This is a genomic window from Pseudomonas sp. Marseille-Q5117 (assembly GCF_946901175.1).
In the GTDB taxonomy this organism is placed as follows: domain Bacteria; phylum Pseudomonadota; class Gammaproteobacteria; order Pseudomonadales; family Pseudomonadaceae; genus Aquipseudomonas; species Aquipseudomonas iranensis.
The window spans coordinates 229,740-285,830 of sequence record NZ_CAMPPP010000002.1 but is presented as its reverse complement, the minus strand read 5'-3'; the positions used below and the strand labels follow the sequence as shown (position 1 = coordinate 285,830).

Below are 56,091 nucleotides of genomic sequence, written 5' to 3'. Positions count from 1 at the left end.
ACAGCCTTTAGGGCAGTGGGGAGAATGGCGTGCGCCCGTCGGCGTTCTGCAGTTCCATCAGGTACTTGCGGAAAATCTGCCCGAGCACCTGAGTGGCGGTTTCGAGATCTTCGCGGGACATTTTTTCCGAGACTTCGTCAGCCGTGTCCAATGCCTCTTCAGCACCGTTGACCGCTGCCATCTTCAGCACGATGTAGGCCTGGATATTGTTGGCCTGCACGCCTTCACCGTGGAAGAACATGCTGCCGAGCTTGAATTGCGCCTGGGCGTGGCCTTGCAGCGAGGCCTTTTCGAAATAGCTCAGGGCTTGATTGAGGTCGCGCGGCGCGTTCTTGCCGTCGTAGTAGAACTCACCCAACTCGTATTGCGCTTGCGCGTCCCCTTCGTCCGCCGCTTTCTGGCAGGCGGCCAATGCCTGCGTGACGTCTTGCGGCTGAGTATTGAGGGTGCAACGACCCATCGCCGGGATCAACAACGAGTTGCCGCCTGCTTGTGCATGCGCGAGCAGGGGCTGAAGGAGCAACAGGCAGCCCAATGCAAGGGTGCGGCCGGTGCGGTTCATGGGAATCGACTTACCTCTGAAGGGCACGCGGACCCGTCGAGGGATCCAATAAGCGCGCATTATGAAATAAGCAGGGCCAACCTTACAAAGTCTTTACTCGTTTTTCTGCTGCGTGGGGAATATATCGCCCGATTCAGGCAGGATTTTCGCAGACGCGTCGGAAAAACCGAGCGGATGTAGGCGAAAGCTGACGCTGGCCATAGCCAACGTCAGCGGTACGGCGATTATTTCAATGCGGCGAAGGCACGCTCGGCGGCGTCCAGCGTCAGTTGCAACTCGGCTTCGCCATGGGCGATCGAGGTGAAACCGGCTTCGAAAGCGCTCGGCGCCAGGTACACGCCACCTTCCAGCATCAGGTGGAAGAAGCGACCGAACATTGCTGCGTCGCTGGCCATCACGTCGTCGAAGGTGACGATGTCGTCGGCGCCGCTGAAGTACAGACCGAACATGCCGCCGGCCTGAGTGGTCACGAACGGGATGCCCGCAGCATCGGCACGCTGTTGCAGACCGTCGAGCATGCGCGCGGTGTAGTCGGTCAGTTCGGCGTGGAAGCCCGGGCGGCTGATCAGGCGCAAGGTCGTCAGGCCGGCAGCCATCGCCAGTGGATTACCCGACAACGTACCGGCCTGATACACCGGGCCCAGCGGGGCGATGCGCTGCATGATCTCGCGTTTGCCGCCGAAGCAGCCCACCGGCATGCCGCCGCCGATGATCTTGCCGAACGTGGTCAGGTCCGGCGTCACACCGTAGTGCGCCTGGGCACCGCCGAGGGCGACGCGGAAACCGGTCATCACTTCGTCGAAAATCAACACCACGCCGTGCTTGTCGCACAGCGAACGCAGGCCTTCGAGGAAGCCCGGCGCTGGCGGCACGCAGTTCATGTTGCCGGCGACCGGTTCGACGATGATGCACGCCACGTCCTCGCCCACTTCGGCGAGCATCGCTTCAACCGCGTCGATGTCGTTGAACGGCAGGGTCAGGGTGTGTTTGGCGAACGCTGCCGGCACGCCGGCCGAGCTCGGTACGCCCTGGGTCAGAGCGCCGGAACCGGCCTTGACCAGCAGACTGTCGGAGTGGCCGTGGTAGCAGCCTTCGAATTTGATGATGCTGTCGCGACCGGTGAAACCGCGGGCCAGACGAATCGCGCTCATGGTTGCTTCCGTGCCGGAGCTGACCATGCGCACCATGTCCATCGACGGCACGAGCGAGCAGACCAGATCGGCCATCTCGGTCTCCATCGACGTCGGCGCGCCGTAGGACAGGCCGTGTTGCAGCTGATTGCGCACCGCGTCGAGCACGTCCGGATGGCTGTGGCCGAGGATCATCGGACCCCACGAGCCAACGTAATCAACGTAACGCTTGTCGTCTTCGTCGGTGACGTAAGCGCCCTCGGCGTGTTTGAAGAACAGCGGTGTGCCGCCGACGCTCTTGAACGCGCGCACCGGCGAGTTGACGCCGCCGGGGATGTGTTTCTGAGCGTTGGCAAACAGGGTTTCGGAACGAGACATGATCGGGCTCTCAAATCAGATTTTCAGAAGTTCGTTGAAGGCGCGGGCGCGGCGGGTCACTTCGGCGCTGCTCTCGGCGCCGAACAAACCGTGGATCACGGCGAGCAGATCGACACCGTGCTCGACCAGTGGCGCGGCGTTATCGAGGGTGATGCCGCCAATCGCGCAGACCGGCAAGTGCAGCGTGCGTTTGGCTTCGTCGAGCAAGTCGAGGCTGCAACTCGGCGCACCGGGTTTGGTGGTGGAATTGAAGAAGCGGCCGAAGGCGACATAACTCGCACCTTCTTTGGCAGCCTGTTCGGCCAGAGCGATTTGCCCGTGGCAGGTCGAACCGATGATCGCTTTCGAACCGAGCAGGGCGCGGGTCGGCGACAGCGGGCCGTCCGTCTGGCCGAGGTGCACGCCGACGTTGAGGCGTGCGGCCAGCTCGGCGTCATCGTTGATGATCAGCTGCGTCTTGTAGCGCTCGCACAGGTTGCGCAACGCCTCGGCCTCGCGCAGACGGCGGGCCTCGTCGCTGCTCTTGTCGCGGTATTGCAGCAGGGTGACGCCGCCGTCGAGCGCCGCCTCCACGTAAGACAGAAACTTGCCGGCGAGCAACTGGCTGTCGGTAATGGCATACAGGCCACGGAGTTTCATCGGGCAGACCTCACGACGTTACGAGCAGAAATCCAGCGGCAGGCGACGCGGCACGAACTGGCCTTTGCCCAGTTGTTCGGCATCGCGCAAAGTGCGCCAGGTGTAATCCAGCGCACTGCGCACGGCACTGGCCAGGTGTTCGCCCTGAGCGAGTCGCCCGGCCAAAGCGCTGGCCAGCGTGCAACCGGAGCCGTGATAGCTGCCCGGCAGGCGTTGGCAGATAAAGGTTTCGCGCAGGCCGTCGCGGCTGTACACGCGGTTGTGGATTTCAGTTTCGTCGCCATGGCCGCCGGTAATCAGCAGGTTTTTGACGAATGGCAGGAGTTTTTCCGCGCACTCGTCGGCCGTGCCTTCGGGCAGTTCGGCGAGGATGCGCGCTTCAGGAAGATTGGGCGTGGCAATGATCGACAGCGGCAGCAGACGTTCGCGCATCGCGTAGCCGACCTCGTCCTTGCCCAGGCGTCCGCCGCCGCCGGCACGCAGCACCGGGTCGCAGACCACTGGCAGGTGCGGGTGCGCCGAGAGCAGTTCGACCACGGTGTCGACCATCTCCAGCGAACCGAGCATGCCCAGTTTCACTGCGGCGACTTCGGAGTCGTTGAGCACGGCGGCGGCCTGGGCCAGTACCCACTCACGGTCGAGGACGCGGAAGTCAGTGACGTTGACGGTGTCTTGCACGGTCAGGGCGGTGACGGCCGGAGCCGCATGGCAACCCTGCGCGAGCAGGGCTTCGATATCTGCCTGCAAGCCGGCGCCACCACTGGGGTCGTGGCCGGAGAGACAGAGGACAACGGGGCGGGAGCTGTAGATATTCATGGTGCGCGAGCTTACCACCAAAGCTGATTTTGGGGTGTGGGTGGCAGAGCAAGATAAATGCAGGAGCTGCCGGAGGCTGCGATCTTTGACGTTCCTGACCATTCCAACAGCTCTATCTCGGTGCTTTGCCCTGGAACGCCCGTTCTAGAGCCGTTGTAGGAAAAATTTCCATGGTGCTCAATGGCCATCAACGGCTATGCTAGGCTGGATCCAAACAATCACAGGTAATACCGGTTTTACGTCTACTCAAAGGGAATGGGGGGCTTCCTGACACAACCGGACGAGCCACGCTGGGGCTTCAATGCGCTATTTGCTGATGTTGCTGTTCTGCTTGCCCCTTATGGCGAGCGCCGTCGAATTCGACGAATTCACCCAGAGCCTGCCACTGGGCCGATCGCTGCAAGTGTTCGAAGACCCGAGCGGTCAGGCGACGATTGCCGACGTCCGTGCGCAAGACGCCGCCGGCCAGTTCAAAGCTCACGACAAAGCCACGCTCAACGCCGGTTACTCGCGTTCGGCGTTCTGGCTGAAGATCGACCTGCATTACCGCCCGAGCACCCCGGCCGCCCAGCGCACCTGGCTACTGGAACTGGCGTATCCGCCACTCGATCACCTCGATCTTTACTTGCCTGATGCCACCGGTGCATACCGACTGGTGCGCCAGACCGGCGATGCCTTGCCCTTCGCCAGTCGCGAGATCCGCCAGAACAATTACCTGTTCGACTTGCCGTTCAAACCGCATCAACAGCAGACGCTGTACCTGCGATTGGCCAGCGAAGGCTCGATCCAGGCGCCGGTGACGTTGTGGTCGAGCACCGCGTACCTCGAAGACCAACCGGTGCGCCTGTATGTGCTCGGCATCATTTATGGCGTGCTGCTGGGGATGCTGGTCTACAACCTGTTCATCTACCTGAGCGTGCGCGATACCAGCTACCTCTATTACATCTTCTATATCGGCTCGTTCGGCCTCTATCAATTGTCGGTGAACGGCGCGGCAGTTGAGTATTTCTGGCCGGACAACCCATGGTGGGCCAACGCCGCGACGCCATTCTTCATCGGTTGCGCCGGGCTGTTCGGCAGCCAGTTCGCCCGCAGTTTCCTGCAGACCAAGACCCACAGCCCCTGGCTGGATCGCTTGCTGATCGGCCTGATTGCCTTCAGTGCGCTGGTGATCGGCCTGTCGCTGATGACCAGTTACGCCCTGGCCCTGCGCCTGGCGACCACACTGGCGCTGACCTTCACCGTGGTGATCTTCGCCGCCGGGATTCTTGCCTGGTGGCGCGGCTTGCGCGTGGCGCGTTACTTCATCATCGCCTGGTCGGCGTTCCTGCTCGGCGGCATCGTCAATACGCTGATGGTGCTGGGCCTGCTGCCCAACGTGTTCCTGACCATGTACGCCAGCCAGATCGGCTCGGCGATCGAGGTGGCGCTGCTGTCGCTGGCGCTGGCCGATCGCATCAACGCCATGCGCGAACAACAGGCGCAGACCTTGTTCGACGCCGGGCAGAAACTCGAAGTGCTCAACCAGCAACTGGCCCACAGCAACAAGCTCAAGGATGAATTCCTCGCGACGCTGACCCACGAACTGCGCACGCCGATGAACGGCGTGATCGGTTCGCTGGAGCTGATGCAGACCGTCGACCTCGATCCCGAGCTTGAGCAATATCAACAGACCGCCGCCGGTTCCGCCCGCGACATGATGCGCATGGTCAATGGCATCCTCACGCTCACTGAATTGCAGGCCGGCAAGCTCAAGGCGACGCCGGGCAGTTTCAGCCTGCGCGCAGTGGTCGAGGCGTTGCGCGTGCAGTTCGAAGGCAATGCAGCGAGCAAGTCGCTGGACTTCAAAGTCGAGGTGCTGCCGACCCTGCCGGATCGCTTGCTCGGGGACAGCGCGAAACTGGCGCAGTGCCTGGAATGCCTGCTGGACAATGCGATCAAGTTCACCCGCGTCGGCGGGTTGGCGCTGCGCGTCACCGGGCGGCCGTCGGCGGATGAGCGCATGGCGCTGTCGTTTGCGGTGATCGACACCGGTATCGGTTTCACTGACCTGGGTGAGGCGACCCTGTATCAGCGTTTCTTCCAGCTCGACGGTTCGATGACTCGCGAATACGGCGGCCTGGGGGTGGGTCTGGCGATCTGCCGGCAACTGGTCGAGTTGCTCGGCGGCAAACTCACCCATCGCTCCGAGCCCGGACGCGGCAGCCGCTTCCAGCTCGATGTCGAATTCGAACTGCCGGTGGTCGAAGCGCCTGCGGATCAGCCGCCCCGCGATTGCATTCGTGCGCCGCAGGACTGCACGGTGCTGCTGGTGGATGACAACAGCGTCAACCAACTGGTGATGCGTGGCATGTTGCTCAAGCTCGGTTTCCGCGTGCGCAGCGCTGATAACGGCGCCGCGGCGCTGGACTGCCTGCAACGGGAAAGCTTCGATGCGGTGCTGATCGATTGCCAGTTGCCCAGCCACGAAGGCGCATCGCTGTGCTGCCAGATCCATGCATTGCCAGGCTGCGCGCATTTGCCAGTGTTCATGCTGGCGCTGGGTGCGGATCGCGAACAATGCGCCCCGGGCGCGGCTATCGACTATCTGCACAAACCGGTGAAATTCGAGGATCTGCAGGCTGCATTGCAGCGTCGCGTGCTCAGTTGCTGATGGGGTAAAAGCGCCGCAAAAACGGCGCCTATGACACTTTGTTCAAAAAAGCACCAGTGCTTAACTGGTGCCATTGCTGAACACGGAGCGCCGTCATGAACCTGCATCAGTTCGCCGAAACCCACGAAGTCACCAATCAGCCGCCGTCGCTGGACGGCGCCAACCTGTACCGCATCGACCTGCCGCTGCAGGAGTGGTCGCGGCGTTTTGGCGCCGGTTGGGCCGAGTCGCGCATCGATGCCTATGGCGCACTGGCGGGTGGGCCGCTGATGGAGGCGGGGTTTCTCGCCAACCAGAACAAACCGCTATTTGCCAGCCATGATCGCTACGGCCATCGCATCGATCTGGTCGAGTTTCACCCGGCTTACCATGAGCTCATGCGCACGGCGATCGAACATGGCCTGACCTCGCTGCCTTGGGCACACCCTCAGGACGGCGCGCATGTCGCCCGCGCTTCGATGACCTATCTGCACAGCCAGGCCGAGGCCGGCAGTGGTTGCCCGCTGACCATGACTTTCGCCAGCGTGCCGGCCCTGCGCTTACAGCCGGAGCTGGCTGAGCAGTGGCTGCCGAAAGTCCTCGCCACCGAATACGATCCACGCAACGTCGGCATGGCGCACAAGGCCGGCGTGACCATCGGCATGGCGATGACCGAGAAGCAGGGCGGCACCGACGTTCGCGCCAACACCACCAAAGCCTATCCGGTCGGCGCCAGCGGCCCGGGTCAGGCCTATGAACTGGTCGGGCACAAGTGGTTTTGTTCGGCGCCGATGTGCGACGCCTTCCTGACATTGGCGCAAACCGAAAAGGGCTTGAGTTGCTTCCTGCTGCCGCGCCATCGCCCGGACGACACGCGCAATCAGTTCTACATCCAGCGTCTGAAAAACAAACTCGGCAACCAGTCCAACGCCTCCAGCGAAGTGGAGTTTCGTGGGGCGCTGGCGTGGATGATCGGCGAAGAAGGGCGCGGCGTGCCGACCATTATCGAGATGGTAGCGATGACCCGTTTCGATTGCATGGTCGGCTCCAGCTCGCTGATGCGCCAGGCGCTGACCCAGGCCAGCCATCACTGCGCGCACCGCAAGGTCGGCGGCAAATTGCTCAGCGAGCAGCCGCTGATGCAAAACGTGCTGGCCGATCTGGCGCTGGAGAGCGAAGCGGCGTTGGCGCTGAGTCTGCGCATGGGCAAGGCGCTCGATCATCTGGATGATCGCCACGAAGCGCAGTTCGCGCGGCTGGTGACGGCAGTGGGCAAATACTGGATCTGCAAGCGCGCGCCAGGAATGATCAACGAAGCCGCCGAATGCATGGGCGGTGCTGGATACGTCGAGGACAGCATCCTGCCGCGCCTGTACCGCGAAGCGCCGGTGAACTCGACGTGGGAAGGCTCGGGGAATGTGCAATGTCTGGATGTGCTGCGCGCGTTGTCGAAGGAGCCGGGTGTGCTGGATGTGCTGTTCAGCGAATTGGGCGATGGCCATGGCGACAAGCGTCTGGCCGCGCACATTCAGCAGTTGCAGGCGCAGTTCAAGGACACCAGTGACATTCAGTATCGGGCGCGGCAGTTGACCGAAGACATCGCCCTTGGATTGCAGGCCAAGCTTCTGTTGGAGGCGGGGAATTCAGCCGTAAGCGATGCTTTCATTGCCAGCCGTCTGAGCGGTGGCGGTCGCGTCTACGGCGCGTTACCGCGTGGGCTGGACGTCGAAGCGATCGTCGCCCGCTCGACTCCACAGGTTTTCTGACCCACCTCAAATCTCCCCCTGTGGGAGCGAGCCTGCTCGCGAAAGCGGTGTGTCAGTCGACATCTTTATTGGATGATCCACCGCATTCGCGAGCAGGCTCGCTCCCACAGGGGACATCATTGGTCTGCAGATTTAAGTGTCGCCACAACGCCACTGTTCCCGTGCGTCCACGATGCAGGCAAGATGAAGCTCTGCAAGTCAGAACACAGGAAGCTGATCGTGACCGAAGCGTTTATTGTCGTTCAAACCGCCGAACAAGCCGTGGATCGTCTGGCCGAGCTGCATGAGCGGGCCACCACTGCGCTGAATTCTGCCCTCAAGCGTTACCTCAAGGACCGCGTCGAGCCCGACGCCGAACAACGTGCCCTGTTTCGTTATCCCGAACTGCGTCTGACCTACCACTGCCAGGGCGAAGTGCCGCAGACCACCCGCGCTTACGCCAAGGTGCAGTTGCCGGGCACTTACAGCGTCACCGTCACCCACCCGGCGGCGTTTCGCAAATACCTACTCGAACAACTGACGCCGTTGATGCACGACTTCACCGTGACCGTCGAAGTCGGCGTCAGTCAGCAGAACATTCCGTATCCGTATGTGGTCGAGCAGGGCGATGAACTGGCCGGTTCCGGCGTCACTGCGGCGGTGCTGGCGCGGGGGGTCCCGAGTACCGACCTGTCCGCCGCCACCGATGGCATTGCCGACGGCCTCTACGACTGGGAAAACACCGATCCGCTGCCACTGGCGCTGTTCGACGCCGCGCGCGTGGATTTCTCGCTGCGCCGTCTGGTGCATTACACCGGCAGTGACTGGCGCCATGTGCAGCCGTGGATTCTGCTGACCAACTATCACCGCTACGTCGATCAGTTCATCGTTCATGGTCTGGAGCAGTTGCGCCGCGACCCGCGTTTCGTGCGCATGGTCCTGCCGGGCAACGTGATCATCGAGAAGAGCATGGACCACGGCGAAGCCTCGGCGATTGCCGCCGGTGTGGTCTGGCACCGTTACCAGATGCCGGCCTATCACCTGATCGCCAGCGATGGCCACGGCGTGACGCTGGTCAACATCGGTGTCGGCCCGTCCAACGCCAAGAACATCACCGATCACCTGGCCGTGCTGCGCCCGCATTGCTGGCTGATGATCGGCCACTGCGGCGGCCTGCGTCAGTCGCAGACCATCGGCGATTACGTGCTGGCCCACGCCTACATGCGCCGCGACGGCATTCTTGATCGTGTGGTGCCGCCGAATATTCCCATCCCGGCACTGGCCGAAGTGCAACTGGCGCTGCAACAGGCAGCGGCGAATGTCACCGGCGAGAAGGGCGACGACCTGAAGAAACGCCTGCGCACCGGCACGGTTCTGACCTATGACGACCGTAACTGGGAACTGCGTTGGGCTCAGGAACGGCCACTCATCAACTTGTCCCGCGCGGTGGCGGTGGACATGGAAAGCGGCACGATTGCAGCGCAAGGTTATCGCCTGCGTGTGCCTTACGGCACGTTGCTCTGCGTTTCGGACAAGCCGCTGCACAGCGAAATCAAACTGCCGGGCTCGGCCAACGCCTTCTATGAGCGCGCGGTCAGCCAGCATTTGAAAATCGGCATCGAAGCGGTGGATCTGCTGCGCACCGAACTCAACTCGCTGCACTCGCGCAAACTGCGCAGCTTTGACGAGCCGCCGTTCCGTTAACGGTTAGTCGTGGTCATTTGGCGGTCGGGGCACTAGCATTGTCTGCCCTGATCGCTAAATGTTCTGTCTCTTATGTCCCGTCCCCCGCGTCCACCTTCCCGCCGTCCCGGCATGAAGCCTCAGTCTTCTGCCCCGCGCCGTGTTGCCAAGGCACCACCGGCCGAGCCGAAACTGATCCTGTTCAACAAACCCTTCGATGTGCTGACGCAATTCAGCGACGGTGAAGGGCGGGCGACACTCAAGGATTACATCGATGTGCCGGGGATTTACCCGGCCGGACGTCTGGATCGCGACAGCGAAGGTTTGTTGCTGCTGACCAACGACGGCCAGTTGCAGGCGCGCATCGCCGATCCGAAACACAAACTGGCGAAGACTTATTGGGTGCAGGTGGAGGGCGAGCCGACGGCCGAGCAGTTGCAGCGCCTGCGCGATGGCGTCGAGCTGAATGACGGCATGACTCTGCCCGCCGAAGCGCGGCAACTGGCTGAGCCGCAATTGTGGCCGCGCAATCCGCCGGTACGCTTTCGCGCGACCATACCGACTTCGTGGCTGGAACTGGTGATTCGCGAAGGGCGCAACCGTCAGGTGCGGCGCATGACGGCAGCGGTCGGATTGCCGACTTTGCGGCTGGTGCGGGTCAGGATTGGCGACTGGACGATTGAAGGGCTGGATCAGGGCCAGTGGCGGGAAGTGCCGGCGCGCTTATAAGGCGCCGGATTCGATCAGGCCGATCACCACACTCTTGATGATGAACGCGGCCACGCCCAGGCCCAGCACGAAAAACAGAATGAACGAGCCGAACCGCCCGGCCTTGGACTTCTTCGCCAGATCCCAGACGATGAAACCCATGAAAATGATCAGGATGCTGACCAGACCGGTCATCATCCACTCTTCGAACAGTGCTGGATCCATTGGCGATCTCCGGCGCGGACAGGGCTGAAAGGGCGGCGGCGAGTATACGCCAAGGGCGGATGGCGGGGCATTGATCTGCGTCGCCTGTGCCGGCCTCTTCGCGAGCAGGCTCGCTCCCACAGATTGAAATGCATTCCCCTGTGGGAGCGAGCCTGCTCGCGAAAGCGATATCAGCTGCGCAAATGAGTCAGCGGCAGTTCGGTGCTGTTGAGCACCTGATTCAGCACAAAACTCGACCGCACGCTGGTGACCCCCTCGATCCGGGTCAGGTGTCCCAGCAGTAATTTCTGGTAGTGATCCATATCCGGCACCACCACTTTCAACTGGTAGTCGGCATCCACTCCGGTCACCAGACTGCACTCCAGCACTTGCGGCAATGTGCGGATTGCCGCTTCGAAATTCTCGAAGCGTTCCGGCGTGTGCCGGTCCATGCCGATCAGCACGTACGCGGTCAGGCTCAAGCCGAGCATCTTGCGATCGAGCAGCGCCACCTGGCGCGAGATATAGCCATCGTCTTCCAGTTGCTTGACCCGGCGCGAGCAAGGCGAGGGCGACAGACCGATGCGTTCGGCCAGTTCCTGGTTGGAGATACGGGCGTCGCGCTGCAATTCCGCCAAAATACTCAGGTCGTACCGGTCGAGTTTGCTCATCAATCTGTCCTTGGTCGTAACTATTGCGGCGGATTATCTATCCAGGGTTAAAAATTGCGCAAGCAGTGTTTAATTGAGCAATTTTCGCAATCCTCTGTCGCGGCTTCAGGCCTATTCTTATCACCAGAATCACTGCTCGGTAACACAGCCCACGCGGCCCGCCCAATCAGGCCCGCCGCGGCCGCCACCCCCACCGGGGATGTGCCGGCCCCCGAGCTGCACACTGTCCAGAAGACGGCGTGAGGTGAGCCGACGTCAAAAGCGTCGAGCCAGGACGAAGTTCTCAGAAGGGAGGCCGACGGGTCTCCCTTTTTTCTTGCCTGCGATTTCATCTTGGCGCCTCAATAAATAAGTCGCGCGACTGATAACCTGTTGCAGAACCCGGTGGGGCTGTTTCGAGTCTCAGCAACAAGCCCTGCCAACGACAGGCTCCCGCAGTGAGGAAAAGCATGAATTCGCGCATCTGGCGTCTGGCCGGTGTTGGTTTGCTGTGTGTGGGTGTCAGTGCGCAAGCGCTGGCCGATGAGCCGCAGAATCGTGGGCCGGGCAACGGGCCGCAGAACGACGGGATCATCCGTGGCGACAACAGCCGTCAGTTCGAGCACAACGGCCAGCCGCATAACAATGACGGTCAATGGCAGAACCGCAACCGTGTCGATGATCGTCCAGAACCGCCTCGCCAGCCGGGCAACAACCTGCCGATCCAGCCGCGACCCGACGCCGTGCGCCAGACCCAGGAACCGCGTCAGGGTTACTACCGCGACGAGCGCCCGCAGAACGGTTACCACAATCAGCAATGGCAGACGCAGCCGCGTCCCGATGACAACCGCTGGCCGGGACGGCCGAACGGTCATGGCAATGGCTGGGGTCCTGGCCCGCAGTATCGTCCGGGCCATGTGATCGACCGTTTCCCGGATCGTGATTACCGCGTGCCGTATCGCGGTCAGGATTACTTCTATTCCGGCGGCTACTGGTATCGCCCGCAAGGCTCGCGCTACATCGTCGTGCAACCACCGCGCGGGATCCGCATTCAGTATTTGCCGGATTACGCCCGTGAAGTGTGGATCGGCGGCTCGCTGTTGTTCCTCGCTGCCGGCTCGTATTACGCCTATCAAGAGGCGACGCAGGATTACGTGGTGGTCGAGCCGCCGCTGCAGCAACCGCCGCAACCGCAAGCTCCGGGCTATGACGTCGAAGCCTATCCGGCCAACGGCCAGTCACCGCAGCAGGTGCAGCAGGACGGTTACCAGTGCTCGCAGTACGCGGTGCAGCAAAGCGGTTTCGACCCGCGCGCCGCGACCTATCAACCGGCACCCGAAGTGGTTCAGGCCTATCGCCAGGCGCAGGGCAACTGCCTGAGCAGTCGCGGTTATCAGGTCAATTACTGAGTGCGGGCGGCGAGCACTACTTCCTGTGGGTCAGCGTGCACCAGCACTTCGGCCTTCGGATAGGCCTTGTGAATCGCCGCCGCCGCTTGGTCGCTGATGCCATGGGCGACTGACAGGGTCAGTTCGCCCGGCAATTCCAGGTGCAATTGCACGAACCAGTGGTTGCCGGAAATCCTCGTGCGCAGGTCATGTGCACCGAGCACCCCCGGCACGCTGCACGCCAGTTCGAGCATGTGCTGGCTGACATCGGTCGGCAGTTCCTCGTCCATCAGCACCGAAAAACTTTCCCGGGCGATCTGGATCGCACTCCAGAAAATGTACACGGCGATTCCCAGCCCGAACCACGCGTCCAGTTGCGCAAAACCCATCGCGGCCAACACCAGCGCGATCAGGATGCTGCCGTTGAGCAGCAGGTCCGAACGGTAATGCAGCGAGTCGGCACGTACGGCGTTGGAGCCGGTCTGCTTGATCACCCGGTGTTGCAGCATCAGCAGCGCGGCAGTCAGCAGCAGGGAAAACACGATCACACCGATGCTCAGCCACGGTGCGCCAAGCGGTTCCGGCGTCTGCAAGCGTTGGTAGGCCTGAAACGCGATCAGCACCGCGCTGCCACCGATGAACAACGCCTGGGCCATGCCCGCCAGCGATTCGGCTTTGCCGTGGCCATAACGGTGATCATCATCCGCCGGGCGCAAGGCGTAATGCACTGCCAGCAGATTGAGCATCGAGGTGACGCCATCCAGCGCCGAGTCGGTGAGGCCGGCGAGCATGCTCACCGATCCGCTGAGCCACCACGCAATCGCCTTGGCGACGATCAGCGTGCAGGCGACCGCCACCGAGGCGCGGGTCGCCAGCCGCAGCAGGCGGGCGTGTTCGGGGCTGGAGGTCATTGAACGTCCTTATTCAAACAGCGGGTTGCAGGCCGAACATCGCCAGTTGCTGAGTGCTGCCCTTGTGCTGGATCAGGCGCGGATCATCCAACGCCTTATTTATTTCAACGGCAGCTCGGCCCAGCTCGCTCTCGAGAATTGCCTGCAACTTGTGATTGTCGACCTGCCCGTCAGGGCCGATGGCTTGCTTGAGCTTGGCCGGATCGATCTGCGCGGTGTGGCCCGGTTCGAAATAGATCGCCCCGGTGGCGAAGTCGACGGCAAACGCGATCAGCCCGGGAATGATGTAGAACAGCAGGCCGACGGCATCGAGCACGGCAATCGCCGGGTCGATCTTGCCGTCGATCTGGCCACGGCGGTCCGGGTAGAAAATCGAACCGCATGCGGTGAGCTGCGTGAGCAAGGTAGCGACCAGAACACCGCCGATCAGGCGAAAAGGTAAGCGCATGGAAATGTCTCCTGAGTCATCAAATAACGAAGCTTCGTCTTGTGAAGTTAAGACCCTGACGAACGCCCGGCAGTTCGCCGTTATACTCGGCCCTCTGTTTGGGAGCCAGCATGATTTCTTTGCCGATCGACGATGTTTTACCCGCCCTGCGTGAAGCCCTCGCGTCACGCCACGAAGCCGTGCTCGAAGCACCGCCCGGCGCCGGTAAAACCACCCGCGTGCCTTTGGCCTTGCTCAACGAAGCCTGGCTGGCCGGGCAGGCCATCGTCATGCTCGAACCACGGCGCTTGGCTGCGCGCGCAGCGGCGGAACGTTTGGCCAGCGAACTCGGCGAGCAGGTCGGTGAAACTGTCGGCTATCGCATCCGCCTCGACAGCAAAGTCGGCCCGAAAACCCGTATCGAAGTGGTCACCGAAGGCATCCTCACCCGGCGCTTGCAGGACGACCCGGCGCTGGAGGGTGTGGGCTTACTGATCTTCGACGAATTTCATGAACGCAGTCTCGACGCCGATCTGGCGCTTGCGCTCAGTCTGAACGGTCGCGAGCTGTTTCGCGCTGAACAGCCGCTGAAGATTCTGCTGATGTCGGCGACCCTCGAAGGCGAGCGCCTGGCCGGCTTGCTCGATGACGCGCCGATCCTGCGCAGTGAAGGGCGCATGTACCCGGTGACGATGCGCTGGGGCCGGCCGTTCCAACCGGGTGAATACATCGACCAGCGCGTTACCCAGACCGTGCTCGAAGCGCTGCACGACGAGACCGGCAGCCTGTTGGTGTTCCTGCCGGGACAGGCGGAGATCCGTCGCGTACATCAGCAACTGGTCGACGCAATCGGCGAGCGCAAAGACGTTCTGCTGTGCCCGTTGCACGGCGAACTCGACCTCAATGCGCAACGCGCGGCAATCGACCCGGCGCCGCCCGGTCAGCGCAAAGTAGTGCTGGCAACCAACATTGCCGAGACCAGCCTGACCATCAACGGCGTGCGCGTGGTCATCGATGCCGGGCTGGCGCGGGTGCCGCGTTTCGATCCGGGCAGCGGCATGACCCGCCTCGACACCCAACGGATCTCCAAGGCCAGCGCCACCCAGCGTGCCGGCCGCGCCGGGCGACTGGAGCCGGGCGTGTGTTATCGCCTGTGGTCGCAGGATCAGCACGAACAGCTGGCGGCTTATGGCAGCGCGGAAATTCTCTCGGCGGATCTGGCCAGCCTCGCTTTGCAACTCGGGCGCTGGGGCGTGACTCCGGGCGAACTGGTCTGGCTCGACATACCGCCCGCCGCCGCGTATGCCCAGGCGCAGGATTTACTGCAACGGCTCGGCGCCTTGCACGGCGACACGCTGACGGCCCACGGCCAGGCCATGGCCGAACTGCCGGCGCATCCGCGCATCGCGCATTTGCTGTTGCGCGGTCAGGCATTGGGGCTGGCGGCGATGGCCTGCGATGTGGCGGCGCTGCTCGGCGAGCGCGATATCCTGCGCGGCGCTGGCGCGGATCTGCACAGCCGGTTGGTCCTGCTTTCCGGCGAAGAACGTGCCGGTCGTGGCGCGCAGGGCGGGGTGCAACGTGCCCGGCAATTGGCCCGGCAGTATCGCGGTTACCTGCGTGGCAAGCCGAGCGAACCGGTAAACGATCCCGAGCATCCGCGCTGGCTCGGCGCGTTGCTGGCGCTGGCCTACCCGGATCGCGTCGCCCAGCAACGGCGTGCCGGTGGCGCCGAATACCGTTTGGCCAACGGGCGCGCGGCACTGTTTGCTGAGGCCGATAGCCTGATGAAACACGAGTGGATCGTCATCGCCGACCTTGGCAGCCGCCAGGGCCAGCGCGAAGAACGCATCTATCTGGCGGCGGATTTCGATCCGGCGCTGTTCGATTCGGTGCTCGCCGAACAAGTGCGCAGCGTCGATCAACTCGATTGGGATGAACGCGAAGGCGTGCTGCGTGCCGAGCGCCAGCGTAAGGTCGGCGAGCTGATTCTCAGCCGCGAACCGTTGACCGGTCTGGATGAAAACGCGCGCAGTCAGGCCCTGGTCAATCTGGTGCGGCGCAAGGGGCTGGAGTTGTTGCCGTGGACGCCGGAACTGCGCCAGTGGCAGGCGCGGGTGGCGCTGTTGCGCCAGCTCGATCTGAACACTCAGGACGACAGCCAATGGCCGGATGTCAGCGATGCGGCATTGTTGAATACCCTGGAAGACTGGTTGATGCCGTATCTGGGCAAGGTCTCGCGGCTGAGCCATTTCGCCAACCTCGATCTGTCGAGCATCGTGCGTAATCTGCTGCCGTGGCCGCTGCCGCAGAAACTCGACGAACTGGCGCCGCATCATTTGAGCGTGCCGTCGGGTTCATCGATTCGCCTGGATTACAGCGAACATCCACCGATTCTCGCGGTGCGCTTGCAGGAGCTGTTTGGTCTGGCCGATACGCCACGGATCGCCGGAGGCCGGCAAGTGGTCAAGCTGCATCTGCTGTCGCCAGCGCGGCGGCCGGTGCAGGTCACGCAGGACCTGGCCAACTTCTGGCGCAGCACCTATGCCGAGGTGAAGAAGGATCTCAAGGGGCGTTATCCCAAGCATTATTGGCCTGACGATCCCTTGGTCGCCGAAGCTACGGCGCGGGCTAAACCACGCGGCACCTGACCCGCAATGGCTGCGCGCCATTAGCCCATCCGTGCTAATTGCCCTTGGTTGTTCCGGCTCGCAAAATCGCCGCCTGAACAATAACCAGCCTTGTTGCCTGGCAACTTGCGCCCAAGGAACGGAACTGCCCATGACCTCTTTCTTCAAGCTCAAGAAGCTGATCTTCTTGTCGGCTGCGCTATTGGCCGCCTCCAGTTCGGCCCTGGCCGAAGAGCCCAATCCGATTGGCGACTGGTGGATTATCTACGGCAACGGCGTGCCCCAGAAAAACATCATGTACGTCGCCGATGCGACGTCGGTGGTGCCTTCGCAGAAAACCAAAGGCGCAACCATGGTCGCGGTGACGCTGGTGTATGAAGAACCCGGCAAACCGATGATCGACGTCTACAACCTCGAAGCCCAATGCTCTACGGGCAAGGTGCGTTTTATCAATGGCCAGTCCATCGAGCGTCTCGCCTACACCATGCGTCATCTGAAAGTTGCCAACCAATGGCAGACCCCGAAAGAGTTCTGGGTCCAGCAAGCGCTGAAGTTTGCCTGTACGCCGGGCAGTCGCGCGAAAAACGACATGGCCGCCGTGGGCAAGATGGAATACCTGCAGATGATCGAGATGCTGCAGCAGATGTTTTTCAAGCTCGCGCCGATCCAGCAAAAGAGCCAGATGATGGACAACATCGACAGCCTGCTCGAACTGAAGAAATAAGCCGGAGCATCCAATGACTACCACACGTTTATGGCTGGCAACCCTGCTGGCAGGATGGCTGTTGAGCGGCTGCTCGACCATTGCGCAGAGCCGCTGGGAAGGCCGCGATATGCAGGAAGCACTGGACCTGTTCGGCACCCCCGATTCGATGAAAAAAGAAATCGGCCCAAACGGCGAACCCTTGGCCGTGCTGACTTGGTACAAGTCCTCGAGCTGGACCACCACCGAAGCGGCTGGCACTTCGATGAACCATACCGGCAATGGCATGGTGTACACCGAGCATTACCAGCAGGTCGGGCACAGCTCAAACTGCAAGTTGCAGGCGAAGGTCAATCAGCAGAAGAAAATCGCCCAGTTTCTGATCGAAGACGGGCGAATCCTGCATGGCAAATGCACCAACGTTCGCTATGTTCCCGGCTACGTTCCGCCCGGCCTGTGAGGGCTACAGCGATTACGGCGCAGCGGGCAACAGGAACCGCGCAATCACCGGCAAGTGATCGGAGATGCGCAAGGTATCGTCCTGCCGCACCTGCGCTTGCAGGCGTTTGAGCTTCGGGCTGTAGAACAGATAATCCACTGTGCGATCCGGGCCGTTGAGGCCAGGGTCGTTGGGGTAATGGGTCAGCCATTTGGCTCGATCAATACCGCCGGCCTCGTTGTTGGTCGGGATCATCGGGTACTTGTCCCACAGCAGATGCAGCTCGCTGTCGGCAGAGTAGGGCGTGCGCCGCTCGACCGGCAGGCGTCGATACTGGCCCAGCGGCAGCAGATTGAAATCGCCACCGATCAGCCACGGCAGGCCTTGGCTTTCATACTTGTCGAGGACTTTGGCCACGGCAGCCACTTGCGCCTGCACGTTGCCGTCCGCCTGGCTGGCGCGCTGCAAGTGGGTGTTGAACACGGTCAGTTGTCCGCCATCGCTGAGCGGCAGTTTGACTGCGAGCAAAGCGTCTTTGGGCTGGAACTGGCGGCTGATGAAGTTGCTCGGGGCGACGGGCAGTTGCAGGCGTTCGGCGTGTTCGATGCGATAGCGGCTCAGCGTGGCCAACTGGCGGCCGACGCTGCCGTAGAGGTGGGGCTCGGGGACAAAATCGGCTTTCCAGTCGAACGCGCTGGTGCTGCATGGATACAGATCGGCAACGCGTTCCTGCAACAGTTTGAGCTGGTTCTGGTAATCGCTGGCCTTGGCGCCGTCGTCGAGCTCCTGCAACAGCACCACATCCGGTTGTTCGTCACGGATCACCCGCGCTACTTCGTCGAGGCTGAATGCCATGTCTTCGGCGGTCGGCGCTTCATCGTCGCCCTCGGCCAGATCATTCCAGAACACGTAGCGCTTGCCGGCGAGGAACTGCACGTTCCAGGTCATGACTTTCAGTGCTTGCCCGGGCACCAGCGTCGGCGCGGTAGTGCCGCAACTGACCGGCAGGGTTTCGCGGGCATCGGGGCGCCAGGTCAGGCTGAACAGCAGCACGCCGAACAGGACGACGGCGAGGGTGACGAGGAGCAGGGTGTAGCGCAGCAGACGGGTCATGGCTCGGCTTATAGCGTTACAGAAAATGGCCCCGAGCATACCTGACGGCAGCGGCGAAGCCCAAGCGCGGCGCGGTCAGACCGCTCCGTTACGTTTGTCAGGCAATTCGCTGATCAGCATGAACAGGCGGAACAGCACCACGCTGGTGAACAGTTGCAGGAAGCTGTGGGCGCTGTCGATCAGCCCGGCAATCAGCGGATTCTGCGGCTCGGGGTACACCGCCAGCGTCGCGCCCTTGAGCAGCCACAACGGTGTCATCACGCAGAGAATGCACAGCAGGATGCGCCAGAAGTGCCCACGGGTCAGGCGCAGACTTTCCTTCATCGCCTGCAACGGTCCGAGGCCGCGCAGCACCAGCAGGTATTCGGCGAAGGCGAGCATGACCATCAGCATCAGGCCCGGCAGGAAGTACAACGACAGACCAAGCAGAATCAGCAAGGTATTGAGCGCGGTCAGCACCGCGAAGCGCGGCCACAGGGTGGCGGCCATCGCCAGCAGGTCGCGGTTGCGCGGCGACTCGCCACGGCTGCGTGCATCGAGAAACAGGATCAGCGCGGCGGTGTACAGCGGATACACCAGCAGGCCGACGATGATGCTGACGCCGGCGAAGGTGTCCGGCCCGGTGGCGTGATCGACCGCCTGCTGCAAGAAAGCTTCGACAATCACCAGTGGCAGGCACAACTGCACGATGCTGCCCAGATGGCGTTTGAAAAAATACAAAGAGTCGCGCAGTACTTCGAGGGCATTCATCAGTCGGTATCGCAGGTCGAAAACAGTGGCTCACTTTAACCGATGCAACGCGGGCCGACACAAACGTAAACATTCGGTAAAGGCCATTGAAACGTTTTGTCACTGTCTCCATTACAGGAGAGCACCGCGCCCAGAGTGGGCGCGGGCACGTTATTACCGGCAATCTACGAGGTCGCCATGAACAGCGAAGAGCAAACCCTGATCGATGGACTGTTTTCCCGGCTGCAACAGGCCGAAACGGAGGCAGCTCCGCGCGACGCCCAGGCCGAGGCGCGGATCAAGGAACACCTGACGCGCCAGCCGGCGGCAGGCTATTTCATGACCCAGGCGATTCTGGTGCAAGAGGCCGCGCTGAAAAGCCTCGATGAGCAGAACAAGCAGCTGACCCAGCAAGTCCAGCGTCTGCAGGCCGAACTGCAATCGGCCAAGGCCCAGAGCGGCGCACCGGCATCCAGCGGTGGCGGTGGCTTCCTGTCGAGTATCTTTGGCGGCGGCAATTCGCGTCCGGCGCCGAGCCAGAGCGCAGCGCCGTCGTACACGGGCGGCTGGCGTGAACCGGCGCCGCAGCAGAGCTATCAGACTCCGGCACCGCAACAGAACTTCGGCGCCGCGCCGCCCAACTATGCGCAGCAGGCAGCCCCGGCGGCCGGCAACAGCTTCCTCGGCGGCGCGCTGAAAACCGCTGCGGGCGTGGCCGGTGGTGTGATGTTGGCGCAGGGCATCAGCAGCCTGTTCCACCACAATCAGCAACCGGAAGAAATCGTCGAGGTCATCAAGGAAGAACCGGCGCAGGTCGCCGACCAGAGCAACAACGGCTGGGGCGATGATCAGCGCGTGGCGGACAACGGCTTCTCGGGCAATGACCAGAGCGGTTTCAGCGACGCCGATTACAGCAGCGAGAATTCGTCGTTTTTTGATGACGACGACTCCTTTGTCTGACATCGCCTTTGAAGACTGACATCGCCTCTGAAGGCCTACATAGACACTGTGGCGAGGGGATTTAGCGAAACGTCGCACCGCCCCGTTGGGCTGCGCAGCAGTCCTCGCTTTAATCAGGAAAAGCGGGGCTGCTGCGCAGCCCAGCGGGGATAAATCCCCTCGCCACAACACCGTTTGTCAGGGACACCTCGGCGCCAGCCGGCGATTATTCGCTGAATCTTTCTCTTGGCTGGCATACTGAGCGCCTTTTTCGGGCCTGATCGCCTGACCCCGCTTCGTGCGCTTGCACGCTCACAGGAACTCCGGTGAAAAAAATCGCAGTGTTCGCCGATGTGCAGAACCTCTACTACACCGTGCGTCAGGCCTATGGTTGCCACTTCAACTACGCCGCATTGTGGGCCGACATCAGCAAGAACGGGCAGATCGTCGAGGCTTACGCCTACGCGATCGACCGTGGCGACAGCAAGCAGCAGCAGTTTCAGCAGATCCTGCGCAACCTCGGTTTTACCGTGAAGCTCAAGCCCTACATCCAGCGCAGCGACGGCTCGGCCAAGGGCGACTGGGACGTGGGCATTACCCTGGACATCATGGACGCCGCCGACCATGTCGACGAAGTGGTGCTGGCCTCCGGTGACGGCGATTTCGACATGCTGCTCGAACGCATCATCAACAAGCACGGCGTGCAAGCGGTGGCCTACGGCGTCCCCGGCCTGACCGCCAACTCGCTGATCCGCGCCGCCAGCCGCTACGTGCCGATTGAAGGCGCGCTGCTGCTCAAGAGCTGAGCTGAACAACAGATTTGAACGGAGTACACCCCGGTTTGGAACGCATTGCAGTCATCGACTTTGAAACCACCGGCCTGTCGCCGAACAGCAGCTGCCGCGCCACGGAAATCGCCGTGGTCATGCTGGAAAACGGCCGCATTGTCGAGCGTTACCAGAGCCTGATGAACGCCGGCGTGCGCGTCCCCGCGTTCATCGAGCAACTGACCGGCATCAGCAACGCCATGCTGCGCACCGCGCCGCCGGCTGAGCGGGTGATGGAAGAGGTCAACGAATTCGTCGGCTGCACGCCATTGCTCGCACACAACGCCTCGTTCGACCAGAAATTCTGGGATTTCGAACTGGGGCGGATCAAACGCACACGCCTGCAGAATTTTGCCTGTTCACTGCTGCTGGCGCGCCGCCTGATGCCGGCGGCGCCGAATCACAAGCTCGGTACGCTCACCACGTTCGCGCAGTTGCCGCATACCGGCCAGGCTCACCGGGCCATGGCCGATGCCGAGATGGCGGCCAATCTGATGGCGCATCTGGCGGAAGAGTTGCGGCGCAAGCACGGCGTGCGGGAGCTATCGCACGACTTGCTGTGCAAATTGCAGAAAGTGCCGGCCGCTAAAGTCGGCGAGCACCTTCAGCGCTATCGCTGACCCGATGAGCGCTGGAGCAAGCCTGCTCCCACAAAGCGAAGGCATTGTCGTCTCCGTGGATTTTCAGGTTTGTTTAATTGCGTTTTTAGATTGGCGAAGACTCCTACCAAAAGTTAAGGATTGTCTGTCTTGAGCCCCCCGACCGCCCTCGCTAACCTTGGTCGGTCGCTGAAAACTCAGCGACCGGGACTGCAAGCCCGCCGATAGTTTGTTAGGCACTGACCGGTGCACCTATAATCGCGTCGCTCTTTTGGCGACCAACGATTTTATGGTGGCTGTGTGCGGGAGACCCTCGGGTCTGCCGAGGTTGCCTAACGACTCGGTCTTGCAGACCCGCGCACAGCTGCCACCCATCATCTGCAAGTGATGCTGGCGGCTCCAACTTTCGTTAGGTGATTTGCCATGATCAAAGTAATTCCCAACGCTCCAAAAAACGCCGGCTCGTCATTCAGCCGTGAGTCACTCGTAAAACCCCAAACCTTCATTCGCCATCACATCCAGCTGCAAGCCGCTCTGGTACATGGCGAAGCCTGGTTCTGTGCTCGAGGCATTGGTCGTCTCATGGGGTTGGAAATCAATGACCGGCAGGTGCTCAAGCTTGATTCGGATCAGCGACGTACGATTTGCCTCTCGGGACCTGATGACACTCAGGAAACCCTGATGCTCAGCGAGTCAGGTGTCTATGCAATGCTGGTTTATCACTACTCTCCGGAAAACCGCCATCTACGCCGTTGGCTGACTCATGAGGTAGTGCCATTACTGCACGAGGATGTGTTGTCTTCTTTCAGTCCGCGCCCACATCTCCAGTTGATGCTATGTGCGGGGCAGACCTTGAAGCTGTTGCATTGGCGCAATGAGCCGTGGATTCGCTTGCGGGACATGCCAAGCTTCTTGAGCCAAGAGGGCTAAAGCTACGGCTGATGGGCTGTAGCTGCGCCAGTGAAACGAGGTTGCAGACTATAGACGCCGGTAGTCAAAAACTAAGTCAAAGGCCGCACTCTCGTTTCACAAATGGAACGCTATTATTTGAATGGTCTGACCATGTCAATGTTTTAATTTAGGCTGTGCGTGTTCTCGCTCTCTCGAAGTTGCCTCGCACCTCAGTCTTGTAGGTAAGGTGCGGTAGGCGTCCATTGATGATGCCTGCTTCATTGCGAGTCGTTGATACGCTCTACTATTTCGGTCACGGTGCTATGGATTATGTTGTAACGAGCCTTGAAGAATTCTCGTTTTTGATTGATACGATAAGTATCTAACTTTTCGTGAATAAGGGTTTCGGCAAGTTTGCAATCAGCGACGTCCCAATCTTCAACTACTAAAAACTGATCAGGGGATGACGTTTCGCCGGTAAGTTCTTGAGCTCTGATGTTCGTTGTGCGAGTAGTTAGTCCTATTTTGAAAATGTCCTTTCCATGCGCGGCGCATCTCATGACATATATGTAGCCAGGGTTTTTGCCTGTTTTGATTTTTGAGGCTGTGCGAGTGTGCAATGGTGCTGCGGATGCTTCTACCCATGATAAGGTTTTTTCAACCCATGTTCTCCCATGGATGGGTTGACCAACTTTATCTTGACCTAGTGACCCAATAGGTAAAGTTTTCCAGTAGCCGCTTGTTTCTATTTTTATCTCATGGTTGAAAAAAGTCTTGTTTGAATTTGTGCGATAAACTTCGCTGGGGAGGAATAAGACGTTTCTGAAATAGTAGTGTTCGCTTTTCTCTACTAGTTTGATTGTTTTTTTATTTTTTATGGAGGATTGAAGTTCTTTTAGTCTGGTGGGGTGTCGTTCTGCAATGAGTTCATCCTCTTTGTGCTGTAGAAAAGCTGGAAGGTCGATGCATACCTTTATAAACTCAAAAAGAGATTGAAATTCTTTTATTTTTGTCGGCATTGACTTTGCCATTTCCTCATACTGCGCTGAGAAAAAATTACCTCGGTCATCCATAAACGTACTCACGTCGTCTGTTAGGCCGATAAATGAGTCTCCACAGTCTTGAGCGATATACCGTACATCCATGCTTTTTGTTTTCAAATCTATACGGCTGTGGACTATGGTTTTCCATAGATTGCTCCCGTCGATAAGAGGTACTGCTTCTCTTGTGAGACTCTCGTCGGGAGTCATCCCAGCTTTATGGGGAGGTGAATTTTCAGTTTTTTTCGTTTGAAGCTCTTCACTTTCTTTATCAAGGTCACAGATCATTCCAGCGAGCATCATTACGTTTAGCTCGCTTTCATGTCTAATCATTGATATTCCAGATACACAGAACTCTTTGTCGCCGCTGCATTTGAACGAAAGCTCAAGAGGATCATGGGAGCCGTTGTAGGAGTAAATTACACCTGGGACTAGAAGGTCTTCAGGTTGGGAGTTTGGGTCCGCATCCCTTGAAGTTATGTAATCTAAATAGTCAACAAAGGAGATGAGGTAGTTTTTTTCTTTTCTAATTTTGAATGTTGCTGAAGGTGGCAGGAATTCGTTAAATGCTTCCATCGTGTTGAATGAGGTCGGCATGTGCCTCAATGAGTGTTGGAATACACGGTTGTTATATTCGTTGTTGTACTCTCTAAGCATTTTGTCTAAAGGCAGGTCAGCACCGTTTAACGACTGGACTGCGAGCAGAGCTTTCGCATTTTCAATTGTTGCTTTTATTTTTTTGTTTATTTCAGGGTTGCTAGATCTGTCTTTTAGCGCGGCCTCAAGCTGTTCTCTTTCCGGCGTGCCTTTTAGTGGTATCGCCCAGAAGTTGATTTCGCCCATTCTGTTTTTAAATGCCATGAGTTCCCCATCTAGCCCATTCTAAAAAGTTAGCCCTTGTCTTCTATGCTAGCCACGTTAGTCAAATGTGGCTTTACAATAGCTCAGCTGCGGTTGGTCGGCAGCCTTGCTTTGTATAAATTTGGTGGTTGGCGACATTACAACTCCGTGCTCTGTTTCTGCTTTTTTCATAGCAATTAGCCTGTAGCTTTCCCTTCGATGTGCCCCAACGGCACCCGCTTCTCTATCGCACTCGACAACACGATCGACGTCTTGCTGAACCCGAATTTCGCCACCCGGTTGATCAAATCCTCCAGCTCCGGCATCGAACCCACCGCGGCCTTCATGATCACGCACGGATCGCCCGTCACTCGAAAGCACTCGGTCAGTTGCGGAATTTTCACCAGTTCGTCGTAGACCTTTTGACTGCCGTTCTGGTGGAGGCGCAATTCGATCACACACTGGATCGGCAAGCCGATTTTCGACAGGTCGATGTTCGCCTGATACCCGGTGATTACTCCGGCCGCCTCGAGTTTGGCCACGCGCTCGGCGACGGCGGGGGCGGAGAGGTTCACTTTGCGGGCGAGGTCGGCGTAGGACGCGCGACCGTTTTCGAGCAGGGCGCTGAGCAGCATGCGGTCGTATTTGTCCAAGGCTGGACTCCTGAAAATGCCAGACTTTCGAAATCGTGGTTTATTCCAGCGATCTCCGTGATTTCCAAAGTGTACCGGCGCTATAAACAGGTTTTGTAACTTATTTTTGCTCGTCAGCCTTTCTAGAATAATCCATCCCCTGAGCCTGACTTTCGAGCTGCCCATGCCTGCCTTGCGCCGTTTTTCCCTGCCGTTGATCGCTGCGTTTTTTGCGTTGTACGTGATCTGGGGGTCGACCTATCTGGTGATTCGCATCGGTGTCGAATACTGGCCGCCGCTGTTGCTGGCCGGGGTGCGCTTTGTCATTGCCGGCAGCTTGATGTACGCCTGGCTGCGTTGGCGCGGGGCGCCGGCGCCGAGCTGGGCGCAGTGGAAAGCGGCGGGGCTGGTCGGCATTCTGCTGCTCAGTTTTGGTAACGGCGCGGTCAGCGTCGCCGAGCACACAGGCGTGGCTTCAGGTGTTGCCGCGCTGGCGGTGGCGACGGTGCCACTGTTCACCTTGTTGTTCGGCTATTTCTGGGGTGCGCGCAATACCCGTCTCGAATGGGCCGGGGTCGCGCTGGGGATTATCGGTATTGCCATGCTCAATATGGGTTCCAACCTGCAATCGAGTCCGCTCGGCGCGGTGTTGCTGATCTTCGCGGCAGCGAGCTGGGCGTTCGGTTCGGTGTGGAGCAAGCATCTGCCGCTGCCAGCAGGGGCGATGGCCAGTGCGGTGGAAATGCTGGTTGGCGGCGTGGTTTTGTTGATCGGCAGTGCGCTGAGTGGCGAGCACCTGCAAGCCATGCCGCCGCTCGAAGGCTGGCTGGCGCTGGCCTATCTGATTTTCTTCGGCTCGATCATCGCCTTCAATTCCTACATGTATCTGCTCAAACACGTGCGCCCAGCGGCAGCGACCAGTTATGCCTACGTCAACCCGGCAGTGGCGGTGTTGCTCGGCGTGGTGTTTGTCGGCGAGACCATCGGCATCGAAGAAGCGCTGGCGATGCTGGTGATCATCAGCGCCGTGCTGCTGATCAGCCTGCCGCAGTGGCGTCGGCCGGCGCAGCCACCCGTGGAAGAGGCGAAAGCCGTTCCGACGGAAGCGCGTACGAATTAGGGTAAACTGCGCGGCATTGCATCCCCGCGTCATTTTTTCCTACGGTACTCCCATGACTTTCGCCTCCCTTGGCCTGATCGAACCCTTGCTGCGCTCCCTCGAGACGCTCGGCTACCAGACCCCGACGCCGGTGCAGGCGCAAGCCATTCCGGCGGTGCTGGCCGGTCGCGACCTGATGGCAGCGGCCCAGACCGGCACCGGTAAAACTGCCGGTTTCGCCTTGCCGCTGTTGCAGTTGCTGGCCATGGAAGGGCCGAAAGTCACCGCCAACTCGGCGCGTGCGCTGATTCTGGTGCCGACCCGCGAGCTGGCCGAGCAGGTCCACGAAGCCGTGCGCCAGTACGCGGAAAATCTGCCGCTGCGTACTTACGCGGTGTATGGCGGTGTCAGCATCAACTCGCAGATGATGAAGCTGCGCGGCGGCGTCGATGTGCTGGTCGCCACACCCGGTCGCTTGATCGACCTGTTCCGCCAGAACGCGCTGAAACTCAATCAGCTGCAAACGCTGGTGCTGGATGAAGCCGATCGTATGCTCGACCTGGGCTTCTCGGAAGAACTGGCGAACATTTACCGCATGCTGCCGAAAAAGCGCCAGACCCTGCTGTTCTCCGCGACCTTCTCCGATGACATCCGCCTGCTTGCCGGGCAGATGCTCAATGATCCTTTGAGCGTCGAAGTCAGCCCGCGCAACGTCGCTGCCAACACGGTCAAGCAGTGGATCGTCACCGTGGACAAGAAGCGCAAGGCTGAACTGTTCGTGCACCTGATGCGCAAGAACAAGTGGAAGCAGGTGCTGGTGTTCGCCAAGACCCGCAACGGCGTCGATGCGCTGGTGGAAAAACTTCAGGGCCTCGGTGTGAATGCTGACGGCATCCATGGCGATAAACCCCAGGCCACGCGCCAGCGCGCGCTGGACCGGTTCAAGCTCAGCGAAGTGCAGATTCTGGTGGCGACCGACGTCGCCGCTCGTGGTCTGGACATCGAAGACCTGCCGCTGGTGGTCAACTTCGATCTGCCGATCGTCGCCGAGGATTACATTCACCGCATCGGCCGCACTGGCCGCGCGGGTGCCACCGGTGAGGCGATTTCGCTGGTGTGTGCTGATGAAGTGAACATGCTCTCGGCGATCGAAATGCTGACGCGGCAGACCTTGAAGCGCCAGAACGAACCGGATTTCGAACCCGAACACCGCGTGCCGGATACCGATGCCAGCGGCCAGGTAATCAAGAAGCCGAAAAAGCCGAAGAAGCCGAAAGCCTCGGGCGGTGGCGGTGGAAAACGCAATCTGGGCAAGTGGGTCGACAGCGGCGAGACCTCGGCACCGGAGCCATCGATCAAGCCAGTGCGCAAAGTGCCGGTGTTCAATACTGGACCGCGCAAGCGCAAGCCTTGAGATCAAAGATCAAAAGCCCCTCACCCTAACCCTCCCGAAACGTCGGACCGCCCGGAGGGAGAGGGGACTGATTGGGGAATGCTTGAGAGTTACGTCGACGTGATATATCAGTTGTGAATGCCTAATCGACACGATCGTTCAGGTCGTGCATGACGTCAGACACCTCGGTCGGCTCCCTCTCCTAGGGGAGAGGGCTGGGGTGAGGGGGCGAGGGCGACTCAGTTCCCGCGCCCTAACCAGCTCAACATCCCCAACCCAGCCGCCCGCCCACTGGCAAAACACCCAGTCAGCAAATACCCTCCCGTCGGCGCTTCCCAATCAAGCATCTCGCCCGCACAAAACACCCCCGGCAGCGCCTTGAGCATCAAGCGCTCATCCATCGCTTCGAACCGCACTCCACCAGCGCTGCTGATCGCCTCGTCCAGCGGACGGGTTTTCACCAGAGTCAGCGGCAATGCCTTGATCGCTCGCGCCAGGAGCGCCGGATCGGCGAATGTTTCGGCATCGGTCAGCTCGCGCAACAACGCGGCTTTAACCCCATCAATCCCCACCTGACTGTGCAGATGCTTGGCCATTGAGCGCGAACCACGTGGTTTGCTCAGCGCCGCCTGCAATTTATCCACAGGCCGGCCGGGCAGCAGGTCGATGTGGATAACCGCCGCGCCATAGCGATTGATCGCCTCGCGAATCGGCGCCGAGAGTGCGTAGATCAGGCTGCCTTCAATCCCGGTTGCGGTAATCACGCATTCGCCCAATCGCGGGATGTCGTCGTTCAAGCCGATGGCGATATTTTTCAGCGGCGCGCCGGCGAATTTGCTCACCATCAGATCACTCCAGGCCTGCACCTCGAAGCCGCAATTGCTCGGCTGCAACGGCGCCAGATCCACGCCGCGCTGCTCCAGCGGCAACATCCACGCGCCATCCGAGCCCAGGCGCGACCAACTGCCGCCGCCGAGGGCGAGCAGGGTGGCGTCGAGGTTTACGCTGATTTCGCCTTGCGGGCTGGCGATGCGCAGTGCACCGCTTGCGTCCCAGCCGAGCCAACGATGGCGGGTGTGGATAACTACGCCGCTGTCGCGCAGGCGCTTGAGCCAGGCGCGCAACAGTGGGGCGGCTTTCATGTCGGTGGGGAACACGCGGCCGGAGCTGCCGATGAAGGTTTCGATGCCCAGTTCATGAATCCACTGGCACAGCGCATCGGCATCGAACGCGCGCAGCAGCGGGGCGATTTGCGGTGCGCGCTCAGCGTAGCGGGAGAGGAATGCCGGGTAGGCTTCGGAATGGGTGATGTTCATGCCGCCGACCCCGGCCAGCAGGAACTTGCGCCCGACCGAGGGCATGCCGTCGAAAACGTCGACGCGGATTCCGGCCTGGCTCAGCACTTCGGCGGCCATCAGGCCGGCGGGGCCACCTCCGATGATGGCGACGTGGGTGTTGGTGGGGGCGGAATTCTGGGTCATGGGGCGTGCGCTGCGGTATGGCGGGACAAGGCGCGCATTCTAACAGCGCTGATCCGTGTGGGAGACCCCATGTGGGAGCGAGCCTGCTCGCGAACGCGGTCTGTCAGTCAATTAGATGTTGTTTGTGCTGAAGCTTTCGCGAGCAGGCTCGCTCCCACGGGGGCTGCGGTGTATTTCGAGACTGGTTAAAAAATAAACAGTGCGCTGTACGCCATGCCCAGCTTGGTCTGCAGTCTCTTTCGCGCAGGTTATCCACAGGCAGTTCCACAGCGATTGTGGGTAACGCAGCATGTTTCAATGACAGCCGTGTGAATCCCAGACCCGTTGCGCGCTGTGGTGGAGGATGCCGTGGCGACGGGCGAGGGCGTGGCGGTCCTTGCTGTAGCCGCCGCCGATCACGCCGACCACCGGGATGTCGCGGCCCAGGCAATGGCGCATCACCCGTTCATCGCGCTCGGCCACGCCCTCGTCTGTCAATTGCAGATAACCGAGGGCATCGTCCTTGTGCACATCGACGCCAGCGTCGTAGAGCACCAGATCCGGTTGATACAGCGGCAGCAGGTAGTTGAGCGTCTCATCGACCACCCGCAGATAATCGACATCGCCCATGCCCTTGGGCAGCGGAATGTCCCAGTCACTTTCGGCTTTACGCGCGGGAAAATTCTTCTCGCAGTGCAGGGAAACGGTAATCGCCTCCGGCGTGTCATGCAGAATCCGCGCAGTGCCGTCGCCCTGATGCACGTCGCAATCGAAGATCAGCACGCGATTGACCCGGCCGCTCTGCAACAGGTACTGGCTGATGATCGCCAGGTCATTGAAGATGCAGAAACCGGCCGGGTAATCGTAGTGGGCGTGATGGGTGCCGCCGGCCAGATGACAGGCCAGTCCATGCTCAAGGGCTTGCTCTGCCGCCAGGATCGAACCGCCCACCGCGCGCACGGTGCGCCTCGCCAGCGCCTCGTTCCACGGCAGGCCGAGACGCCGTTGGTCTTCGCGGGACAACTCGCCGCTCATATAGCGTTCGATATAGCTGCGGTCATGGGCGAGGGCGAGGATGTCGTTGGGGCAGATCTGCGGGCGCAGCAGGTCTGCGTCGCGGGTCAGGCCGCTGTCGACCAGGTGATCGCGCAGCAGCCGAAACTTGTCCATGGGGAAGCGGTGATCCGCAGGAAACTCGGGGCTGTAGTCTTCGTGATAGATCAACGGCAAGGGCATGGCTTGTTTCGCGCAGAACCAGGGAAAGAATGAACGATCCTAACAGCGATGTAGACTCAACGGCATGGAAATGGAGGGGACGATGGAGCCGATACTGGAGCTGCAAAGCGCGCGCTTGTTGATGCGTCAATGGCAGGACGAGGATTTGCCGGCATTCGCCACGATGTGCGCCGATCCGCAGGTGATGCGCTACTTTCCGGCGCCGTTGACCCGGCTCGAAAGTGCCGCGCTGATCGGCCGCGTGCGCGGGCATTTTGCCGAGCATGGCTTTGGCCTGTGGGCGCTGGAGCGCAAGGACACCGGCGAGTTCATCGGTTTCACCGGGTTGGGCGTGGTCGGCTTCGATGCGCCGTTTACCCCGGCGGTAGAGATCGGCTGGCGGCTGGCCAAGGAACACTGGGGCCTGGGTTACGCCAGCGAAGCGGCGTGGACCGCACTGCGTGCGGGTTTCGACCAGTTGAAACTGGAGGAAATCGTCTCGTTTACCGCCGGGCAAAATGCGCAGTCGGAGAAGGTCATGCAGGCGATCGGCATGCATCACGATCCGCAGGATGATTTCGATCACCCCAGGCTTGCGCTCGATCACCCGTTGCGCCGTCATGTTCTGTATCGCATCAGCCGCGAACAATGGCTGCAAACCTTGCATGAATAAGCCGACACGGACGTTTACAATGGCCGCCATCGTATTTGGCCCGTGCCAGAACCTGAATCGTCCGCCGCAGCCAAGACTGCGCGGCCATTGCTTTGTGTGAGGAGAGTCTGAATGAGCCAAGTGCTGGAAGATCTGGTCGATCTGCTGACCCTGGAACCGATCGAAGAAAACCTGTTCCGTGGTCGTAGTCAGGATCTGGGGTTCCGCCAGTTGTTCGGCGGTCAGGTGCTCGGCCAGTCGCTGTCGGCGGCCAGTCAGACGGTGGAAGAGGCGCGCCATGTGCACTCGCTGCACGGTTATTTCCTGCGCCCGGGCGATGCCAAGTTGCCGGTGGTCTATTCGGTTGATCGCGTGCGTGATGGCGGCAGCTTCAGCACTCGCCGCGTGACGGCGATCCAGAAGGGCCACCCGATCTTCACGTGCAGCGCTTCGTTCCAGTACGACGAAAAAGGCTTCGAGCATCAGGGCCAGATGCCGGCGGTGGTCGGCCCGGAAAACCTGCCCTCGGAGCTGGAACTGATCCAGCAGCGTGCGCACCTGATTCCCGAGCACATGCGTGAAAAACTGCTGTGCCCGAAACCGATCGAAGTACGCCCGGTTACCGAAAAAGACCCGTACAACCCGCAACCTGCCGATCCGATCAAATATGTGTGGTTCCGCGCCGACGGCGCCCTGGCCGACATTCCTGCGCTGCACAAATACCTGCTGGCGTACGCCTCGGACTTCGGCCTGCTGACCACTTCGATGCTGCCCCACGGCAAGTCGGTCTGGCAGAAGGACATGCAGGTCGCCAGCCTCGATCACGCGCTGTGGTTCCACAACGACCTGCGCGCCGATGACTGGTTGCTCTACGCGATGGACAGCCCGTGGGCCGGCAACTCCCGTGGTTTTTCCCGTGGCAGCGTGTTCAACCGCGCCGGGCAACTGGTCGCTTCGGTGACTCAGGAAGGCCTGATCCGCCATCGCAAGGACTGGGCATGAGCCTGACCGCAGTTCGCCATTGGGTATTCGACATGGACGGCACGCTGACCGTCGCCGTGCATGACTTTGCGGCGATTCGCGTGGCGCTGGCGATTCCGCCAGAGGACGACATCCTCACCCATCTCGCTGCATTGCCAGCGGATGAAGCAGCGGCCAAGCATGCCTGGTTGCTCGAGCACGAACGCGATCTGGCGCTGGGCTCGACCCCGGCCACCGGCGCGGTTGAGCTGGTGCGCGACCTGCATGCGCGCGGCTATCGCCTCGGTATTCTCACGCGCAATGCGCGTGAGCTGGCGCACGTGACGCTGGAGGCGATCGGCCTGGCCGACTGCTTCGCGGTCGAGGATGTTCTGGGCCGCGACGAAGCGCCGCCAAAGCCGCACCCCGGCGGTTTGCTGAAACTGGCCGAGGCCTGGCAAGTGCCGGCCAGTGACATGGTGATGGTCGGCGATTACCGCTTTGATCTGGATTGCGGCCGAGCAGCGGGGGCGCGGACGGTGCTGGTGAATCTGCCGGATAACCCGTGGCCGGAGTTGACCGATTGGCATGCAAGGGATTGTGTTGAGTTGCGGCGGATGCTGCAGGGCTGAGATGGTTGTTGTCTGACCGGACGCCTTCGCGAGCAGGCTCGCTCCCACAGGGGAATGCATTCCAACTGTGGCATTTATTCCAAATGTGGGAGCGAGCCTGCTCGCGAAGGGGCCGGCGGATTCATCAGAAAACTCACTGATCAAACAACGCCTTCTGGCCCTCCGCCGAAGTCAGCATGCCATCCCCGTCATGCCCGACCCCTGGCACTTCAATCAGCCGTTGATTGACCCCTTCCGGGTGCCGACGCAATAAGTAGCCGAAATACAGCTTCCCGCGCATCAAGCGGTAAGCCCCTTGCGCCTCGGCCGCGCAGCTCTTGTCCAGCGCTGGATGTTCCGGATCGACATCCTGCTGCCCCAACAGATAAATCACCTCGCGTTTGACGTAAGCGCTCTCAACCTGCAACGGCGTTTGCCCGCCGGCATACACCGGCATGTCCGCCAGCCCGTATTTCCAGCGATTGAAGCCCGGGCATTGCGCGTGATCGAATGCCACTGGCCGCTGTTCGTTGAAGTAGGCATAGGAAGAGGGATTGGCCACCACATAGCGCAAGCGAATGCCGTTGGCCTTGAGCGCCGGCTGAGCTTTGGCCAGCAGGGCGTAACGCTGCACCACCTGACCCCCGCCGGAGTGGCCGAAGATCACGATCTGCTTCACGTCCGGAAACTGTTTGCGATCGCTGAGCCGCGCGACGATTTCATCCAGTGCTGCATAGGAACTGAGCGGATTGGGCCCGATGGACAAGCCGCCGCCCATCCATTCGTCGCCCTGCCAGCGCAGCACCGTCGGCGGCAAGGAATACAGGGTGACATCGCTCTCATTGAGAAACTGCGGGGCGATCACCAGCGTGTGCGCGGTCTGCCCGGCCAGTTCGGCGGCGCTTTGCGCGCTTTTGCGGTAGGTCTCGGCGTTGCGCAGGCGACCGTGAATGACGATCAGCACCCGCTCGATCTTCTCCGGTGCCGGGCCGATGCCCACCGCCATTTCCCCGGCCTTGAGTTGCAGGCGACCGGGGCTGATCGCATCGACGCCGGCCGCTTGCGCGGTGCCGGCGATGAACAGTAACGCCACAAGCCATTTATGCATTTACAGGGTTTTCGCCGCGAAGGAGTCGCACTGGCTTACCTGGCCTTGCGCGAATCCGGTTTTGAACCAGCGCACCCTTTGCGCTGACGTACCGTGGGTAAACGAGTCCGGCACCACACGGCCCTGACCCTGTTGCTGCAAGCGATCATCGCCGATGGCGTTGGCGGCGTTCAAGGCTTCTTCGATGTCGCCCGGTTCCAGCCAGTTCAGGCGTTTCTGCGCGTTATACGCCCAGACGCCGGCGAGACAGTCGGCCTGCAATTCCTGGCGAACCAGCAAGCCGCCGTCGCCCTCCATCTGCCGGCCTTGCTGACGCGCCGCCTGCATCTTCGCCGAGACGCCCAGCAGCGTCTGCACATGATGGCCGACTTCGTGCGCAATCACGTAAGCCTGAGCGAAATCGCCGGCGGCTTTGAAGCGCTGCGACATTTCCTGAAAGAAGGCCATGTCCAGATAGACCTTCTGGTCGGCCGGGCAGTAGAACGGGCCGGTGGCAGAAGTGGCCATGCCGCACGCGGAGTTCACCCGATTGCTGAACAGCACCAGTGTCGGATCTTTGTATTGGCGTCCGGCCTGCTGGAAGATCGGACCCCAGGTGTCTTCGGTGTCGCCGAGGATCGAGCGGACGAACTCAGCCTGTTCATCATTGGCCGGTGGCGCCTGGCGGGTTTGCGAAGTAGCCGCCGGTTGGTCCATCTGCCCGGTCAACTGGCCGAGGATCTGCATCGGGTCCTGGCCGGTGAGCCAGCCGATGCCGACAATCAGCACGATGGCCGTCAGGCTCAGGCCCTTGCCGCCACCGAAGCGCATGCCGCCGCCACCGCCGGCATCATCACCCCGGGCGTCGACGACGTTGTCACTGCGTCGGCCTTTTTTCCATAGCATGTGGGAATCCTCTTTTATTGCCGGTGATGAATCTGCTGGTGATGAGTGTTGCCGCTGTGTGAGTGTGGCGCCAGTCCGGTCGTCCGTCCATGCCACGCGCCCGCATGGTGCGGGCCTGGTATTGACGGTCGAGCGGGCCGTGAATTCAATCCCGAGTGGAATTTCTTCCGTCGAATTCATGAACCCGCTGTTTCGACGGCAGTCTGTGATGTTGCACACTGGCCGGGCGCCGAAGTGGCGGGAATCTTGCCTCAAGGTTTTGCCTGGCGGCGGTTTCCCGGCGAAGAAGAGTGCAACCTGTGCGGTTGCTGAAAGCTCAGCCGACTATGATTGCCACAACGATTGCCGCCAGCGCGAACGCTCGCCCGGATTTTTTTTCAGAGATTGCCAATGACCGTCAGCACCCCGCTCTCCGGTGTCAACCAGCCCTTCAAGGGGATTCTGCTGATTGTCGTGGCGACGTTCCTGTTTTCCAGCCACGACGCGTTGTCGAAGTACCTCTCCGGTTTTTATCCGATCGTGATGGTGGTGTGGGCGCGCTATGTGGTGCACACCTTGTTGATGGCGGGGATTTTCCTGCCGCAGTCCGGCTTGCGTGTGCTGCGCACCAAGAAGCCGTTATGGCAGCTCGCCCGTGCCCTGTGCCTGCTCGGCACCAGCCTGTTTTTCACCACGGCGCTGCTGTACATCCCGCTGGCCGAAGCCACGGCGGTCAACTTTCTCGCGCCGGTATTGGTGACGGCGTTATCGGTGCCGTTGCTCAAAGAGCGGGTGACGCGCGGGCAGTGGATCGCGGTGATCTGCGGCTTCATCGGCGTGCTGATCATCGTCCACCCGGGCGGCGAGCTATTCACCCCGGCGATCCTGCTGCCGTTCTGCTCGGCGCTGTTCTTCTGCTTCTACCAACTGCTGACGCGCAAGCTCGCCGAAGTGGACAGCCCGACCACCAGCAACTTCTTCGCCGGGCTGTGCAATACCTTGGTGATGAGCGCGCTGGTGCCGTTCTTCTGGCAGGTGCCGACGTTGCCTCATGCCGCGCTGATGCTGGCGCTGGGCAGCTGCGGGATGACGGCGCATCTGTTCCTGACCCAGGCCTTCCGTCACGCAGCACCAGCCTTGCTGGCGCCGTTCGGCTATTGCCAGATTGTCTTTGCCGGATTGTTGGGCTGGCTGCTGTTCAATCACACCCCGAGCGGGTTGACGGTGATTGGTATTGCGGTGATCTGTTGCAGCGGATTGGCGGCAGCGTGGCAGCAGAGCCGGCGCTGAAGAGCGGATCCCGGTACAACTTGTGGGAGCGAGCCTGCTCGCGAAAGCGGTGGGTCAGTCGCCATATTCAGCGGCTGACGTGACGCCTTCGCGAGCAGGCTCGCTCCCACAATGGGATGTATGCAGGCAGGTTATTCGGTAACGGTCGGAATCTTGCGCGGTGCCATGAAGTACATCCACGTCAGCGCGAGGAAGTACATCGCCGGAATCAGCGTGAACAGTACCGTGTAGTTGTTGTTGGTGACGGTGAGGATGTGGCCGACGATCTGGGTCATGAACATCCCGCCGATCGCCGCGCACATGCCGCCGAAGCCGAACACCGTGCTCATCATGTGCTTGGGCGTGTAGTCCATCACCAGGCTCCAGATGTTCGCCGTCCAGGCCTGATGCGCGCCGATCGCCAGCGAGATCGCCGCCACCGCCACCCACAGGTTCGCCGAGCCTGCGGCCATGACAACGCCGATGATGCAGCAGGCAAACAGCAACATCGACAGCAGCCGCGCCTTGATCGAATTCATGCCACGACCGATCAGGAACGAGGACAGAATCCCGCCGCCGACACTGCCGAAGTCAGCCGTGACGTAGATGATGATCAGCGGAATACCCATCTGCGTCACATTGATGCCGAGGTTGTATTGCTGATTGAGAAACGGCGGTAGCCAGTACAGATAGAACCAGAACACCGGCGCGGTCAGTGAATAGGCGAGGGCGAAGGCCCAGGTGCCGCGCATGCGCAGGATCTTGCTGAATGGCACGCGGGCCTGTTCGGGTTCGACTTGCTGCTGGATGTAATCGAGCTCCGACTGTTTCACCGTCGGGTGATCTTCCGGATTGAAGTACTTCAAGCCCCAGAACAACAACCAGATGCCGCCGAGTGCCGCCATGCACAGGAACGCCGCTTGCCAGCCCCACACATGCAGGACCAGTGGCAGCAGCATCGGCGTGAACATCGCGCCGACGTTGGTGCCGGCGTTGAAAATGCCGGTAGCGACTGCACGTTCACCGGCCGGGAACCACAGGCGCGTGGTCTTCACACAGGCCGGGTAGTTGGCCGCTTCCGTCAGGCCGAGGATGAAGCGGCAGACCATGAAGCCGACTGCCGAGGTCGCCAGGCCATGGGCGCCGGTGGCCAGGCTCCAGAGCAGCACGGCGCAGAAGAACACGCGCTTGACGCCGACCCGGTCGATCAGGCGTCCCTGCAGGACAAACCCGATCGCGTAGCCGACCTGAAACCAGAAGTTGATGTTGGCGTAGTCCATCGCCGTCCAGCTCATTTCCTTGGCGAGGATCGGCTGCATGACGCCGAGGGCGGCGCGGTCGATGTAGTTGAGGGTGGTGGCGAAAAACACCAGCGCCAGCATGCCCCAGCGGGTCTTGCCGACAGCCATGGCGCCGCGGATCTTGTCGCCAATGCCACCCGTGGCAGTGCTCATGGCCGGAGCCATGCGGGAAGTCTGTGAAGGAATCATGTGTTCCACCCGTTTTTGGATTTGTTATTTGGTGTTCTTTTCTGTCGAACACCTTGCCCGGTGGTTAGTGGCCGGACTCGATGTGCAACCGATGTTGGGCAGTGAACAAAAAATCGTCAATTCGCCAAATCGCCTTAGTGTTCGATAATCGCACGCAAAACTAACCGGGTAGTACACTTTAAATTGCTGCGCGCAGGGATGCAGCCAATAATTTGCTCATCCTATAAAAGCGGCGCGGCTCACGCAGCCGCCGTCTCCAAACGGGAGTTGAAACATGCAGCCTTCCATTGCCACCGTTTCCTTGAGCGGCACCCTGCCGGAAAAACTCGAAGCCATTGCCGCCGCCGGGTTCGACGGCGTGGAGATTTTCGAAAACGACCTCCTGTACTACGACGGCAGTCCCCGGGAAATTAAACAGATGTGCGCCGATCTGGGGATCGCCATCACCCTGTTTCAGCCGTTCCGTGACTTCGAGGGCTGCCGCCGCGATCGCCTGGCGCGCAACCTCGAGCGTGCCGAGCGCAAGTTCGATCTGATGCAGGAACTTGGCACCGACCTGGTGCTGGTCTGCAGCAACGCGTCGCCGGACAGTGTCGGCGATCAGCAAATCCTCGTCGATGATTTGCGCCTGCTGGCCGAACGCGCCGGCGCCCGTGGCTTGCGCATCGGTTACGAAGCGCTGGCGTGGGGCCGTCACGTCAATACTTATCAACAGGTCTGGGACATCGTTCGTCAGGCTGATCACCCCAACCTCGGCGTGCTGCTCGACAGCTTTCACACCCTGTCGCTGAAGGGCGATCCCAGCGCGATCGCCGACATTCCTGGCGAGAAGATCTTCTTCGTGCAAATGGCCGACGCGCCGATCCTGGCCATGGACGTGCTGGAGTGGAGCCGGCATTTCCGCTGTTTCCCGGGGCAGGGCGAATTCGATCTGCCGGGTTTCCTCGCACCGATCATCAAGAGTGGCTATACCGGGCCGTTGTCACTGGAAATCTTCAACGACGGCTTCCGCGCCGCGCCCCCGCGAGCTAACGCCGCCGACGGATTGCGCTCGCTGCTGTATCTGGAAGAGAAGACCCGTCAGCGTCTCGAGCAGGAAGCGCCGCCGGTGGCCAACCGTGACATTCTTTTCGAAACGCCGCCGGCCAGCGAATACAACGGGGTTGAATTTCTCGAGTTTGCCGTCGACGAAGCGTTGGGCGCGAAGCTCAGTCACTGGCTGCAACGCCTCGGTTTTGCCAAGGCCGGGCAGCATCGCTCCAAGAGCGTCAGCCTGCTGCGTCAGGGCGATATCAACCTGATCCTCAACTCCGAGCCGTATTCGTTCGCCCACAGCTTTTTCGAAGCTCACGGCCCGTCGCTGTGCGCCACGGCCGTGCGGGTCAAGGACAGCGCCAGTGCGCTCGCCCGCGCCGTCGCTTACAAGGGGCAGCCCTATCGCGGCCTGGTCGGGCCGAATGAACTGGAACTGGCGGCGGTGCGCGCACCGGACGGCAGCCTGATTTATCTGGTCGATGCGGACGCCGACGTGTACGGCACCGATTTCAATCTGTTGCCGGACGCGCAGACCGGCGGCGGCCTCAAGCGTATCGATCACATGGCCATGGCGCTGCCGGCGGACAGCCTCGACAGTTGGGTGCTGTTTTACAAAAGCCTGCTGGATTTCGAAGCCGACGATGAGGTGGTCTTGCCCGATCCGTACGGTCTGGTGAAGAGCCGCGCACTGCGCAGCCGCGACAGCTCGATCCGGCTGCCACTGAACATTTCCGAGAACCGCAACACTGCCATTTCGCATGCGCTGTCGAGTTATCGCGGCTCCGGTGTGCACCACATCGCCTTCGATTGTGACGACATCTTCGCCCAGGTCAGTCGCGCCAAAGAGGCCGGCGTGCCGCTGCTGGACATCCCGCTGAATTACTACGACGACCTTGCGGCGCGTTTCGATTTCGACGATGAGTTTCTCAGCGAGCTGGCCTATTACAACGTGCTCTACGACCGTGACGCCCAGGGCGGCGAGTTGTTTCATGTCTACACCGAGCCGTTCGAGGGGCGGTTCTTCTTCGAGATCATTCAGCGCAAGAATGGCTATGCCGGCTACGGCGCGGCCAACGTTGCGGTGCGGCTGGCGGCGATGGCCAAATCCCGCAGCGGTGCGGTGCGTCAGGCGAAGTTGTAGGGAATTCGTAAACGCGGGATTAAACACCGGCTGCGCGGCTTCCTTCACTGTCCCGCGCGGCCCATAATCGCCAGCTTGTGCAGTGATGGCCGTGAGCCCGCGATGACAATGAATTCAGAACTTTCCGCCGCTGCTGTCGAGTCCGACGCAGTGCCGCGCAAGAGTCGCAAGAACAACCCGGAAAAGACCCGCGAGAACATTTTGCAGGAGGCGATCGTCGAGTTCGTCCAGCAGGGATTGTCCGGCGCCCGCGTCGACGCGATCGCCGAGCGTATCCACACCTCCAAGCGCATGATCTATTACTACTTCGGCAGCAAGGAGCAGTTGTACGTCGAGGTGCTGGAGAAGCTATACGGCGATATCCGCAGCACGGAAAACCGCCTGCATCTGGATGAGCTGCCGCCCGAGCTGGCGATCCGCCGACTGGTGGAATTCACCTTCGATCACCACGATCACAACGTCGACTTCGTGCGCATTGTCAGCATCGAAAATATCCACAACGCCGAATACGTGAAGCGTTCCGATGCGATCAAGGCGCTGAACAACACGATCCTCGATACCTTGGGCGGGATTCTGCAACGAGGCGCGGACGAAGGTCTGTTCCGGCGTGGCATCGATGCGCTGGACGTGCACCTGCTGATCAGTTCGTTCTGCTTCTATCGCGTGTCGAACCGCCACACGCTGGGGGAAATCTTCCAGATCGACCTGCCGGACGAAACCATCAAGCAGCGCCACCGCGAGATGATCTGCGAATCGGTGTTGCGCTACCTGAAGGCCTGACTCGATCTCCCTTGTGGGAGCGAGCCTGCTCGCGAAAGCGGTGCGTCAGTCGCCCTGTTCGTTGACTGAATCGACGCCTTCGCGAGCAGGCTCGCTCCCACAGGGGCCGCTTTGATATTCAGCCATTCATGCTTTGAAAATGCTCGAGCATGCGCTGCGCATCCGGCACCACGCCGCTGAACAATTCAAACGCCTTCACCGCCTGAAACACCGCCATGTTGCCGCCATCCAGGGTGCGGCAGCCCAAGGCGCGGGCATCGCGCAGCAGTTCGGTTTCCAGCGGGAAATACACAATCTCCGCGACCCACATTTCCGTGCGCAGCAACCCGGCCGGCACCGGTGAACCCGGCAGCTTGGCCATGCCCATCGGCGTGGTGTTGACCAGACCATCGGCCTGCGCCAGCGCCCCGGGCAAATCCCGCCCCGCCTGCGCGCGACCGGCGCCAAAATGTTGATTCAGATTGTTTGCCAGGCTCTCGGCACGCTCGCGGTCGACATCAAAAATCGTCAATTGCCGTACGCCTTCGCTCAGTAGCGCGTGGGCCACCGCCGCGCCAGCGCCACCGGCGCCCATCTGGACGACGCGTTCACGGGCAGCGTCTGTCAGACCCCGGCGAAAACCCTCGGCGAAACCGAGGCAATCGGTGTTGTGGCCGACACGCTTGCCGTCCTTCAGCACCACTGTGTTCACCGCGCCGATACCAAAGGCTTCCGGCGACAACTCATCGAGCAGCGGGATGACCGCCTGTTTGCACGGGAAAGTGATGTTCAGTCCGGTGTAATTCATCCGCTCCGCCGCTTGCAGCAAGTCGGGCAGGGCCGTGCTGTCGAGGCGCAATTGATCGAGGTCGATGAGCTGGTACAGATAGCGCAGGCCCTGCGCATCACCTTCGTGCTCATGCAGTGCCGGTGTACGTGAAGCCTGAATCCCGGCGCCGATCAGCCCGGCGAGTATCACCTTGGAACGCGACATGGTTCTTACCTCTGCAACCGCTGGCTGAAATGCTCCAGCGCCAGGCGATAGCCATGGCTGCCGAACCCGCACATCACCGCCGTGGCAATGCCGGAAACAAATGAATGATGACGAAACGGCTCACGGGCGTGGACGTTGGACAGATGCACTTCGATCACCGGCAATTCACTGGCGACCAGCGCATCGCGAATCGCCACGGACGTGTGCGTCCACGCCGCCGGGTTGATAACGATCCCGGCACAACGACCACGCGCGGCGTGAATCCAGTCGAGCAACTCGCCTTCATGATTGGTCTGGCGAAATTCCAAGGTCAGGCCGAACTCGTCAGCCGCGCGACCACACAGCGCGGAAATATCCGCCAGGGTTTCATGACCATAAGTCGCCGGCTCGCGGGTGCCAAGCAGGTTCAGGTTCGGGCCGTTAAGCACCAGAACGGTAGGGGACATGGGGTAACTCCACTTCTTGTTTTTGGCATCGGCCGAGTGGGTTCAGCCTGTGGAGATAAAATGTACTAGATGGTTACATCGGTCAATCGGACAACTTTAAGAGCAGTAATTTTCGTTCGGTGATCGCACAGGGGTGATCATGCCAAGCGTAATTTCAAAACGTAACGACAGCTTTGCTTACGTTTTTCTCTGCTCATTTCTCGAGCCGCAACCCCACGCCCGCTAGTCTTCAGTGACCTCCGGCACATCGCTTTGTGTTAACCGGTCGTCGGACTCGAAAGGAAATTCGAGATCTGGAAATCCATTAACCTAACGGATGGGTTAGCATGAAGATATGCAGCTACAAAGGAATGTCGATTCGCATCATGTTGAGAGACGAACACTGTCCACCGCACGCCCATGTAGATGCGGGTGCCTGGAATGCCCGCTTCCGGTTCAGCTTCTGGCACAACGAAGTTGATCTGTGGGATGTCGTGCCGTTGTCCCGACGACCACCGCTCACTGTGCTTAACGGCCTGTGTCTGTCACTTGGACAACCGGCGCACTTGCGTAGAGCACGAGGGATCTGGTGGTCGGCCGTGAAGACCGCTTGTCTCGATAATCAGATATGGGACTGCCAGGCAAACGAAGTGCCCGTAATGAAACCAGTCACCGACGAGACCTACAGGATCGGATCGGCGCGCTATGACCCCGATGAAGACAAGGTGCTGCTGTCCTTGATCGGCAAATTGGAAGGAGTTGAGATCGAATTATGAAGGTCATCAAGGCAAAACCGTCGGCGCATCGCCCCCTGACGGAAGAGATGCTCGATGCCGCCATCACACTTGGCGAAGTACGACAGGCCAATAGTTTGCAGGCCGTGTCAGTGAGCTTCGAAGAATCCTCTTTGGTCATTCGTTTCGAGGACGGCAGCGGTGTGTTGCTTCCGGTGAAGCTGTATCCCGAATTCGCGGGGTTTGAAGCGGCCGATTATGCAAGCCTGACGATCGGCTTCGCCGGCACTGCGCTGTGCCATGAGGGCAAGGATCTGGATATTTCCATTGCCGGAATGATTTCAGCGAGCCCGCCGCTTATGCGCATGGCCGCGTCGGTCGTCGCCTCGCGCAACGGGCGTCAAAGCAGCGCTGCGAAATCTGCGGCAGCGCGAGCCAATGGCAAAAAAGGCGGGCGTCCACGGAAAACTGATATCGCGCCGTAGCACCCACAAAAAAGCCGTCAATCACGACGGCTTTTCCGTATCCGCTACCCGCAATCAACGCCGGGTCAGCAGCACACCGGATTCCATGTGATGGGTCCACGGGAACTGGTCGAACAATGCGCACTTGGTAATGCGGTGGGTGTCATGCAGCTGGGCGATGTTGGCCGCCAGGGTGTCAGGGTTGCAGGAGATGTAGAGGATGCTGTCGAAGCGTCGTGTCAGCTCGCAGGTGTCCGGGTCCATGCCGGCGCGTGGCGGGTCGACGAAGACGCTGCCGAATTCGTAGCTCTTCAGATCGATGCCGTGCAGGCGGCGGAACGGGCGCACTTCGTTGAGCGCTTCGGTCAGCTCCTCGGCGGACAAACGCACCAGCGTGACGTTATCCACAGCGTTTTCGCTGAGATTGCTCAGGGCCGCGTTGACCGAAGTCTTGCTGATCTCGGTGGCGAGCACTTTGCGCACGCGGGTGGCCAGCGGCAGGGTGAAGTTGCCGTTGCCGCAGTACAACTCGAGCAGATCGTCGCTGCGATCGCCCAGCGCGTCGTATGCCCAATTGAGCATCTTCTGGTTCACCGTGCCGTTGGGCTGGGTGAATGCGCCCTCGGGCTGGCGATAGCTGAAGGTGCGGCCGCCGACTTCGAGTTTCTCGACGACATAGTCCTGCCCGAGCACTTCGCGCTTGCCTTTGGAGCGGCCGATGATGCTCACGCCGAGATCTGCCGACAACTGAGTGGCTGCCGCATGCCAGTGCTCGTCCAGCGGACGGTGATAGCACAGGGTGATCATCGCGTCGCCGGCCAGCGTGGTCAGAAACTCGACCTGAAACAGCTTGTGGCTCAGCGCCGAACTGGCTTGCCACGCGGCCTTCAACTGCGGCATCAACTGGTTGATGCGCAGGCTGGCAATCGGGAATTCTTCGATGAGGATCGGCGTGCGCTTGTCGTCCTGAGAGAACATCGCGTAATGGCGTTCGCCGCCCTCGCGCCACAGGCGGAATTCGGCGCGCAGGCGGAAGTTCTGCAGCGGCGAATCAAAGATCGACGGCTCGGGTGCATCGAACGGCGCCAGCAGATCACGCAAGCGCGTGACCTTGGCTTCGAGTTGTTCGGCGTAGGCTTGAGAATCGAAAGTCATGCGTTGAACCAACCCAGCTTGATCACAAACAGAATCGACAGAATCACCAGAGCCGGGTTCAGCTCACGGGCACGGCCGGACAGCAGCTTGATGGCGGTCCAGGCAATGAAGCCGAAAGCGATGCCGTTGGCGATCGAATAGGTGAACGGCATGGCCAGTGCGGTGACCACAACCGGCGCCGCCACGGTGATGTCGTCCCAGTCTATTTCCGCCAGGCCCGAAGTCATCAACACGGCGACGAACAGCAGCGCTGGCGCGGTGGCGAATGCCGGAACGCTGGCCGCCAGTGGCGAGAAGAACAGCGCCAGCAGGAACAGGATTGCCACGACGATGGCGGTCAGGCCCGTGCGGCCACCGGCACTGACGCCGGCTGCGGATTCGATGTAACTGGTGGTGGTCGACGTGCCCAGCAGCGAGCCGGCCATGGCCGCCGTACTGTCGGCGATCAGCGCGCGCCCCATTTTCGGCATGTGGCCGTCCTTGCCCATCAGGCCGGCGCGCTTGGCGACGCCGATCAGGGTCCCGGAGTTGTCGAACAGGTCGACGAACAGGAAGGCGAAGATCACGCTGACCAGACCGATGTCCAGTGCGCCTTTGATGTCCAGTTGCAGGAAGGTCGGCGCCAGCGACGGCGGCATCGACATGATGCCGCCGAACTCGGTGACGTTCAGTACGATCGAGGCGATGGTTACGGCGAGAATGCCGATCAGCACCGCGCCACGCACTTTCAGCGCTTCGAGGGCGACGATCACGGCGAAGCCGACGGTGGCCAGAATCGGTGCCGGCTTGGTCAGATCGCCGAGGCCGACCATGGTCGCCGGGTTGCTGACCACGATACCGGCGTTGTGCAGGGCGATCAGCGCCAGGAACAGGCCGATACCGGCGGCGATCGCCGAGCGCAGCGGCAGTGGAATCGCATTGATGATCCATTCACGGATGCGGAAGATCGACAGCAGGAAAAACAGCACGGCGGAAATGAACACCGCACCCAGCGCCACCTGCCAGGTGTGGCCCATGTGCAGCACCACGGTGTAGGTAAAGAAGGCGTTCAGGCCCATGCCCGGAGCGAGGGCGATCGGGTAGTTGGCGATCAGGCCCATCACGGTCGAGCCAATGGCGGCCGCCAGACAGGTGGCGACGAAAATCGCGCCCTTGTCCATGCCGGTCTCGCCGAGGATGCTCGGGTTGACGAACAGAATGTAAGCCATGGCCAGGAAAGTCGTGACGGCCGCAAGAATTTCGGTGCGCACGTTGGTGTTGTGTGCCTTGAGTTGAAACAGCCTTTCCAGCATGTCTGCTCCCCGTGGCGCGCGTGGCGCCGTGAATGTATCGACCTCAACAGCAAAGCACAGACCGTCGCAAGCGCCTGGAAAATTGTCGTGGGCCGGAAAAAGCCGCGCATCATACCAGCCGCGTGAGGAATTTGGCGGATGTTGGTGTCGATCGTCGGCGAAGTTTTGCGCAGCCGACAACTGCGCCATACTGCGCGCTGATTTTTTGGAGTGGGCAGGCATGCGCAACGGCGGGATCAGGATTTTCGGATGGATTGCAGCACTGCTGGCGACAGCTCAGGCGTTCGCGGCCTCGGCGCCGCCGTTGACCGAAGTGAAGGTGATCAAAGTGCAGTCACCTTCCTGCGGACTGGAAGATATTGCCGATAACCAGCCGCAAACCCAATGCAATCACAGCGGGACGAATATCAAGGTCTTCGTGTTGGAAGTCGGCTATGGCCAGAACCAGCCACACGTGACTCTGGATGGCTTCGAGGTCAACGGCACCCGAAGCCCGGTGTGCGCCTTCGATAATGGCAATCTCACTGAATGCACCCCTGGCAGCAAAACCGTCGGTTCTCTTTATACCTTCGATCTGGCCGGCAAACAGCAAGGCACCTTCAACTTCAGCAACACCTCGATCAACGCTCCGCGCAACACGCTTTCGACTCAGCTTTACATCAAGTAACGGCTGTCTGCGAACAAGGTGGGACAAAGCTGACTACGCTTGACTGACTACCCAGCGGAAAGCGCCCATGATTTCCAGAGCCCTGATTGCCCTCGCCGAGGGCATCGACGATTTGCAAAGCGTGACCCTGATCGACGTACTGCGCCGCGCCGGCATCGAAGTGGTCGCCGCCAGCATCGAAGGTCGGCGCATGCTGACCTGTGCGCGCGGCACCCGGCTGACTGCCGACGGCATGCTGGTCGATGTGCTGGCACAGACTTTTGACCTGATCGTCCTGCCAGGCGGTGCCGTCGGTTCCCGGCATCTGGCGGCGCATCAGCCCTTGCAGCAATTGCTCAAGGACCAAGCCAGCGCCGGCCGACTGTTCGCCGCCATCGGCGAAGCCCCGGCTGTCGCCCTGCAAGCATCAGGCGTGCTGCGCCAGCGACGCATGACCTGCCTGCCCGGCGCCAGCCATCAGTTGTCCGGCTGTACGTTTGTTGATCAACCGGTGGTGGTCGACGGCAACTGCATCACCGCCCAAGGCTCGGGCGCGGCACTGGAGTTTGCCTTGACCCTGGTTGAGCAGCTTGGTGGCAAGGCGTTGCGGGCGAGGGTGGCGGGGGAGTTGATGGCCTGAAAGATTCAGACCTTCTCTTCCACCGGCACATGCATTCGATCCCGCTTCGCCAACGTCGGAAACAGTTTGATCCACGTCCCCGTCACCACCAGGGTGCCGATCCCGCCCATCACCACGGCCGGCACGGTGCCGAACCAGTGGGCGGTGAGGCCGGATTCGAATTCGCCCAGCTGGTTCGAAGCACCGATGAACAAGCCGTTGACTGCGCTGACCCGGCCGCGCATTTCGTCCGGGGTTTCCAATTGTACGAACGAGGCGCGGATGACCATGCTGATCATGTCCGCTGCGCCGAGTACCACCAGCACCGCCAGGGAGAACCAGAACGAGGTCGACAGGCCGAATGCGATGGTAGCGACGCCAAAGATGCCGACGGCAGTGAACATCACCCGGCCGACATTGCGCTCCACGGCAAATCGCGCCAGAAACAGTGACATCAGCAACGCACCCACCGCCGGCGCCGAGCGCAACAGACCAAGGCCCCACGGGCCGGTCAGCAGAATGTCCTTGGCGAATACCGGCAGCAACGCCGTGGCGCCGCCCAGTAATACGGCAAACAGGTCCAGCGAGATCGCGCCGAGGATGTCCGGGCGGCTGCGGATGAAGCGAATCCCCGCCAGCAGCGAGTCCAGCGTGGCTTTGCCTTTATTCAATGGCGTCTGGCGTGCCGGCAGGTTGAGCATCAGCGAACAGGCGATCACGTACAGCAGCACGGTCGGGCCGTAGACCCAGACGCTGCCGAATGCATAGAGCAAGCCGCCGAGGGCCGGGGCGACGATAGTGGCCGACTGTTGCGCCGATTGCGCGGCGGCGACTGCGCGGGGGAAAAGCGCACTGGGGACGATGCTGGGCAGCAAGGCCTGAGTCGTCGGCATCTCGAACGAACGGGCGGCGCCGAGCAGGAAGGCGAGGATGAAAATCATCTCGCGGGTGACGTGATCGGTGGCGCTGCCGATGGCCAGCGCCAAGGCAATCAGTGCCTGCAACGACTGGCAAAGCGCGGCGACCTTGCGCCGATCGTAGCGATCAGCGACATGGCCGGTGTGCAGCATGAACAGCACCCGCGGGGCGAACTCGACCAGCCCGACCAGGCCCAGATCCAGCACATTGCCAGTCAGCTGATACAGGTTCCAGCCAATTGCCACGGTGAGCATCTGGAACCCGCTGGCGGTAAAGATCCGCGCCAGCCAGAAAGCCATGAACGGACGATGGTGACGTAACAGCAGGGGCTCTTGTGTGGGCATCTGAAGGCAGGTCTTGGACGAGTGAACGGCGAGATTATCACCAGTCTGTAACAGGAAGTTGCTACGAGAAACAATTCAGTTAGCCAGACATCGATCTTTCATGCTGACAATCAGCCCTGTGGTGAGGGGGTTTATCCCCGTTGGGTCGCACAGCGGCCCCAAAATCTCGAAACGACGACGACTGCTGCGCATCCGGACGGGGATAAATCCCTTGGCCACAGGAGTGAGGCAACTTGTCACGCGGCAAACTACCACGCAGTTCATTGGTAAAAATGGGACTACTCTTTCAACGTTGCTTGATCCAGATCAAGACCCCGACCGGAACTGATCTGGCGGCCATTTGGCCAGACTCCCTGCGTTGCGATGGTGCAAAAAAAGAACGAATCCGAATTCGCCGCACTCCATATCCGTGGGGGCAGTGGTGCAGGCCTCCGGGCCAGCTACCCGTATTACCTGACAGAGGAAGCCATATGTTCGGTTTAGAGGCTCTCGATCTCGCCCGAATTCAGTTCGCGTTCACCATCTCGTTCCACATTCTGTTCCCGGCCATCACCATCGGCCTGGCGAGTTACCTGGCAGTGCTCGAAGGCTTGTGGCTGAAGACCCGCAACGACACCTACCGCGATCTCTACCATTTCTGGTCGAAGATTTTTGCCGTCAACTTCGGCATGGGCGTGGTTTCCGGGCTGGTCATGGCTTATCAGTTCGGCACCAACTGGAGTCGGTTCTCCGACTTCGCCGGCGCCGTCACCGGGCCGTTGCTGACCTATGAAGTGCTTACAGCGTTCTTCCTTGAGGCCGGTTTCCTTGGCGTGATGCTGTTCGGCTGGAACAAGGTCGGGCGCGGTCTGCACTTCTTCTCGACGGTGATGGTAGCGATCGGCACGCTGATTTCGACCTTCTGGATTCTCGCCTCCAACAGCTGGATGCAGACCCCGCAAGGCTTTGAAATCGTCAACGGTCAGGTGATCCCCACCGACTGGCTGGCAATCATCTTCAACCCGTCATTTCCTTACCGGCTGATGCACATGGCCACGGCCGCGTTCGTCGCCACGGCGTTCTTCGTCGGCTCGTCGGCGGCCTGGCACCTGCTGCGCGGCAGGGACAACCCGGCGATCCGCACCATGCTGTCGATGGCCATGTGGATGGCGTTGATCGTCGCGCCGATTCAAGCGGTGATCGGCGACTTCCATGGCCTCAACACGCTCAAGCATCAGCCGGCAAAAATCGCTGCGATCGAAGGCCACTGGGAAAACCATGGCGACGAAGCAACGCCGCTGATCCTGTTCGGCTGGCCGGACATGAAAGAAGAGCGCACCAAGTTCGCTGTAGAGATTCCTTACCTCGGCAGCCTGATTCTTACCCACTCGCTGGATAAACAAGTACCGGCGCTGAAGGAGTTCCCACCGGAAGACCGGCCGAATTCGACCATCGTGTTCTGGTCGTTCCGGATCATGGTCGGCCTCGGTTTCCTGATGATCTTCACCGGGTTGTGGAGTCTGTGGCTGCGCAAGCGTGACTCGCTGTATACCTCGCGGCCGTTCCTGCATCTGGCCTTGTGGATGGGGCCGTCCGGTCTGATCGCGATTCTCGCCGGCTGGTTCACCACGGAAATCGGCCGTCAGCCATGGGTGGTCTACGGTTTGATGCGCACTGCCGATGCTTCGTCCAACCACAGCTTCATGCAGATGAGCATCACCCTGATCATGTTCGTCGTGGTCTATTTCGCCCTGTTCGGCGCCGGGCTCGGCTACATGATGCGCCTGGTGCGCAAAGGGCCGAAGATCAGCGAAGGCAGCGAAACACCGGACGGTGGTCCAGGCAAGAAACGCACCCCGGCGCGTCCGTTGTCCGCAGCCGACGATCCGGCCGAGGGCGAGCACGAAGACAACACTCGCTTGACCAAGGAGATTTGACTCATGGGTATCGATCTTCCGCTGATCTGGGCCGTGATCATCATCTTCGGCATCATGATGTACGTGGTCATGGACGGCTTCGACCTGGGCATCGGCATTCTCTTCCCGTTCGTGCCCGGCAAGACCGATCGCGACGTGATGATGAACACCGTCGCGCCAGTCTGGGACGGCAACGAAACCTGGCTGGTGCTGGGCGGCGCGGCTTTGTTCGGTGCCTTCCCGCTGGCCTATTCGGTGGTGTTGTCGGCGCTGTACCTGCCGCTGATTTTCATGCTCATGGGCCTGATCTTTCGCGGCGTGGCTTTCGAATTCCGCTTCAAGGCCAAGGATGAAAAACGTCACCTGTGGGACAAGGCATTCATCGGTGGTTCGATCGCGGCAACGTTCTTTCAGGGCGTGGCGCTGGGAGCGTTCATCGATGGTCTGCCGGTGGTCAATCGCCAGTTCGCCGGTGGTTCACTGGATTGGCTGACGCCGTTCACGCTGTTCTGCGGTGCGGCGCTGGTGGTGGCCTATGCCTTGCTCGGCTGTACTTGGCTGATCATGAAAACCGAAGGCAAGTTGCAGGAGCAGATGCATGACCTGGCGCGACCGCTGGCGTTTGTCCTGCTGGCAGTGATCGGTATCGTAAGCCTGTGGACGCCTCTGTCGCATCCGGAAATCGCCTCGCGCTGGTTCAGCATGCCGAATCTGTTCTGGTTCATGCCGGTGCCGATTCTGGTGCTCATCACCTTGTACGGCCTGATTCGCGCGGTGGCACGTAATGCCAACTACACGCCGTTCCTGCTGACCCTGGTGCTGATCTTCCTCGGCTACAGCGGCTTGGGCATCAGCCTGTGGCCGAACATCGTGCCGCCGTCGATATCGATCTGGGATGCCGCCGCGCCGCCGCAAAGCCAGGGCTTCATGCTGGTCGGCACGTTGTTCATCATTCCGTTCATCCTCGGTTACACCTTCTGGAGCTACTACGTGTTCCGCGGCAAGGTCACGCACGAAGATGGTTACCACTAATCCCATGCTGGGGCTTGCCCTGTGGGAGCGAGCCTGCTCGCGAAGGCGTCCGCAGTGACGCCTTGGCTTAACGGAGATCGATGCAATGACCGGCAAACATTCCCTGCACGACATTGAAGAAGCCGAAAAAAAGCCGCTGTGGCAGCGGCTCGGCTGGTTGGCTCTGATCTGGGTTGGCAGTGTCGGCGTGTTGTTCATCGCCGCCAGCCTGATGCGCATGTTCATGAATGCCGCAGGTTTGACCACCCACTGAAACATCCCGTCCCGGCGCCTTCGGGTATGGATTTGCAACCCTCCTCACGGAGGGTTTTTTTACGCCGCAGTTTTATTTGCGCGCCTTGAGGATGACGAATTTCGGCGTGGCCGCCACTTGCTCGACACCACGAAACAGGCGCGCCAGTTTGCTGTGATAGCCCAGATGCCGGTTGCCGACGATATACAGCGCACCACCAACCACCAGAGCCTCGCGCGCCTGCTGGAACATGCGCCAGGCGAGGAAGTCGCCGACCACCTGTTGCTGATGGAACGGTGGGTTGCACAGCACCACGTCCAGCGACTGCGGTGCCTGCCCGGCCAGACCATCGCCAGCGCGCACGATGACTTCGCGATCGCCCAATGCCGCGCGCCAGTTCTCGGCAGCTGATTGCACCGCCATGAATGATTCATCGACCAGCGTGTAATGCGCATCCGGGTTCTGCAAGGCGCTGGCGATTGCCAACACGCCGTTGCCACAGCCGAGGTCGGCAACCCGTGCGTTGCCGAGGTTTTTCGGTAGATGCGGCAGGAATGCGCGGGTGCCGATGTCGAGGCCTTCGCGGCAGAACACGTTGGCGTGGTTGAGCAATTCGATCGCCGGTTCGTCGAGGCGATAACGAGTCGGGTAAGGAGACGTGGCGGGCGCTTTGCTTTCAGGCGTGGCGATCAGCAGTCGGGCTTTCTTCACGGCCAGCGACGCCTGCACCGGGCCAATGTAGCGCTCCAGCAGATCGCCGGCAGCGCGCGGCAGATGCTTGACCATGGCGGCGGCGATCACTTGCGCGCCGGGAGCGAGTTGCCCTTGCAGGCGGATCAGCTGTTCTTCCAATAGCGCCAGGGTTTTGGGGACTCGGATCAGCACGCGATCAAACGGCCCGACCAAAGGCTCACTGGCCGGTATCGGGCGGATCGCATCGAACGCCTGACCATTGCGCAGCAGATTCTTTTCCAGCCCGACGAAACCCAGGAACGAATCGCCGCTACTGCTCACCTCGACCTTGTCCAACAGACTGATTGCCAAGGCGCCAAAGCTGTCATTGAGCACCAGCACGCGGGTGTTGCTCGCAGGTTGTTCGCTGGCGAGATGATTGAGCAGGTATTCGTCCGCCGCATCGAATGCTTGCAGCGGTTCGTTCTGCTGTTCGGGCTGGCGGATCAGGTCGAGTTGAGCGAAAGGTGTTTCGAGCAAAGGCATGGGACGGGGACTCAGGATATTCGGCAGACGTCCCGTTGCCGGCATCTCGTGCGACGGGATCCGACCGAGTGGACTGCGATGCACGCGGTGTGCGTCATCACTCGAAGAAGGCCTGAATGGTACGTTTTTTTGCGCGCGAATACTCGCGGGATTGAAGCGCGATGCCTCAGTTGTTCAGATGATCCCGGCCCGGACAGCCGCCATCACCGCAGAAATCTTGTTGCAGACTTTGAGTTTCTCGATCACGTTCTGCACGTGGTAGTTGATGGTACGTTCACTCAGGTTGAGGATTCGCGAAATGTCGTGAGCGGTCTTGCCCACGGCGGACAATTTCAGGATCTCCAGCTCCCGTGTCGATAGCCTGGGCTTGCTGGGTCTTGCCGGGATGGGCACGGTGCGGGCATACAGATCACTGAAGTGTCGATTGGCGAAAAAGATATAACCGTAATGCTCGTACAGCTCGAGCGGGCTGATCGGGCAGTGGGTTCGAGCCAGACTGATGATGCTGCACAAACCGCTGGCTTCGTCATGAAACGCTTGCGACCAGCCATGCTGCAATCCGTTGTTTTTCAACGCCTGCCACAACTCGGGCGCATCAGTGAAAACTCTTTCTTCCCAAACGATCGGCAATACTGAGTGATTGCAATGCGCTATTACCGGGTCAATATTCCGGTAGTTCTCTTTGTTGTACTGGCTGTTCCATTCTTTTGGATAGTTATTGATTTGCAAGGCATTCAGGTGGACATCGCGATGGGGGGAGGTGACCGCTATCGCACAATAGTTAAAGCCCAGATTCACGGCAAATCTCAGCAGTATCGGGTATGCCACCTCAATGCCTTTGGCAAATGTCAGTTGTTTCAATTGTGATTCCTTCCACGTTTCCATGAACTTTGCCTCCATCCTGATATAGGGGCGCCAAATGGATCCAAAAAATCCGGCACGAATCGAAGTGTAGGCTCTTTCCTGCGAAACGCCTTACATTTTTTAGAGATTGAAACTTTGATGTTTTCTATAAAGCGTTCTTAGCAATACAGGCTGTTATATTTTAATTGGCATCTTAAAGTTATTGCTCTAGATCCAGCATTGCCAGCAAATCGAATGTCTAGCGCTGATCCCGTCAATACCATTACCAATCAGGAGTGTTTGGCAGCGCGATTTTGCGGGACACTGTGGGCAACCGTTTCAAGGAGTGCCTCATGACTGCCATTGCCGAAAAGTACACCACCCAGACCTTGCTCGATGTGCAACCGTTGACGCCGAACCTGTTCACGCTGCGCACCAGCCGTGATCCCGGCTTTCGCTTCCGTGCCGGCCAGTTCGCCCGGCTGGGCGTCACCAGGGCCGATGGCAGCACGGTCTGGCGCGCCTATTCGATGGTGTCGTCGCCATTCGATGAGTTTCTTGAGTTCTTTTCTATCGTCGTGCCGGGCGGCGAATTCACCAGTGAGCTGAGCCGGCTACAGGTCGGCGACACCTTGATGGTAGAACGCCAGGCGTTCGGCTACCTGACGCTGGATCGTTTTGTCGACGGCCGAGACCTGTGGTTACTGTCGACCGGCACCGGGGTGGCGCCGTTTCTATCGATCCTGCAGGACTTCGAGGTCTGGGAGAAATTCGAGCGGATCATTCTGGTTTACAGCGTGAGGGAGGCGCGGGAACTGGCCTATCAAGAGTTGATCGCCGGGTTGGCGCAACGTGACTATCTGAGTGAATACGCCCACAAGCTGCAATTCATCCCCACTGTGACCCGCCAAGCCCACCCAGGCGCGTTGCAGGGCCGGATTACCACGTTGATCGAAAACGGCGAACTGGAGCGAGCGGCAGGGGTTGAGCTCTCCCCAGAGCATTCGCGAGTGATGCTGTGCGGCAATCCGCAGATGATCGACGACACCCGCGCCTTGCTGAAACAGCGCGACATGCGCCTGAGCCTGACCCGCAAGCCGGGGCAGGTTGCGGTGGAGAATTACTGGTAACGAAAACGGCACCCGCGGGTGCCGTTTTGATGTGTAGCGAATGCCTCAGGGCCGCTCGTTCTGCGCTTTTAGCAGGTCGCGGATTTCGCCCAGCAGTTGCTCTTCCTTGCTCGGGATCGGCGGCGCGGTCGGGGCTACGGCTTCTTCGCGCTTGAGGCGGTTGATGGCCTTGACGCCCATGAAGATCGCAAACGCGACAATCACGAAATCCAGCACCGTCTGCAGGAATTTGCCGTAAGCCAGCACCACGGCGGGCGCATCGCCCTGGGCGGCTTTGAGCGTGACGGCCAGATCACTGAAGTCCACCCCACCGATCAACAGGCCAATCGGCGGCATGATCACGTCGCCGACAAACGACGAAACGATCTTGCCGAACGCCGCGCCGATGATGATACCGACGGCCATGTCGACCACATTGCCTTTGACCGCGAAGGCCTTGAACTCGCTAAGCACGCCCATAGTTATTTCCTTGTTACAGATGAGTTTGGTGTAGGCAGTGTAAATCAGCGAAACGCCTCCTGCGCGAAACACCTTCTTACAATGCCCGTTTTTATCGACACATCAATTGACGATTAGTTTGCAAAATGCCAGCAATCGCGCGCGGAATACGCGCTAACCCGCTGACGGGAAAGCCAATTTCTTCAATCATGGCGTTACGTTCTTTCTATTTATGTTCCTCGGCACGGGCCTCTAGCCTTGCTGTGGCGCACCTGGATGCGCTCAATAAAACCAGAGGAACCTGATATGACTTCTGCTCTTGGACTGGGGGCTTTTCCCCATCGCCGCACCCTCGGCGTTCTCACCGCCAGCCTGCTGACCTTCTCGGTCAACGCCGCTCCGCTGACCCGCGATAACGGCGCTGCTGTCGGTGACAATCAGAACTCGCAAACCGCCGGCGCCACCGGGCCGGTGCTGCTGCAGGACGTGCAACTGATCCAGAAGCTGCAACGCTTCGACCGTGAGCGCATTCCCGAGCGCGTGGTACATGCACGCGGCACTGGCGCTCACGGCACCTTCACCGTGACCGATGACCTCAGCGACCTGAGCAAGGCCAAGGTGTTCGCCGCAGGCCAGAGCACGCCGGTATTCGTGCGTTTCTCGGCGGTGGTGCATGGCAACCATTCCCCGGAAACCCTACGCGACCCGCGGGGTTTCGCCACCAAGTTCTACACCGCTGACGGTAATTGGGATCTGGTCGGCAACAATTTCCCGACCTTCTTCATCCGCGATGCGATCAAATTCCCGGATATGGTCCACGCCTTCAAGCCCGATCCGCGCACCAACCTCGACGACGATTCGCGCCGGTTCGATTTCTTCTCCCATGTACCGGAAGCCACCCGCACACTGACCGAGTTGTATTCCAACTACGGCACTCCGGCCAGTTATCGGGAGATGGATGGCAATGGTGTTCATGCCTACAAGCTGATCAATGCCAGGAATGAAGTTCACTATGTGAAGTTTCACTGGAAGAGTCTTCAAGGCATCAAAAACCTCACGCCAAAACAGGTCAGCGAAGTTCAAGGCCAGGATTACAGTCATATGACTAATGACTTGGTAACTAACATCAACAAAGGCAACTTTCCTAAGTGGGACTTGTACGTGCAAGTTCTCAAGCCACAGGATTTGTCCAAGTTTGATTTCGATCCACTGGATGCAACCAAGATCTGGCCGGGTATTGCCGAGCGCAAAGTTGGACAAATGGTCTTGAACCGTAATCCGGCCAATGTCTTCCAGGAAACCGAACAAGTTGCTATGGCACCGGCCAACGTAGTTCCGGGTATCGAACCTTCGGAAGATCGTTTGTTGCAGGGCCGAGTGTTCTCTTATGCCGATACGCAG

Annotated in this window: 54 protein-coding genes (1 of these 54 cut by a window edge); 29 read left to right on the top strand and 25 right to left on the bottom strand. The window is 60.4% G+C overall.

Annotated features, from left to right (window positions below; all coding sequences use genetic code 11):
• Positions 1–7 precede the first annotated feature (7 nt).
• The 4 genes from OC605_RS04435 to OC605_RS04420 all read right to left on the bottom strand — a co-directional run bounded on the left by OC605_RS04435 (position 8) and on the right by OC605_RS04420 (position 3,525).
• Positions 8–562, bottom strand: a complete 555-nt coding sequence (locus OC605_RS04435) for a tetratricopeptide repeat protein (RefSeq protein WP_016773046.1) — start codon at positions 560–562, stop codon at positions 8–10.
• Between the two features lie 224 nt (positions 563–786).
• Positions 787–2,070, bottom strand: coding sequence for a glutamate-1-semialdehyde 2,1-aminomutase (gene hemL, locus OC605_RS04430; protein WP_262136391.1), 1,284 nt, complete (start codon positions 2,068–2,070; stop codon positions 787–789).
• A 15-nt stretch (positions 2,071–2,085) separates the two neighbouring features.
• On the bottom strand, positions 2,086–2,709 hold the full coding sequence (thiE, locus tag OC605_RS04425; protein WP_024014437.1) for a thiamine phosphate synthase: 624 nt from the start codon (positions 2,707–2,709) through the stop codon (positions 2,086–2,088).
• An 18-nt stretch (positions 2,710–2,727) separates the two neighbouring features.
• Positions 2,728–3,525, bottom strand: coding sequence for a hydroxymethylpyrimidine/phosphomethylpyrimidine kinase (locus OC605_RS04420; protein ID WP_262136390.1), 798 nt, complete (start codon positions 3,523–3,525; stop codon positions 2,728–2,730).
• Between the two features lie 301 nt (positions 3,526–3,826).
• Here OC605_RS04420 and OC605_RS04415 point away from each other — a divergent pair, with 301 nt between their 5' ends.
• The 4 genes from OC605_RS04415 (at position 3,827) to OC605_RS04400 (ending at position 10,314) form a co-directional block, all read left to right on the top strand.
• Positions 3,827–6,178 (top strand): hybrid sensor histidine kinase/response regulator, encoded by a 2,352-nt coding sequence (locus tag OC605_RS04415; protein ID WP_262136389.1) that lies wholly within the window; start codon positions 3,827–3,829, stop codon positions 6,176–6,178.
• Positions 6,179–6,273: 95 nt separating this feature from the next.
• Positions 6,274–7,923 (top strand): acyl-CoA dehydrogenase family protein, encoded by a 1,650-nt coding sequence (locus tag OC605_RS04410; protein WP_262136388.1) that lies wholly within the window; start codon positions 6,274–6,276, stop codon positions 7,921–7,923.
• Positions 7,924–8,106: 183 nt separating this feature from the next.
• Complete coding sequence (amn, locus tag OC605_RS04405; RefSeq protein WP_262136387.1) at positions 8,107–9,606, top strand: AMP nucleosidase; 1,500 nt, start codon at positions 8,107–8,109, stop codon at positions 9,604–9,606.
• A gap of 111 nt (positions 9,607–9,717) precedes the next feature.
• Entirely contained in the window at positions 9,718–10,314 is a 597-nt protein-coding gene (locus OC605_RS04400; RefSeq protein ID WP_177180910.1) for a pseudouridine synthase, read from the top strand.
• Here OC605_RS04400 and OC605_RS04395 read toward each other — a convergent pair.
• Positions 10,309–10,518 (bottom strand): DUF2788 domain-containing protein, encoded by a 210-nt coding sequence (locus OC605_RS04395; RefSeq protein WP_016773053.1) that lies wholly within the window; start codon positions 10,516–10,518, stop codon positions 10,309–10,311. The genes OC605_RS04400 and OC605_RS04395 overlap by 6 nt on opposite strands.
• A 170-nt stretch (positions 10,519–10,688) precedes the next feature.
• Complete coding sequence (locus OC605_RS04390; RefSeq protein WP_007909658.1) at positions 10,689–11,168, bottom strand: Lrp/AsnC family transcriptional regulator; 480 nt, start codon at positions 11,166–11,168, stop codon at positions 10,689–10,691.
• A gap of 449 nt (positions 11,169–11,617) precedes the next feature.
• Between OC605_RS04390 and OC605_RS04385 the strand changes: the two genes are divergently transcribed.
• Entirely contained in the window at positions 11,618–12,556 is a 939-nt protein-coding gene (locus tag OC605_RS04385) for a DUF6515 family protein (protein ID WP_262136386.1), read from the top strand.
• Here OC605_RS04385 and OC605_RS04380 read toward each other — a convergent pair.
• Together OC605_RS04380 and OC605_RS04375 are read right to left on the bottom strand one after the other, a co-directional pair.
• On the bottom strand, positions 12,550–13,446 hold the full coding sequence (locus tag OC605_RS04380; protein ID WP_110602883.1) for a cation diffusion facilitator family transporter: 897 nt from the start codon (positions 13,444–13,446) through the stop codon (positions 12,550–12,552). The genes OC605_RS04385 and OC605_RS04380 overlap by 7 nt on opposite strands.
• A gap of 13 nt (positions 13,447–13,459) precedes the next feature.
• Positions 13,460–13,894: a polyribonucleotide nucleotidyltransferase gene (locus OC605_RS04375; protein ID WP_262136385.1), complete on the bottom strand. Its 435-nt coding sequence runs from the start codon at positions 13,892–13,894 to the stop codon at positions 13,460–13,462.
• Positions 13,895–14,004: 110 nt separating this feature from the next.
• Between OC605_RS04375 and hrpB the strand changes: the two genes are divergently transcribed.
• The 3 genes from hrpB to OC605_RS04360 all read left to right on the top strand — a co-directional run bounded on the left by hrpB (position 14,005) and on the right by OC605_RS04360 (position 17,666).
• The gene (hrpB, locus tag OC605_RS04370; protein ID WP_262136384.1) at positions 14,005–16,524 is read left to right on the top strand and encodes an ATP-dependent helicase HrpB; all 2,520 of its coding nucleotides are present in this window, start codon (positions 14,005–14,007) and stop codon (positions 16,522–16,524) included.
• Between the two features lie 130 nt (positions 16,525–16,654).
• Entirely contained in the window at positions 16,655–17,227 is a 573-nt protein-coding gene (locus OC605_RS04365) for a hypothetical protein (protein WP_262136383.1), read from the top strand.
• Between the two features lie 13 nt (positions 17,228–17,240).
• Positions 17,241–17,666: a hypothetical protein gene (locus tag OC605_RS04360; protein ID WP_129999766.1), complete on the top strand. Its 426-nt coding sequence runs from the start codon at positions 17,241–17,243 to the stop codon at positions 17,664–17,666.
• Positions 17,667–17,678: 12 nt separating this feature from the next.
• Here OC605_RS04360 and OC605_RS04355 read toward each other — a convergent pair whose 3' ends face one another.
• Both OC605_RS04355 and OC605_RS04350 read right to left on the bottom strand, forming a co-directional pair.
• A complete protein-coding gene (locus OC605_RS04355) occupies positions 17,679–18,758 on the bottom strand; it encodes an endonuclease/exonuclease/phosphatase family protein (RefSeq protein WP_262136382.1) in 1,080 nt (359 codons plus the stop codon).
• A gap of 75 nt (positions 18,759–18,833) precedes the next feature.
• Positions 18,834–19,508 carry a YciC family protein gene (locus tag OC605_RS04350; RefSeq protein ID WP_016773061.1) on the bottom strand — a complete coding sequence of 225 codons (675 nt, stop codon included), beginning with the start codon at positions 19,506–19,508 and terminating at the stop codon, positions 18,834–18,836.
• Between the two features lie 177 nt (positions 19,509–19,685).
• Here OC605_RS04350 and OC605_RS04345 point away from each other — a divergent pair, with 177 nt between their 5' ends.
• From OC605_RS04345 to OC605_RS04330, 4 genes are all read left to right on the top strand, one after another.
• Positions 19,686–20,447 carry a DUF2076 domain-containing protein gene (locus tag OC605_RS04345; protein WP_262136381.1) on the top strand — a complete coding sequence of 254 codons (762 nt, stop codon included), beginning with the start codon at positions 19,686–19,688 and terminating at the stop codon, positions 20,445–20,447.
• Between the two features lie 305 nt (positions 20,448–20,752).
• Complete coding sequence (locus OC605_RS04340; RefSeq protein WP_056790604.1) at positions 20,753–21,232, top strand: NYN domain-containing protein; 480 nt, start codon at positions 20,753–20,755, stop codon at positions 21,230–21,232.
• A gap of 35 nt (positions 21,233–21,267) precedes the next feature.
• Positions 21,268–21,873, top strand: a complete 606-nt coding sequence (locus tag OC605_RS04335) for a PolC-type DNA polymerase III (protein WP_262136380.1) — start codon at positions 21,268–21,270, stop codon at positions 21,871–21,873.
• Positions 21,874–22,275: 402 nt separating this feature from the next.
• A complete protein-coding gene (locus OC605_RS04330; protein WP_262136379.1) occupies positions 22,276–22,782 on the top strand; it encodes a Bro-N domain-containing protein in 507 nt (168 codons plus the stop codon).
• A 239-nt stretch (positions 22,783–23,021) separates the two neighbouring features.
• Here OC605_RS04330 and OC605_RS04325 read toward each other — a convergent pair whose 3' ends face one another.
• On the bottom strand, positions 23,022–24,644 hold the full coding sequence (locus OC605_RS04325) for a GIY-YIG nuclease family protein (RefSeq protein ID WP_262136378.1): 1,623 nt from the start codon (positions 24,642–24,644) through the stop codon (positions 23,022–23,024).
• Between the two features lie 176 nt (positions 24,645–24,820).
• A complete protein-coding gene (locus tag OC605_RS04320; RefSeq protein WP_252882718.1) occupies positions 24,821–25,276 on the bottom strand; it encodes an Lrp/AsnC family transcriptional regulator in 456 nt (151 codons plus the stop codon).
• 163 nt (positions 25,277–25,439) lie between these two features.
• Between OC605_RS04320 and yedA the strand changes: the two genes are divergently transcribed.
• Positions 25,440–26,375, top strand: coding sequence for a drug/metabolite exporter YedA (yedA, locus tag OC605_RS04315; protein WP_262136377.1), 936 nt, complete (start codon positions 25,440–25,442; stop codon positions 26,373–26,375).
• Between the two features lie 52 nt (positions 26,376–26,427).
• Positions 26,428–27,768 (top strand): DEAD/DEAH box helicase, encoded by a 1,341-nt coding sequence (locus tag OC605_RS04310; RefSeq protein ID WP_262136376.1) that lies wholly within the window; start codon positions 26,428–26,430, stop codon positions 27,766–27,768.
• Positions 27,769–27,986: 218 nt separating this feature from the next.
• Here the strand turns inward: OC605_RS04310 and OC605_RS04305 are convergent, their stop codons facing one another.
• Entirely contained in the window at positions 27,987–29,228 is a 1,242-nt protein-coding gene (locus tag OC605_RS04305; protein ID WP_262136375.1) for a TIGR03862 family flavoprotein, read from the bottom strand.
• A gap of 294 nt (positions 29,229–29,522) precedes the next feature.
• Complete coding sequence (locus OC605_RS04300) at positions 29,523–30,443, bottom strand: histone deacetylase (RefSeq protein ID WP_262136374.1); 921 nt, start codon at positions 30,441–30,443, stop codon at positions 29,523–29,525.
• Positions 30,444–30,525: 82 nt separating this feature from the next.
• Between OC605_RS04300 and OC605_RS04295 the strand changes: the two genes are divergently transcribed.
• The 3 genes from OC605_RS04295 to OC605_RS04285 all read left to right on the top strand — a co-directional run bounded on the left by OC605_RS04295 (position 30,526) and on the right by OC605_RS04285 (position 32,666).
• Positions 30,526–31,095: a GNAT family N-acetyltransferase gene (locus tag OC605_RS04295; RefSeq protein ID WP_262136373.1), complete on the top strand. Its 570-nt coding sequence runs from the start codon at positions 30,526–30,528 to the stop codon at positions 31,093–31,095.
• Between the two features lie 111 nt (positions 31,096–31,206).
• Positions 31,207–32,076: an acyl-CoA thioesterase II gene (tesB, locus tag OC605_RS04290; RefSeq protein WP_016773073.1), complete on the top strand. Its 870-nt coding sequence runs from the start codon at positions 31,207–31,209 to the stop codon at positions 32,074–32,076.
• Positions 32,073–32,666, top strand: a complete 594-nt coding sequence (locus tag OC605_RS04285) for an HAD family hydrolase (protein WP_262136372.1) — start codon at positions 32,073–32,075, stop codon at positions 32,664–32,666. Before tesB ends, OC605_RS04285 begins: the two co-directional genes overlap by 4 nt.
• A gap of 133 nt (positions 32,667–32,799) precedes the next feature.
• Here OC605_RS04285 and OC605_RS04280 read toward each other — a convergent pair whose 3' ends face one another.
• A complete protein-coding gene (locus tag OC605_RS04280) occupies positions 32,800–33,753 on the bottom strand; it encodes an alpha/beta fold hydrolase (RefSeq protein ID WP_101160531.1) in 954 nt (317 codons plus the stop codon).
• Positions 33,754–34,638, bottom strand: coding sequence for a neutral zinc metallopeptidase (locus OC605_RS04275; protein ID WP_262136371.1), 885 nt, complete (start codon positions 34,636–34,638; stop codon positions 33,754–33,756).
• Positions 34,639–35,028: 390 nt separating this feature from the next.
• Here OC605_RS04275 and OC605_RS04270 point away from each other — a divergent pair, with 390 nt between their 5' ends.
• Positions 35,029–35,907 carry a DMT family transporter gene (locus OC605_RS04270; RefSeq protein ID WP_041477756.1) on the top strand — a complete coding sequence of 293 codons (879 nt, stop codon included), beginning with the start codon at positions 35,029–35,031 and terminating at the stop codon, positions 35,905–35,907.
• A 131-nt stretch (positions 35,908–36,038) separates the two neighbouring features.
• Here OC605_RS04270 and OC605_RS04265 read toward each other — a convergent pair whose 3' ends face one another.
• Positions 36,039–37,376 carry an MFS transporter gene (locus tag OC605_RS04265; RefSeq protein ID WP_024014417.1) on the bottom strand — a complete coding sequence of 446 codons (1,338 nt, stop codon included), beginning with the start codon at positions 37,374–37,376 and terminating at the stop codon, positions 36,039–36,041.
• Between the two features lie 274 nt (positions 37,377–37,650).
• Here OC605_RS04265 and quiC point away from each other — a divergent pair, with 274 nt between their 5' ends.
• Both quiC and OC605_RS04255 read left to right on the top strand, forming a co-directional pair.
• The gene (gene quiC / locus OC605_RS04260; RefSeq protein WP_262136370.1) at positions 37,651–39,552 is read left to right on the top strand and encodes a 3-dehydroshikimate dehydratase QuiC; all 1,902 of its coding nucleotides are present in this window, start codon (positions 37,651–37,653) and stop codon (positions 39,550–39,552) included.
• Between the two features lie 102 nt (positions 39,553–39,654).
• A complete protein-coding gene (locus tag OC605_RS04255; protein ID WP_016773079.1) occupies positions 39,655–40,332 on the top strand; it encodes a TetR/AcrR family transcriptional regulator in 678 nt (225 codons plus the stop codon).
• Positions 40,333–40,450: 118 nt separating this feature from the next.
• Here OC605_RS04255 and OC605_RS04245 read toward each other — a convergent pair whose 3' ends face one another.
• Both OC605_RS04245 and aroQ read right to left on the bottom strand, forming a co-directional pair.
• A complete protein-coding gene (locus OC605_RS04245) occupies positions 40,451–41,305 on the bottom strand; it encodes a shikimate dehydrogenase (protein ID WP_186568869.1) in 855 nt (284 codons plus the stop codon).
• Between the two features lie 5 nt (positions 41,306–41,310).
• A complete protein-coding gene (gene aroQ / locus OC605_RS04240) occupies positions 41,311–41,751 on the bottom strand; it encodes a type II 3-dehydroquinate dehydratase (protein WP_262136369.1) in 441 nt (146 codons plus the stop codon).
• Positions 41,752–42,077: 326 nt separating this feature from the next.
• Between aroQ and OC605_RS04235 the strand changes: the two genes are divergently transcribed.
• Both OC605_RS04235 and OC605_RS04230 read left to right on the top strand, forming a co-directional pair.
• Positions 42,078–42,506 (top strand): DUF4160 domain-containing protein, encoded by a 429-nt coding sequence (locus tag OC605_RS04235; RefSeq protein WP_136494060.1) that lies wholly within the window; start codon positions 42,078–42,080, stop codon positions 42,504–42,506.
• A complete protein-coding gene (locus OC605_RS04230) occupies positions 42,503–42,949 on the top strand; it encodes a DUF2442 domain-containing protein (RefSeq protein ID WP_262136368.1) in 447 nt (148 codons plus the stop codon). The genes OC605_RS04235 and OC605_RS04230 overlap by 4 nt, the downstream gene beginning before the upstream one ends.
• Before the next feature lie 54 nt (positions 42,950–43,003).
• Here OC605_RS04230 and trmA read toward each other — a convergent pair whose 3' ends face one another.
• On the bottom strand, positions 43,004–44,083 hold the full coding sequence (gene trmA / locus OC605_RS04225) for a tRNA (uridine(54)-C5)-methyltransferase TrmA (RefSeq protein ID WP_262136367.1): 1,080 nt from the start codon (positions 44,081–44,083) through the stop codon (positions 43,004–43,006).
• Entirely contained in the window at positions 44,080–45,375 is a 1,296-nt protein-coding gene (locus tag OC605_RS04220; RefSeq protein WP_262136366.1) for an NCS2 family permease, read from the bottom strand. The genes trmA and OC605_RS04220 overlap by 4 nt, the downstream gene beginning before the upstream one ends.
• Before the next feature lie 220 nt (positions 45,376–45,595).
• Between OC605_RS04220 and OC605_RS04215 the strand changes: the two genes are divergently transcribed.
• Both OC605_RS04215 and OC605_RS04210 read left to right on the top strand, forming a co-directional pair.
• Positions 45,596–46,042 carry a YolA family protein gene (locus OC605_RS04215; protein ID WP_262136485.1) on the top strand — a complete coding sequence of 149 codons (447 nt, stop codon included), beginning with the start codon at positions 45,596–45,598 and terminating at the stop codon, positions 46,040–46,042.
• Between the two features lie 67 nt (positions 46,043–46,109).
• Complete coding sequence (locus tag OC605_RS04210; protein ID WP_186568872.1) at positions 46,110–46,661, top strand: DJ-1 family glyoxalase III; 552 nt, start codon at positions 46,110–46,112, stop codon at positions 46,659–46,661.
• Positions 46,662–46,666: 5 nt separating this feature from the next.
• Here OC605_RS04210 and OC605_RS04205 read toward each other — a convergent pair whose 3' ends face one another.
• Entirely contained in the window at positions 46,667–47,902 is a 1,236-nt protein-coding gene (locus tag OC605_RS04205) for an MFS transporter (protein ID WP_186568873.1), read from the bottom strand.
• 470 nt (positions 47,903–48,372) lie between these two features.
• Here OC605_RS04205 and OC605_RS04200 point away from each other — a divergent pair, with 470 nt between their 5' ends.
• The 3 genes from OC605_RS04200 (at position 48,373) to OC605_RS04190 (ending at position 51,082) form a co-directional block, all read left to right on the top strand.
• Entirely contained in the window at positions 48,373–49,818 is a 1,446-nt protein-coding gene (locus OC605_RS04200; RefSeq protein ID WP_024014409.1) for a cytochrome ubiquinol oxidase subunit I, read from the top strand.
• Between the two features lie 3 nt (positions 49,819–49,821).
• Complete coding sequence (gene cydB, locus OC605_RS04195) at positions 49,822–50,829, top strand: cytochrome d ubiquinol oxidase subunit II (RefSeq protein ID WP_262136365.1); 1,008 nt, start codon at positions 49,822–49,824, stop codon at positions 50,827–50,829.
• A gap of 85 nt (positions 50,830–50,914) precedes the next feature.
• Positions 50,915–51,082 carry a DUF2474 domain-containing protein gene (locus tag OC605_RS04190; protein ID WP_016773090.1) on the top strand — a complete coding sequence of 56 codons (168 nt, stop codon included), beginning with the start codon at positions 50,915–50,917 and terminating at the stop codon, positions 51,080–51,082.
• Between the two features lie 72 nt (positions 51,083–51,154).
• Here the strand turns inward: OC605_RS04190 and OC605_RS04185 are convergent, their stop codons facing one another.
• Positions 51,155–52,279 (bottom strand): methyltransferase, encoded by a 1,125-nt coding sequence (locus OC605_RS04185; RefSeq protein WP_186569399.1) that lies wholly within the window; start codon positions 52,277–52,279, stop codon positions 51,155–51,157.
• A gap of 174 nt (positions 52,280–52,453) precedes the next feature.
• Positions 52,454–53,164, bottom strand: a complete 711-nt coding sequence (locus tag OC605_RS04180) for an autoinducer binding domain-containing protein (protein WP_186569398.1) — start codon at positions 53,162–53,164, stop codon at positions 52,454–52,456.
• A gap of 311 nt (positions 53,165–53,475) precedes the next feature.
• On the opposite strand from OC605_RS04180, the gene OC605_RS04175 reads away from it, so the two are divergent.
• Positions 53,476–54,252 (top strand): ferredoxin--NADP reductase, encoded by a 777-nt coding sequence (locus tag OC605_RS04175; protein ID WP_186569397.1) that lies wholly within the window; start codon positions 53,476–53,478, stop codon positions 54,250–54,252.
• A gap of 45 nt (positions 54,253–54,297) precedes the next feature.
• Here the strand turns inward: OC605_RS04175 and mscL are convergent, their stop codons facing one another.
• Positions 54,298–54,711: a large-conductance mechanosensitive channel protein MscL gene (gene mscL, locus OC605_RS04170; RefSeq protein WP_024014404.1), complete on the bottom strand. Its 414-nt coding sequence runs from the start codon at positions 54,709–54,711 to the stop codon at positions 54,298–54,300.
• Positions 54,712–54,996: 285 nt separating this feature from the next.
• Here mscL and katB point away from each other — a divergent pair, with 285 nt between their 5' ends.
• Positions 54,997–56,091 carry the 5' portion of a catalase KatB gene (gene katB / locus OC605_RS04165; protein ID WP_262136363.1) on the top strand. Its footprint extends 447 nt past the window's final position, so only the first 1,095 of its 1,542 coding nucleotides appear in the window; the start codon lies at positions 54,997–54,999; its stop codon lies off the right edge, out of view.

Bases quoted from the DNA above. Each gene is read 5' to 3' on its own strand.
- OC605_RS04435 (WP_016773046.1), bottom strand. From the start codon at position 562: ATGAACCGCACCGGCCGCACCCTTGCATTGGGCTGCCTGTTGCTCCTT.
- hemL (WP_262136391.1), bottom strand. From the start codon at position 2,070: ATGTCTCGTTCCGAAACCCTGTTTGCCAACGCTCAGAAACACATCCCC.
- thiE (WP_024014437.1), bottom strand. From the start codon at position 2,709: ATGAAACTCCGTGGCCTGTATGCCATTACCGACAGCCAGTTGCTCGCC.
- OC605_RS04420 (WP_262136390.1), bottom strand. From the start codon at position 3,525: ATGAATATCTACAGCTCCCGCCCCGTTGTCCTCTGTCTCTCCGGCCAC.
- OC605_RS04415 (WP_262136389.1), top strand. From the start codon at position 3,827: ATGCGCTATTTGCTGATGTTGCTGTTCTGCTTGCCCCTTATGGCGAGC.
- OC605_RS04410 (WP_262136388.1), top strand. From the start codon at position 6,274: ATGAACCTGCATCAGTTCGCCGAAACCCACGAAGTCACCAATCAGCCG.
- amn (WP_262136387.1), top strand. From the start codon at position 8,107: ATGAAGCTCTGCAAGTCAGAACACAGGAAGCTGATCGTGACCGAAGCG.
- OC605_RS04400 (WP_177180910.1), top strand. From the start codon at position 9,718: ATGAAGCCTCAGTCTTCTGCCCCGCGCCGTGTTGCCAAGGCACCACCG.
- OC605_RS04395 (WP_016773053.1), bottom strand. From the start codon at position 10,518: ATGGATCCAGCACTGTTCGAAGAGTGGATGATGACCGGTCTGGTCAGC.
- OC605_RS04390 (WP_007909658.1), bottom strand. From the start codon at position 11,168: ATGAGCAAACTCGACCGGTACGACCTGAGTATTTTGGCGGAATTGCAG.
- OC605_RS04385 (WP_262136386.1), top strand. From the start codon at position 11,618: ATGAATTCGCGCATCTGGCGTCTGGCCGGTGTTGGTTTGCTGTGTGTG.
- OC605_RS04380 (WP_110602883.1), bottom strand. From the start codon at position 13,446: ATGACCTCCAGCCCCGAACACGCCCGCCTGCTGCGGCTGGCGACCCGC.
- OC605_RS04375 (WP_262136385.1), bottom strand. From the start codon at position 13,894: ATGCGCTTACCTTTTCGCCTGATCGGCGGTGTTCTGGTCGCTACCTTG.
- hrpB (WP_262136384.1), top strand. From the start codon at position 14,005: ATGATTTCTTTGCCGATCGACGATGTTTTACCCGCCCTGCGTGAAGCC.
- OC605_RS04365 (WP_262136383.1), top strand. From the start codon at position 16,655: ATGACCTCTTTCTTCAAGCTCAAGAAGCTGATCTTCTTGTCGGCTGCG.
- OC605_RS04360 (WP_129999766.1), top strand. From the start codon at position 17,241: ATGACTACCACACGTTTATGGCTGGCAACCCTGCTGGCAGGATGGCTG.
- OC605_RS04355 (WP_262136382.1), bottom strand. From the start codon at position 18,758: ATGACCCGTCTGCTGCGCTACACCCTGCTCCTCGTCACCCTCGCCGTC.
- OC605_RS04350 (WP_016773061.1), bottom strand. From the start codon at position 19,508: ATGAATGCCCTCGAAGTACTGCGCGACTCTTTGTATTTTTTCAAACGC.
- OC605_RS04345 (WP_262136381.1), top strand. From the start codon at position 19,686: ATGAACAGCGAAGAGCAAACCCTGATCGATGGACTGTTTTCCCGGCTG.
- OC605_RS04330 (WP_262136379.1), top strand. From the start codon at position 22,276: ATGATCAAAGTAATTCCCAACGCTCCAAAAAACGCCGGCTCGTCATTC.
- OC605_RS04325 (WP_262136378.1), bottom strand. From the start codon at position 24,644: ATGGCATTTAAAAACAGAATGGGCGAAATCAACTTCTGGGCGATACCA.
- yedA (WP_262136377.1), top strand. From the start codon at position 25,440: ATGCCTGCCTTGCGCCGTTTTTCCCTGCCGTTGATCGCTGCGTTTTTT.
- OC605_RS04310 (WP_262136376.1), top strand. From the start codon at position 26,428: ATGACTTTCGCCTCCCTTGGCCTGATCGAACCCTTGCTGCGCTCCCTC.
- OC605_RS04305 (WP_262136375.1), bottom strand. From the start codon at position 29,228: ATGACCCAGAATTCCGCCCCCACCAACACCCACGTCGCCATCATCGGA.
- OC605_RS04300 (WP_262136374.1), bottom strand. From the start codon at position 30,443: ATGCCCTTGCCGTTGATCTATCACGAAGACTACAGCCCCGAGTTTCCT.
- OC605_RS04295 (WP_262136373.1), top strand. From the start codon at position 30,526: ATGGAGCCGATACTGGAGCTGCAAAGCGCGCGCTTGTTGATGCGTCAA.
- tesB (WP_016773073.1), top strand. From the start codon at position 31,207: ATGAGCCAAGTGCTGGAAGATCTGGTCGATCTGCTGACCCTGGAACCG.
- OC605_RS04285 (WP_262136372.1), top strand. From the start codon at position 32,073: ATGAGCCTGACCGCAGTTCGCCATTGGGTATTCGACATGGACGGCACG.
- OC605_RS04280 (WP_101160531.1), bottom strand. From the start codon at position 33,753: ATGCATAAATGGCTTGTGGCGTTACTGTTCATCGCCGGCACCGCGCAA.
- OC605_RS04275 (WP_262136371.1), bottom strand. From the start codon at position 34,638: ATGCTATGGAAAAAAGGCCGACGCAGTGACAACGTCGTCGACGCCCGG.
- OC605_RS04270 (WP_041477756.1), top strand. From the start codon at position 35,029: ATGACCGTCAGCACCCCGCTCTCCGGTGTCAACCAGCCCTTCAAGGGG.
- OC605_RS04265 (WP_024014417.1), bottom strand. From the start codon at position 37,376: ATGATTCCTTCACAGACTTCCCGCATGGCTCCGGCCATGAGCACTGCC.
- quiC (WP_262136370.1), top strand. From the start codon at position 37,651: ATGCAGCCTTCCATTGCCACCGTTTCCTTGAGCGGCACCCTGCCGGAA.
- OC605_RS04255 (WP_016773079.1), top strand. From the start codon at position 39,655: ATGACAATGAATTCAGAACTTTCCGCCGCTGCTGTCGAGTCCGACGCA.
- OC605_RS04245 (WP_186568869.1), bottom strand. From the start codon at position 41,305: ATGTCGCGTTCCAAGGTGATACTCGCCGGGCTGATCGGCGCCGGGATT.
- aroQ (WP_262136369.1), bottom strand. From the start codon at position 41,751: ATGTCCCCTACCGTTCTGGTGCTTAACGGCCCGAACCTGAACCTGCTT.
- OC605_RS04235 (WP_136494060.1), top strand. From the start codon at position 42,078: ATGAAGATATGCAGCTACAAAGGAATGTCGATTCGCATCATGTTGAGA.
- OC605_RS04230 (WP_262136368.1), top strand. From the start codon at position 42,503: ATGAAGGTCATCAAGGCAAAACCGTCGGCGCATCGCCCCCTGACGGAA.
- trmA (WP_262136367.1), bottom strand. From the start codon at position 44,083: ATGACTTTCGATTCTCAAGCCTACGCCGAACAACTCGAAGCCAAGGTC.
- OC605_RS04220 (WP_262136366.1), bottom strand. From the start codon at position 45,375: ATGCTGGAAAGGCTGTTTCAACTCAAGGCACACAACACCAACGTGCGC.
- OC605_RS04215 (WP_262136485.1), top strand. From the start codon at position 45,596: ATGCGCAACGGCGGGATCAGGATTTTCGGATGGATTGCAGCACTGCTG.
- OC605_RS04210 (WP_186568872.1), top strand. From the start codon at position 46,110: ATGATTTCCAGAGCCCTGATTGCCCTCGCCGAGGGCATCGACGATTTG.
- OC605_RS04205 (WP_186568873.1), bottom strand. From the start codon at position 47,902: ATGCCCACACAAGAGCCCCTGCTGTTACGTCACCATCGTCCGTTCATG.
- OC605_RS04200 (WP_024014409.1), top strand. From the start codon at position 48,373: ATGTTCGGTTTAGAGGCTCTCGATCTCGCCCGAATTCAGTTCGCGTTC.
- cydB (WP_262136365.1), top strand. From the start codon at position 49,822: ATGGGTATCGATCTTCCGCTGATCTGGGCCGTGATCATCATCTTCGGC.
- OC605_RS04190 (WP_016773090.1), top strand. From the start codon at position 50,915: ATGACCGGCAAACATTCCCTGCACGACATTGAAGAAGCCGAAAAAAAG.
- OC605_RS04185 (WP_186569399.1), bottom strand. From the start codon at position 52,279: ATGCCTTTGCTCGAAACACCTTTCGCTCAACTCGACCTGATCCGCCAG.
- OC605_RS04180 (WP_186569398.1), bottom strand. From the start codon at position 53,164: ATGGAAACGTGGAAGGAATCACAATTGAAACAACTGACATTTGCCAAA.
- OC605_RS04175 (WP_186569397.1), top strand. From the start codon at position 53,476: ATGACTGCCATTGCCGAAAAGTACACCACCCAGACCTTGCTCGATGTG.
- mscL (WP_024014404.1), bottom strand. From the start codon at position 54,711: ATGGGCGTGCTTAGCGAGTTCAAGGCCTTCGCGGTCAAAGGCAATGTG.